Here is a 56,376-nt window from a genome sequence, read left to right as displayed (position 1 = left end):
CGCCATCATGTTCCAGCCGCCTTCCGCCTTCGAGTTCAAGTGCAGGAAGTACATCATCTGCATGATCAGCTGCACGCCGGCGAAGGCCAGGATGACCCACTTGGTGGTCTCTGGCGCCAGGACGTTGCCCATTACCAGCCAGAACGGAATGATCGTCAGGATCGCCGACAGGGCGAAGCCGATCATGTAGTCCTTGGCGCTGTAGTGCGTCACGTGGACGTCATGGCCATGGTGGCCGTGGTCGTGGTGGTCGCTCATGGCAGGACTCCCATCAGGTAGACAAAGGTGAAGACGAAGATCCAGATCAGGTCCAGGAAGTGCCAGAACAGCGACAGGCACGACAGGCGACGGAAGTTCTCCGGGGTCAGGCCGTGTTTGCCCAGCTGGAAGAACAGGGTCACCAGCCAGACGATGCCGAAGGTCACGTGCAGGCCGTGGGTGCCGACCAGCGCGAAGAACGCGGTCAGGAAGCCCGAACGCTGCGGACCGGCGCCCATGTGGATCAGGTGCTGGAACTCATAGATTTCCACGCACAGGAAGGCCAGGCCCAGGATGCCGGTGACGACCAGCCACATGCGGGTCTTCGCCAGGTTCTTGGCTTGCGCCGCGATCATGGCGAAGCCGAAGGTCAGCGACGACACCAGCAGGAACGCGGTGTTGAGCGCGATCAGCGGCAGCTCGAACAGCTCGGCGCCGGTCGGACCGCCCGCATAGGCGCGGCCCTGCACCGCATAGGTGGCGAACAGGGACGCGAAGATGAGGCAGTCGCTCATCAGGTAGAGCCAGAAGCCCAGCAGCGTGCCCTGCTCCGGGTGGTGTTCGCGGACGATGTAACGTCCGGTCACGTCGTCGGCGACGCTGCCGCCGGTTACAGATGCGTTAATTTCAGACATGGCTTTCCAGCATACGGGTACGCGCTTCTTCGGTCCGGGCCACTTCTTCGGCCGGGATGTAGTAGTCGCGCTTGTAGTTGAAGGTATGGATGATGATCGCGGCCATCATGGCGACGAACGCCACGATGGTGAACGCCCACATGTGCCAGATGATGCCGAAGCCGACCGCGCACGCCAGCGCGGAGATGATGATGCCGGCGCCGGTATTCTTCGGCATGTGGATCGCCACGAAGTCCTTCAGCGGACGACGGTAGCCGTTCTTCTTCATGTCGGCGAAGGTGTCGTTGTCGTACACCACCGGGGTGAAGGCGAAGTTGTAGTCCGGCGGTGGCGACGAGGTCGACCATTCCAGCGTACGGCCTTCCCATGGATCGCCGGTGAAGTCGCGCAGGCGCGCGGTGTTGCGGTCGCGGTAGCTGACATAGATCTGCATCAACAGCGCGCCGATACCGCCGGCAATCATCAGGGTGCCCAGGAACGAGATCTGGAACAGCCACTGCACCGAAGGATCGTCGAAATGGCTCACGCGACGGGTATAGCCCATGAAGCCCAGGATGTACGGCGGGGTGAAGGCAACCCAGAAGCCGATCGACCACAGCCAGAACGAGACCAGGCCCCAGAAACGGTCCAGCTTGTAGCCGAAGGCTTTCGGGAACCAGTAGTTCAGGCCGGCGAAGATGCCGAACACGACGCCGCCGATGATCACATTGTGGAAGTGCGCGATCAGGAACAGCGAGTTGTGCAGCACGAAGTCAGCCGCCGGGATGGCCAGCATGACGCCGGTCATGCCGCCAATCACGAAGGTCAGCATGAACGACACGGTCCACATCATCGGCAGTTCGAAGCGGATACGGCCGCGGTACATGGTGAACAGCCAGTTGAAGATCTTGGCGCCGGTCGGGATCGAGATGATCATCGTCGTGATGCCGAAGAACGCGTTGACGCTGGCGCCCGAACCCATGGTGAAGAAGTGGTGCAGCCACACCAGGTAGGAGAGGACCATGATGACGCAGGTCGCGTACACCATCGAGGTGTAGCCGAACAGGCGCTTGCCGCAGAAGGTCGAGACGACTTCGGAGAAGATGCCGAAGGCCGGCAGGATCAGGATGTAGACCTCCGGGTGGCCCCAGATCCAGATCAGGTTGACGTACATCATCGGGTTGCCGCCACGGTCGCTCGTGAAGAACGCGGTGTCGAGCAGGCGGTCCATGCCCAGCATGGCCAGCACGGCGGTCAGGATCGGGAAGGTGACCACGATCAGGATGTTGGTGCACAGCGAGGTCCAGGTGAAGACTGGCATCTTCATCAGGTCCATGCCCGGCGCGCGCATCTTGATGATGGTGACGATCAGGTTGACGCCGGACAGGGTCGTGCCGACACCCGCCACCTGCAACGACCAGATGTAATAGTCGACCCCGACGCCCGGACTTGCCAGGATGCCCGACAGCGGCGGATAGGCCAGCCAGCCGGTGCGGCCGAATTCACCCACGAACAGCGAGGCCATCACGAGCACGGCGCCCATGGCGGTCATCCAGAACGAGAAATTGTTCAGGAACGGGAAAGCCACGTCGCGCGCGCCGATCTGCAGCGGCACCACATAGTTCATCAGGCCCGTCACGAACGGCATCGCCACGAAGAAGATCATGATCACGCCGTGGGCGGTGAAGACCTGGTCGTAGTGGTGCGGGGGCAGGAAGCCGGCATTGTCGCCGAAGGCGATCGCCTGCTGAGCGCGCATCATGAGCGCATCGGCGAAGCCGCGCAGGAACATGATCAGGCCCAGGATCATGTACATGATCCCGATTTTCTTGTGGTCGATGCTGGTGATCCAGTCTCTCCACAGGGTGCCCCACACGCGGAAGTAGGTGATCAGGCCGAGAAGGGCCAGACCGCCGACGATCACGCCTGCGAAGGTAGCGATCAGAATCGGCTCATGGAACGGGATCGCGTCCCAGCCCAGCCGACCGAAGATGAACTTCGTCAAGTCGAATGATTCTTGCATGATTACTTCATCAAGGTATTAATAGGAGCCACGCACATTTCCAGCGCTTCCGCCAGCTGAGACTTGCCGCCCTGCGACTGCTGGCGGATGGCGGCGGCCATCTGGTTGCGCTTCACGTCTTCGTGCATCTGCTGGTTCATGCACATCGAACCCTCCGCGACGCAGCGGTTCAGGATGCGGTTGAACAGCGCCGGCTCGACCTGGCCATAGTGGCGCACGGCCTCCTTGGCGGTCGGCTTTTCCAGCACCAGGTAGTCGGCGCGGTCCAGCACGGCTGGGTTGGCCTTCATTTCCTGCACCCAGGTGTTGAACTCTTCGTTGCTGACGCCCTTGTAGGCGAACTTCATGTGCGAGAAACCGTCGCCGCTGAAGTTGGCCGACAGGCCGTGGTAGTCACCCGCCTTGTTCAGCACCGCGTTCAGCTCCGTCTGCATGCCCGGCATCGTGTAGATCATGCCGGCCAGGGTCGGGATGTAGAACGTGTTCATCACGGTCGACGAGGTCATCTTGAAGCGGATCGGGGTGTCGATCGGGGTCACCAGCTGGTTGACCGAGGCGATGCCCTGCTCCGGGTAGATGAACAGCCATTTCCAGTCCAGCGCCACGACCTGCACCTCGAGCGGCTTGGTCGATGCCGGGATCGGACGGTGCTCGTCCAGGCGGTCGAGCGGACGGTAAGGATCCAGCTTGTGAGTGCTGACCCAGGTGATCAGGCCCAGGACGATGATGATCAGGAGCGGCGCGCCCCAGATGATGAGCTCGAGTTTCGTCGAGTGGTCCCAATCGGGTTCGTATTTCGCGTTGGCGTTCTTGCGATAGCGCCAGGCGAACAGGACGGTCAGGATCATCACGGGAACGATGATCAACAACATCAGGATGACCGATACGGTAATCAGGTCGGCCTGCTGCTTCGCGATATCGCCGGTGGGATTCATCACGACCGTGTTGCAGCCGGCCAGCGCTGCAAGCGGAAGTAAGGGTAGTCCGCGGCGGACAATTTTAGGAATCATGCTAGGTATCTAACGTTACATGGAGGGAGAACATGCTACTGTAATGCCAACGGTCGCCAAAGAACATTGGACACATTGTCCCACCTTTGCTGAGGTGCAATTTTTACAACGAATCCTGATAAAACCGGCGGCCGTGGACATCACCTCTGGAGAACACAATATGCAAAGCACGACGACGTACGGCGGCGCAGGGGCCGCTCCAATCACGCACCCGAACAGCGGTGCGCGCAATATCAATGCCAGGGACGCGCATGTCGATCCCGGTGACATCGCCGTCGGCGTCGTCATCGGCCGCTCGGCGGAATATTTTGAATTCTTCACGTACGCGATCGCGTCCGCCCTGGTTTTCCCGGCCATTTTCTTCCCCTGGGCCGACCGGCTCGACGCCACCCTGTATTCATTCGCCATCTTTGCCCTCGCCTTCGTGGCACGTCCGATCGGCACGGTCGTGTTCATGGCGATCCAGAAGCGCTGGAGCCGCGACATGAAGCTCGGCATCTCGCTGCTCATGATGGGCACCAGCACTGTCGTCATCGCCATGCTCCCGAGTTATAGCGAGATCGGCGCCACCGCCATCATCCTGCTGGCAGCCTTGCGTATCGCCCAGGGTTTCGCTCAGGGTGGCTCGTGGGACGGACTGCCTTCGCTGCTCGCCCTGAGCGCACCCGAGAACAAGCGCGGATGGTACGCCATGCTCGGACAATTGAGCGCACCGCTCGGTTTCGTGATCGCGGCCGGCATCTTCGCCTTTCTGATCACCTATACGGCGGAAGAAGACTTCCTGACCTGGGGCTGGCGCTTCCCGTTCTTCGTCGCCTTCGCCATCAACGTGGTTGGCACCTTCGCCCGCCTGCGCCTGGCCAGCACGCCGGAGTATTCGCGCCTGCTCGATTCGCACCACCTCGATCCGGCCCCGATCGGTGAACTGGTGAGTAAGCAAGGCAGCAATATCGCCATCGGCGCCATGGCCGCCCTGGCCAGCTACGCCCTGTTCCACCTGGTGACCGTGTTCCCGCTGTCGTGGATCCAGCTCTACGATACCCGCCCGATGGACGAGTTCCTGCACATCCAGATGTGGGGCGCCGGCCTCGCGGCCCTCGCCATGCTGGTCTCGGGCAAGGTCGCCGACAAGCTCGGCCGCCGCACCACCCTCGGCACGGCCGCGGCCCTGATCGCCCTGTATTCGGCCTCGATTCCGTTCCTGATCAATAGCGGCGTGGCCGGCCAGAACGCCTTCATCCTGATCGGCTTCACCCTGCTCGGCTTCTCCTACGGCCAGGCGGCGGGCGCCACCACCTCGAACTTCCAGAAGGGCTTCCGCTACACCGGCGCGGCCCTGACCTCCGACCTCGCCTGGCTGGTGGGCGCGGCCTTCGCCCCGCTGGTCGCCCTCGGCCTGTCGGCCCACTTCGGCCTGGGTTACGTCAGCCTCTACCTGCTGTCGGGCGCCGTGGCCTCGCTGGCGGCGCTGAGCCTGAACCGCAAGCTGGAGATTCGCGACTGATGTCCGTCGCTTGACGCGGAACGACGGCGGCCCTGCGGGGCCGCCTTTTTTTCGCCCTGCATATGGCGCGGCCCTGGTCGCGCGCCGCTGCCGCTCGTGTTCGTGGCCGCAGTTCGTGATCCGCTGCCTGCCGTGTCTGTCGATCATGCCGATACAAGGCCTGTCTTGCGGCTGTTCGGATGTTGGCGCAGTATTCGGGCCGGGCACATAAGGCCCGAGCATAGCCGGCGCCGGGCGGCAATCACTCACGCATTATGGGGCCTGACCCCGGTATAGATGCCTGGCACGCTCGACAGCCCTGCCTTCACCGCCTGCGTCAGTTCGTCGATCATGACTTCGTCCGCGCCCGCCTCCAGCGCCGCGTAGCCGCGTTCGACCACCGTGGCCGGGGCCAGCTTGGGGAGCGCAATGTCGCGCGTCAGCTCGGTGTCGACGAAACCGACGTGCAGGGCCAGTACCTGGGTGCCCTGCTCGCGCAGCTCGTTGCGCACCGCATTGGTCAGCCCCCAGGCCGCCGACTTCGACACCCCGTAGGCCGCCAGCGCCGGCGAGCTGATCCAGCTGGCCACCGACAGCACGTTCAGGATGGCGCCGCCGCCGTTACGCCCCAGCACCGGCGCGAAGGCCCGGCTCATGCCCAGGATGCCGAACACATTCGTTTCCAGCATCGCCCGCAGCGAGTCCTCGACGCCGTCAGCCAGCACCTGCTGGAAATGGGCGATGCCGGCATTGTTGATCACCAGGTCGACGTCGCCCAACTCGCCCGCCGCCGCCGCCACGCTGTGGGGATCAGTGACGTCGAGCCGAATCGGCGTGACGCCGGCCAGCGTGACGCTGGCGGGATCGCGCGCCCCCGCGTACACCTTGCTAGCGCCGCGCACGAGCGCCTGGCGGGCGAATTCGAGACCCAGGCCTCGGTTGGCGCCGGTGACGAGGACGGTGGCCTTGTCGAGTTTCATGGCATTCCTTTCTGGTTGATGGCGTCGTCGAATATGACGAGAATCATATTCTAGTCCAGAAAAATCGGCCGCGTACTGACAGGGCCGGATACTGGAGGCTTAGCGCAGGTAGTGGGCCAGCAAGGCCTGCCGGCTGGCCGCCAGCATCGCATTGCCCTGCTGTTCGGGGCCGAAGCTGCGCGCGATCTGCAGGGCGCCGACCATTGCGCCGGCCAGCGCCAGGGCCAGGCCAGCGGCATCCCCGCCGATGCGCCCTTCTGCTTCCAGCGCCGCCTGGACATGCCGCACCAGTCGCTCGATGCGGCCGCGCGCAACCTCGCGTAGCGGCGCTTCCTGGCGCGCCATTTCCGAGCCGAGCGCACCGACCACGCAGCCCAGGCCCGATGGATGGGCGGTCAGGTGGTCGTCGGACAGGTAGGCCGTGACCAGTGCTGCCAGCGGACTGGCGCCCTCCTCGCGCAAGGCGGCCACGCGGCGCTCGAGATTGGCAGTGGACGCCGCGTCGGCATGCTCGAGCGCCTCGACCAGCAAGGCCTCGCGCGAGTCGAAGTGGGCATAGAAGCCGCCGTGGGTCAGGCCGGCGCCCTTCATGACGTCGGCCACGCCGACACCGGCGAAACCGTTGCGGCGCAGCGTGCGCGCCGCGACGTCGAGGATGCGCTGATGGGTTTGTTCCCGTTTGGAGGGGATGGTCATGCGGTGTTTGCAGGAATGGGATGATCTTTATCCTACGACCATCCCACCGTGGCGGTCAACCGTGTCAGGACAGCGCCGTGTCGAGCACCGTCATCAGGATGAAGCCGAAGATGAGTGCGATGCTGGCCTGGGTGCCGTTGCCCGACTGGCGCGACTCGGGGATCACGTCGTTGACGATCACCAGCAGCATGGCGCCGGCGGCGGCGGCCAGCGCATACGGCAGCAGGCCGCCCGAGATGCCGATGAGGGCGACGCCGAACACGGCGGCGATCGGCTCGACCAGGCCAGAGGCCACGCCCATGCCGACCGCGGTCAGGCGGCTATAGCCGACGGCGTGCAGCGCCAGGGCCACCACCAGGCCTTCGGGCACGTCCTGGATCGACACGCCGGTGGCGAGCGACGTGGCTTTCTCGACGTCGATGCCGGCGAAGGCCACGCCGATGGCCAGGCCTTCTGGCAGGTTGTGCAGGGCCACGGCCCACACGAACAGCCAGGCGCGGCGCAGCGACACCTTGTCGGGATCGTTGGACAGGATGCCCTCGGTGCGCACCGCGCGCCCGAGCAGCAGGATGACGCCGGCGCCGAACATGATGCCGGCGCCGACCATGAGGCTCGACTCCCAGTTGCCGGCGCCAGCCGTCTTGGCGGCGCTCAGGGCCGGGATCACGAGGGAAAAAGCGGTGGCGCCCAGCATGACGCCGGCGCCGAAGCCGAGGAAGCAATCGTAGGTGCGCTTGGTGAAATTCTGGGCGAACAGCACCGGCAAGGTGCCCAGCGCGGTCGCCGCCGCCGCCGTGCTACCGCCGGCCAGGGCCGCCAGCATCTTGGGATTGGCATTCAAGATCTGCTCGATCATGCTGCCGAGCAGGACGAGAAAGCCGGTGGCGCAAATGCCGAAACCGATGGCGCGGCGAGGAGTCAGCCAGCGCGGAAGGCCACGAGGGTGGTTGCTCTTGTCGGTTTGGCTATCCATGCGTCTTCCTGTAACAGGCCGCACCGGCCGCGGTGGCCGGCGCAGCAGGTATGGCCCGGCGTGTTATTTCAGCGGCTTGCCGCTGCCCATCGGGTTGCCCACACCGGTATCGTCGAGCGGACCGCCCATGGAACCGACGTTGGCCCCACCCATGGCATTACCACCCGATCCTCCCATCGTACCACCAGTTGCCGATTGCATCATGCCCAATTCGGAGCCGGTACGCGGCATGGCCGACGGATCGGACATGGTGCGCATTGCCATCTGCCTGAGGACGTCGATGTCGCCGCTCGGCAGCGCGACTTCGGCCTCGCCCGAGCCGCCGTCGACGGCCGTCTGCTTCTCGCGGTCGCTGATGAAATCCCAGTCGGCGCCCTGGTTCCAGGCGCCGCGCATCTCGCCCGGGCCCTGTGACATATTGTAGTAAACGCTGGCAAAGGCCGGCACCACTGGCATCTTGCCCGGCGGGAAGTTCGGCTCCATCGCGTACAACGCCTTCTCGAACGACTTCATGTGCGCCACTTCGCGGGTCATCAGGAAGCCCAACGCCTCTTTCACGCCCGGATCGTCGGTCAGCGCGATCAGGCGCTCATAGACGATCTTGGCGCGGGCTTCGGCCGCGATGTTCGAGCGCAGGTCGGCACTGGGCTCGGTGATCGAGTCGATGTAGGCTGCGGTCCATGGCACGCCGGCCGAGTTGGTCAGGGGGGCGCCGGCGCCGTACAGCACTTGCGTGATGTGGCTGTCGTTGCCGGGCCCGGTGATGGCGCGGTACATATCGGCCTCACTGTCGATGGCCTCGGCCAGGCGCCCCTTGGCGCCCTTGTTCAGCATGGCCACGATGTGACCGATCACCTCAAGGTGGCTCAGTTCCTCGGTGGCGATGTCGAACAGCATGTCCTTGCGGCCTGGATCGTCTTCGGCGACCGCCTGGGTAAAGTAACGCATGGCCGCGGCCAGCTCGCCCTGCGGTCCGCCAAACTGCTCGAGCATGAGGTTGGCCAGGGCCGGATTCGGCTCGCTGACGCGGACGGTGTACTGCAAGCGCTTGTTGTGTGCAAACATGACAGATGACTCCGATGCAAGTGAGACTGACGCAACCACGCGACTCGCGTGCGCTGCCAGTGAAGCGGCTACCGCCGGGACCGGTAGCTCAATATGCCATGTTCTCAGGTTGACCGTGGATGCGCCGTCAGGAGCGCGCCCGTATCTTTGTAGGACAATTGTGACAGTCTGTTATCCAAAATAAACAATCCTTCGGTCTGCCCGCTGCGCCGTCTAGCGGCGGGCTGGCTGGGCCGTCACTGACATGTGTCCGGCGCGCGCGCCTACAGTCGCCGCGCTCCGGTCGGGACTACCATGACGTTCAAACAATCACGAACGGGGGTACTACCATGAATCTCAAGCGACTGAGCCCTACCATCACCGACATGATCCGCTTCGATCACTCGCACGTGATGGTCACCTTCCACCAGTACTCGAAAGACAAGAGCCCGACCGTCAAGAAAGCATTGGCCGACACCATCTGCGACGGCCTGGAAATCCACGCGACACTCGAGGAAGAGATTTTCTATCCGGTCATGCGCCAGCGCGACGGCGGCGAGCCCTTCATCCACGAAGCGGAACCCGAACACGATGAGATGCGCCGCCTGATTGCAGAACTGCGCGCCACGTCCGGCGCCGATCCGCGCCACGACGACCTGGTGATGGAGCTGATGCGCGACGTGATGCACCACGTGGCGGAAGAAGAAACCAGGCTGTTGCCGGACGCCGAGGCGATCCTGGGCAAGCAGCGCCTGTCGGAGCTGGGCGCCGAGATGACGCGCCGCCGCATGCAGCTGGTGGGACCGAAGGCCGGCAAGCTGGCCAAGGAACATATCGTGGGCTTCTCGGGCAGCACCGCCGCGATGGTGGTCGGCGTGGCCGGCGCGCTGCTGGCGGCATTCGCCCTCAAGCCGAAGAAGGACACTTTCAAGACCCAGGCGGCGAATACCTGACCTTCTCTTCCAGTGACCGATGACGCCGCCGCTCGCAAGACCGGCGGCGTTTCTTATCAGGCCTGGCCGGAGAAAAAAACCGGCGCCGGGCCGAGCGTGGACTTGCCCCCGAGATCGACGCTCTGCTATTGCAGCCAACGGTTGGCGGTCTTGGGGCCATGGTCATGCAGCAGCTGCAGGATCGGCATCTCGGCATTCATTGGCCTCAGGACATCCACGCCATCACGAGCGGCACCAGCCACGGCGCCAGCAGCGCGGTCAGCGCGCCGTTCAAGCCCATCGCCAGCCCGGCGAAGGCGCCCATCTCGGGGCTGACCTGGAAGGCGCGCGCCGTGCCGATGCCGTGCGAGGCCAGGCCCAGCGCGAAACCGCAGGCGGCCTCGGAACGGATGCCTAGCAGCATGAAGACGTAGCGCCCCAACACGGCGCCGAAGATGCCGGTGCCGATCACCAGCGCCGCGGTCAGCGCGGGGATGCCGCCGAGCCGCTCGGACACCGCCATCGCGATCGGCGAGGTGGCCGACTTCGGCCCCAGGGTGTAGGCCAGTTCCGGCGTGGCGCCGAACAGCAGCGCCACCACCACGGCCGACACGATGGCCGTCACGCTGCCCGCCAGCAGCGCCGCGCCCAACGGCAAGGCGGCGCGGCGCAGGCGCGGCAGCTGGCGCACCAGCGGCACCGCCAGCGCCACGGTGGCCGGGCCCAGTAAAAAGTGGACGAACTGGGCGCCGGCAAAGTAGCGCTCATACGACATCCCGGTAAGCCACAGCACCGCCACGACCAGCGCGACGGTTATCGCCACCGGATTGGCCAGTGGCGACGCCTTGCACAGGATGAAGATGCGCTGCGCCGCCAGATAGGCGCACAGGGTCATGGTCAGGCCCAGCAGGGGTGAGGCGGAAAGATAGACCCAAAAATGGCTGAACTCGGAGAAATCAGGCATCGCCGCCCTTCCTGGCGTCGCCCATCCCGCGCAGGATCAGGCCGGTCACGGCCAGGGCCAGCACGGTGCTCACCACCAGCGAGGCCAGGATCGCGATCCAGTGGCCGCTGCCGCTGCCGGCCGCGACCAGGATGCCGACACCGGCCGGCACGAACAGCAGCGACAGGTGCGACAGCAGCATATTGGCGGCCTGCTCGACCAGCGCCTGGAGCTTCGGCATGGCCAGCAGCGCCACCATCAACAGGAGCATCCCGGCGACCGGCCCCGGCAAGGGAAGATGGAAGACGAACACGATGCCTTCGCCCAGGCACTGGAACAACAACAGGACCGCGAACGCAGCCAGCATACCTCTACTCCTGACGCAAGACGGCGGCCAGGTAACTTACCAGGCCGCCGAAAATTGTGCAGGATAGCAAATCCAGCGGCGCCGCGTGCGCGGCGCGCGTGTTACGCCTCGGCCGTCGCCTGCGCCCCGGCGATGGCGCCGCGCTTGACCTGGTCGCGCTCGATCGACTCGAACAAGGCCTTGAAGTTGCCTTCGCCGAAGCCGTCGTCGCCCTTGCGCTGGATGAACTCGAAGAACACCGGACCCAGTTGCGGCACGCCGAAGATCTGCACCAGCAGGCGCGCATGGCCGTCCTTGACGGCGCCGTCGAGCAGCAAACCGCGCACTTTCAGCGCGTCGGCGTCCTGGCCGTGGCCCGGGATGCGCTCGTCCAGCATCTCGTAGTAGGTGTCCGGCGGCGGCGCCATCAGCGGCACGCCGGCGGCGCGCAGCTTGTCGACGGTGGCGATCAGGTCGTCCGTCAGCAGGGCGATGTGCTGGATGCCCTCGCCATTGAACTGCATCAGGAATTCCTCGATCTGGCCGCCGCCCGCCTTGCCCTCTTCGTTCAGCGGGATGCGGATCATGCCGTCCGGCGCCGTCATCGCCTTCGAGGTCAGGCCAGTGTACTCGCCCTTGATGTCGAAGTAGCGGATCTCGCGGAAGTTGAACAGCTTCTCGTAGAAGCCGGCCCAGTAGGCCATGCGGCCGCGGTAGACGTTGTGGGTCAGGTGGTCGATGATGGCCAGGCCGTGGCCCACCGGGTTGCGGTCGACGCCTTCGATGAATTCGAAATCGATGTCATAGATCGACTTGCCCTCTTCGAAGCGGTCGATCAGGTACAGCGGAGCGCCGCCGATGCCCTTGATGGCCGGCAGGCGCAATTCCATCGGGCCGGTCGGGATCTCCACCGCCTGGGCGCCCAGCTCCAGGGCGCGCGCATAGGCCTTGTGTGCGTCCCTGACGCGAAAGGCCATGCCGCAGGCCGACGGGCCGTGCTCGGCCGCGAAATACTCGGCATAGCTTTTCGGCTCGTTGTTGACGATGAAGTTGATGCCACCCTGGCGGAACAGGGCCACGTCCTTCGAGCGGTGGGTCGCCACCTTGGTAAAGCCCAGCGCTTCGAACACCGGCTCCAGCACGCCCGGCGTGGGCGATGCGAACTCGACGAACTCGAAGCCCATCAGGCCCATCGGATTTTCGAACAGGTCTGCCATTGTCTCTTCCTTTATCTAATTAACTATCGTTGACTCACGTTTCCGCGAACACGTCGGCCAGGAGGCCCCGCAACCACTGGTTGCCCGGATCCTGGTTGAAGCGGCGGTGCCAGAAAATATTCGTTTGCAGCGGCGGCAGGTCGAGCGGCGGCGTCGCCCATTCCAGCCCGAACGGCAGGGCCGCGCGCTCGGCCAGCTTTTGCGGCACCGTCACGACCAGGTCGCTGGTGCTCACGATATAGGGCACCGCCGTGAAATGCGGCACCCTGTATCGTGTCCCAAACCCGTTCGTCGCCTGCCCCACGCCGGCCCTGGCCAGCGCCGCGTTGACCCGGTCGTAGGGACTGTCGGCGGCATCGACCAGCAGATGCTCGGCTTGCGCGAAGCGCGCCAGGGTCAGCTCGCCCCGCGCCAGCGGATGCCCCTTGCGGAACATCGCCACGAACGGCTGCCTGAACAAATGGCGCTGGTACAGCGCCTCGGAGACGTCCTCGAACGGCCCCACCGCCAGGTCGACCCGCCCGCCTTCCATCTCTTCCTTGAGCGACAGCGCTCCCACCCGCACCGAGCTGATCTCGACGCTGGGCGCCAGCTGGCGGCAGCGCTCGATCAGGGTGGGCATGAAATACACTTCGCCGACGTCGGTCATGGCCAGCATGAAGCGCCGGTTGCTGGTGGCCGGCTCGAAGCGGCTGCGCTGGTTCAGCGCCAGCGCCACCTGCGCCATCGCAGCTCCGATCGGCTCGGCCATCTGGCTCGCCAGCGGGGTCGGCTGCATGCCGCTGGCGGTGCGCACGAACAGCTCGTCGCCGAAACTGCGCCGCAGCCGCGCGAGCGCATTGCTCACGGCCGACTGCGACAGCCCCAGTCGCCGTGCGGCCGACGAGATCTGGCGTTCCGTGTAAACCTCCTGGAAAACCAACAACAGGTTCAGGTCGATATCGTGTGCTTCGATCATGGATGTCCCGGGCTGCCGGCCGCACCGGCAATAGAAACGCATTGTCCACGCCCGGACGGTCGCCCGAACAGCAGTATTCATTTTATGAATAGTCTACATTTTTCTATTCATCTCGTAAAACATGGCGGATTATTCTAGAGTGGCGCCATCAAAGATACTATCTACCGTCCAGGAGACCCCATGCGCCATGAGCCCGGCCATCCGTCAGCCTATATGAGCGGTTTCGGCAACGAGTTCGCCACCGAAGCCCTGCCCGGCGCCCTGCCGAAGCACCGTAATTCGCCGCAACGCGTGGCCTATGGGCTGTACGCCGAGCAGCTGTCCGGCACCGCCTTCACCGCCCCGCGCAGCCATAACCGGCGCTCGTGGCTGTACCGCATCCGTCCGGCGGCGGTGCACGGCAGCTTCGCGCCGCTGGACGCGCCGCGCCTCGTGGGCCGTTTCGACACCCCTGCCCCGCCGAACCAGCTGCGCTGGAGCCCGCTGCCGATGCCTCACACTCCAACCGACTTCATCGACGGCTGGGTGACCATGGCCGGCAACGGCTCGGCCGAGGCAATGAGCGGCTGCGCCATCCATATGTACGCGGCCAATCGTCCGATGGATGGCCGTTATTTCTACAATTCCGATGGCGAACTCCTGATCGTGCCGCAGCTCGGTCGCCTGTCGATCGCGACCGAACTGGGCCTAGTCGAGGTGGAGCCGCACGAAATCGCCGTGATCCCGCGCGGCGTGCGCTTCCAGGTGATGCTGCCCGACGGCGAGGCGCGCGGCTATATCTGCGAGAATTTCGGCGCCCTCATGCGCTTGCCCGACCTGGGGCCGCTCGGTTCCAACGGCCTGGCCAATCCGCGCGACTTCCTCACGCCGACGGCGCGCTACGAAGACCTCGAAGGCGAATTCGAGCTGGTGACCAAGTTCGGCGGCCGCCTGTGGCGCGCCCGGATCGGCCACTCGCCGCTGGACGTCGTGGCCTGGCACGGCAACTACGTGCCCTATAAATACGACCTGCGCCATTTCAATACGATCGGCTCGATCAGCTACGACCACCCGGATCCGTCGATCTTCCTGGTGCTGCAGTCGCCCTCGGACACGCCGGGCGTGGACACCATCGACTTCGTGATCTTCCCGCCGCGCTGGCTGGCGGCCGAGGACACCTTCCGCCCGCCCTGGTTCCACCGCAACGTGGCCAGCGAATTCATGGGCCTGATCCACGGCGCCTACGACGCCAAGGCCGAGGGCTTCGTACCGGGCGGCGCCAGCATCCACAACTGCATGAGCGGGCACGGCCCGGACGCCGCCACCTTCGACAAGGCCAGCGCCGCCGACACCAGCCGCCCGCACAAGGTGGGCGACACCATGGCCTTCATGTTCGAGACCCGCGCCGCCCTCGTCCCGACGGCCCAGGCGCTGGCCTCGCCGCAGCTGCAGGGCGATTACCAGCATTGCTGGGCCGGCATCCGCAAGCACTTCCGGCTCGCGCCGTAATGCGGCGGCAAGGCGAGCAGCGCACGCTGCGGTATTCCCGGATTTTGTCATTTATGCCATGATTCGCGGGCAGGCCATGGTGGCCTGCCCGGCCACGGCCCGGTATGACCGCTCATGGGTCAAGAGCCCAGCATGTCAGACATATTGATCATCCTCGTTCTGATCCTCTTGAACGGGGTGTTCGCGATGAGCGAACTCGCGCTCGTCTCCGCCAAGCGCATGCGCCTGGAACGGCGCGCCGAAGAAGGCAGCCGCGGCGCCCGCACCGCCATCGCCCTGGCGGACAATCCCAGCCATTTCCTGTCCACCGTCCAGGTGGGCATCACCCTGATCGGCATCTTCACCGGCGCCTTCGGCGAAGCCTCGCTGGTGTCGCGCCTGACGCCGCAGATCGAGACCGTCGGCTTCCTGGCGCCCTACGCCTACGAGATCGCGCTGTTCGTCGTGGTGCTGGCGATCACCTTCGTCTCGATCGTGCTGGGCGAGCTGGTCCCCAAGCGCATCGCGATGCGCCATCCGGAGACCATGGCCACCCTGATCGCCCCGCCGCTGAACATGCTGTCGGTGGTCATGTCGCCGTTCGTCAAGGTACTGTCGCTCACCACCGAGGCGATCGTGCGCCTGTTCGGCATCCACGACGCCAAGGAAGACGCGCCGACCGAGGAAGACATCGCCGGCATGTTCAAGGAAGGCACCGACGCCGGCCTGTTCGAGAAGACCGAATATGACATCGTCTCGCGTGCGCTGCGCCTGGACGACCGCCACCTGAAGGCCCTGATGACGCCGCGGGTCGACCTGGTGATGATCGACCTCGACGCCGAGCGGCGCGATACCCTGGAACTGATCAGTTGCCACACCTACAGCCGTTTTCCGGTATACCGCGGCGACCGCGCCCAGATCCTGGGCTACGTGAAGGTGCGCGACCTGCTGGCGCAGTCGGTGCGCCATGGCTCGCTCGAGGCGATCAATATCGAACATGCGGTGTCCGATATCCTGTTCGTGCCCGAGACCGTGAGCGCCATGGTGCTGCTCGAGCTGTTCAAGAAGAACCGCGCCGAACTGGCCCTGATCGTCGACGAGTACGGCGACATCCAGGGCATGGTAACCCTGTCCGACGTGATGAGCGCCCTGGTGGGCGACGTCACCGTGATCGGCGAAGAGAACGATCCGGACGCGGTCCAGCGCCAGGACGGCAGCTGGCTGCTCGACGGCGGCGTCGACCTCGACCGCTTCCGCGACCTGATGAACACCGACGTGCGCTTCCCGGACGAAGGCACCGGGGCGTACCACACGCTGGCCGGCTTCGTGCTGTACCAGTTCGGCTACATTCCCAAGACGTCCGAATTCTTCGAATGGGGCGGCTACCGGATCGAGGTGGTCGACATGGACGGCAACCGCATCGACCGCATCCTGGTGCAGCAGCTGGCCACGCCGGAACCGGTGACCGAAGAAGCCTGATCGTCGCCGGCGCGCCGCGCCCGGCTGGCCACGCGACGTCGTATACTCGTGCTTTGAACCGCACAAGGATCGTCATGGACGTCGTCAGGCTTGGCCCCCTCATCATTCCGCTGTCGGCCGTGCTGGTCGTGCTCGCCCTGCTGGCGGCGACCACCACGGCCGACTGGCTGCGCCGGCGGCGCGGCGTCGATGCCGGCGCCGTGCTGTGGCGGATGATCGTGGCCGGCTTCGTCGCCGCGCGCGCCGTGTTCGTGCTCAAGCACCATGACATCTATGTCAAGGCGCCATGGAGCGCGCTGGACATCCGCGGCGGCGGCTTCGAACCGGTGGCCGGCCTGGTCGTCGCCTGCGTGATCGGCGCCGAACTGACCCGGCGCCGCGCCGAGCTGCGCCGCCCGCTGCTGGGCAGCGTGCTGGCAGGCGGCGCGGTCTGGATCGGCGGCCTGCTGGCCGCACAGGCGCTGGCGCCGCCGCGGCCGCCCTTGCCCGACCTGGTGGTGCGCCAGCTCGACGGCAGCGAGGTGGCGCTGCGCAGCCTGGGCGGCAAGCCGCTGGTGGTCAACCTGTGGGCCACCTGGTGTCCGCCCTGCCGGCGCGAGATGCCCGCCATGCAGGCGGCGCAGGCGGCCAATCCGGACATCGGCTTCGTGTTCGTCAACCAGGGCGAGTCGGGTACGGTGGTGCGGCGCTTTTTGGCTACCCAGCAGTTGCGCCTGCAGAACGTGGTGATCGATCCGGCCGGCCAGCTCGCGGCGCGCACCGGCGCCGCCGGCTATCCGACCACCCTGTTCTACGATGCCGACGGCAAGCTGCGGCTGCGTCACGTCGGCGAGCTGTCGGAGGCGACGCTGAGGGACAAGCTGGCAAGCCTGCAGCGATGAGCCGGCTACCCGCCACGGGCGAGTTGTGGTACAACATCGCGGCAACCGAGGAGATGTCTATGCAAGTCAATCCGATCCAGCTGTTCGACGCGGAGTCGTCGACCTTTACCTATATTCTGGCTGCGCCGGGCAGCTATGACGCCGTGATCATCGACCCGGTCGACCGCCATTTCACGCGCGACCTGGCGCACATCGAACGCCTCGGCCTGCGCCTGACCCACTTGCTGGAAACCCACGCCCATGCCGACCACGTGACCTCCGCCGGCCGCCTGCGCGAGCATACGGGGGCCAAGGCCTGCGTGCCGAGCGGCTGCGACATCCCGCCGGCCGAAGTGCAGTTGCAGGACGGCGACCAGATCCGCTTCGGGCTGCACGAGCACATCGCCGTGATCCACACGCCCGGCCACACGGCCGGCAGCATGTGCTATCTGTGGCGCGGCAACCTGTTTACGGGCGATACCCTGTTGATCGACGGCTGCGGCCGCACCGACTTCCAGAGCGGGAGTCCTGAGAGCCTGTACGACAGCGTCACCCGCAAGCTGTTCGTCCTGGACGACCATGTGCGGGTATGGCCGGGCCACGACTACAAGGGCCAGTCGGTATCGACCGTCGGCTGGGAGCGGCGCCACAATGCGCGCCTGGCCAACCGCAGCCGCGAGGATTTCATCGCCCTGATGGCCGCGCTCGACCTGCCGCGCCCCCGGATGATGGATGTCGCCGTGCCGGCAAACCGCAACCTCGGCCTGCCGCACGGCGTGTGATGCATCAGTAGCGCCAGGTGCGCTTGGGCGCCGGCGGACGCTTCATGACCTTCGTTTGAAACTGTTTCCAGATCAGGCCCGCCAGGGCCATCATGATCATCTTGCGCATCATTTCTCCTTGATGGTGGTCGGCGACATGCCGTTGCCGCCAGCATAGCCCGAGGCCGAACTTGGCGGCGCAGGTTTGCCTCGCCCAAAGGATGCAGTAGAATCCCTGTCTTTCTGGCAAGACCAAGAGACGGACCATGGCCGACGGGCACAACGAACTCAAGCGCGGACTGAAGAACCGCCACATCCAGCTGATCGCCCTTGGCGGCGCCATCGGCACCGGCCTGTTCCTCGGTATCGCATCCACCATCCAGATGGCGGGACCATCGGTGCTGCTGGGCTATGCGATCGCCGGCGCCGTCGCCTTCCTGATCATGCGCCAGCTCGGCGAGATGATCGTCGACGAGCCGGTAGCCGGCTCCTTCAGCCACTTCGCCGACAAGTATTGCGGACGCTGGGCCGGCTTCGTCTCGGGCTGGAACTACTGGGTGATGTACATCCTGGTCAGCCTGGCCGAGCTGACCGCCCTCGGCATCTACATGCAGTACTGGTTCCCCGACCTGCCGACCTGGGTCTCGGCCCTCGGCTTCTTCGTGCTGGTCAACTGCATCAGCCTGCTCAACGTGAAGGCCTTCGGCGAGATGGAATTCTGGTTCGCCGTGATCAAGGTGGTCGCGGTGGTCGGCATGATCGTGTTCGGCGTCTACCTGCTGGTGGGCGGCGGCGCCGGTCCCGAGGCCGGCGTGGCCAATCTGTGGCAGCACGGCGGCTTCTTCCCGCACGGCGTGGCCGGTCTCGCGATGGCGATGGCGGTGATCATGTTTTCCTTCGGCGGCCTGGAACTGATCGGCATCACCGCCGCCGAAGCGGACGATCCGGCGCGCACGATCCCGCGCGCCACCAACAACGCTTTGTACCGGATCCTGATCTTCTACATCGGCGCACTGGCCGTGCTCCTGATGCTGTACCCGTGGCAGAAGGTGGTCCTGGGGGGCAGCCCCTTCGTGCTGATCTTCCAGGCGCTCGACAGCGGCTGGGTCGCCAACGTCCTCAACCTGGTCGTGCTGACCGCCGCGCTGTCGGTCTACAACGGCTGCGTCTACGCCAACAGCCGCATGCTGTTCGGCCTGGCCGAACAGGGCAATGCGCCGGCGTCGCTGAAGTACACCAACCGGCGTGGCGTGCCGCTGGTGGCACTGGGCGTGTCGGCGGTGGCAACGGGTTCGGCGATCGCGATCAATTATTTCCTGCCGCGCGAGGCGCTGGGCATGGTCATGACCCTGGCCACGGCCGCCCTGGTGCTCAACTGGGCGATGATCTCCTGGAGCCACCTGCGCTTCCGCCGCCACAAGGACAGCCTGGGCGAACGGGCCAGCTTCCGCAGTCCATGGTTCCCGCTGTCGAACTACCTGTGCCTGGGTTTCGTCGCGCTGCTCCTGATCGTGATGCTGCTGACTCCCGGGCTGCGCATCTCGGTATTCCTGATCCCGGTGTGGGTGGCGGTGCTCGGTTGTGGCTACTGGCTGCGTCAGCGGCGGGCGGCGGCGCGGGCATCTCACGCAGCGGCGAATGAGGGCGGGCTCTGATGGACATTGTCAGGATTGTCTATGCGGTGATCCTGCTGGTGCTCGCCATTCCCAACGCGATCATCGATTACAAGCACAGGAAGAAGAACGCCTATCCGCACGGTAATGCCTGGGCCTACTATTCGCAGCTGGCCAAGGAGGGCAGCTGGGAAGGCAAGTTCATGATGTGGTCGGGATATATCGGGATTGTCGCGATCCTTTCGATCATTGCCTTGGCCTTCTATCGACTGCTTACCTGGGATTGACGGTCCGCATCGGCTGTCGTCTCGCGCAGTGCGCCAGGCCTGCCTCCGGCCGGTGGATCCAGGATGAAGCGAGGTAAGGTGATCACCAGGCCCGAATGTGGCAGCGTGGCGTCGCGCACGCCGCCGGACTGGGCCTGGCGGTCGGCGCCGCCGGCGCCAATCCGGACCTCGACCTTGTCGTGGAAACGCAAGGGATCGTCCAGCTGGGGTTGGCGCCAGGTTCCGTTCTCGCCATGCTCGGGTGCGCCAACCTCTTCCCGTAGTACAGCCACCAGCACTGTCCCGGCAGGCTCGCCCGGAAGCGCGGCGTATCGCCGTGCACCACGGACGACAGGGTCGACACGAGTTCCCCGACGGCCACGCCATTGACGGAGACGAGGCGGACCGGCACCGCATCGGTCCCGTCGAACTGGTACGGGCCTCCGCCCTCTGCCTGCCAGGCATGTGTCTCCTACACGCGTTCGCTTGGCCCTGCCCAAGGACCGCACTGCCTCGCTGCCCTATCGTCCGCAGTGGCCCCGCAGTGTGCAGCGCACCCATGGTGCATGAAATGCTGCAAGTGCGCCAATCCAGGCGTCCCGCCCGGTACGGTGGAAAGCGGGCGCGACGCGCCGGTCGTCTATGTTGCAAAGCAATATGAAAATAGTTTCGCGCAGTTGACGTAAACGTCAACTAAAGGTCTATGATGCCTCTTGCTGCAAAACACCTCAAAAGGGAAAGCATAACTATGAGCCAGAGCAATCCTCTGTCGCTGCACGTACCGGAGCCTACCGGCCGCCCGGGCTGCAAGACCGATTTTTCGTTTCTCCAGGTGAGCGCTGCCGGTTCGGTCCGGCGTCCACCGATCGATGTCGCTCCATTGGAGACAAGCGACATCGCCCAACAACTGATCCGCGTGCTCGACGAGCACGGCAATGCCGTCGGTCCCTGGGCCGAGGAGCCCGACCGCGAACTGCTGCGCTTCGGCCTGCGCACGATGATGAAGACCCGTACCTTCGACGCGCGCATGGTGATCGCCCAGCGCCAGAAGAAGATGTCGTTCTACATGATCTCGCTCGGCGAGGAGGCGATCGGCACCGCCCACGCCCTCGCCCTGCAGGACGGCGACATGAATTTCCCCACCTACCGCCAGCAAAGCCTGCTGATGGCGCGCCAGGTGCCCCTGGTCGACATGATCTGCCAGCTGCTGTCCAATGAGCGCGATCCGCTCAAGGGCCGCCAGCTGCCGGTGATGTATTCGGTGCGCGAGGCCGGCTTCTTCACCATTTCCGGCAACCTCGCCACCCAGTACCCGCAAGCCGTGGGCTGGGCCATGGCGTCCGCGATCAAGGGCGACACGAAAATCGCGTCGGCCTGGATCGGCGACGGCGCCACCGCGGAATCCGATTTCTCGACCGCCCTCACCTTTGCCCATGTGTACCGCGCGCCGGTCATCCTCAACGTGGTCAACAACCAGTGGGCGATCTCGAGCTTCCAGGCGATCGCCGGCGGCGAGAGCGTCACCTTCGCCACCCGCGGCATCGGCAGCGGCATCGCCTCGCTGCGCGTGGACGGCAATGACTTCCTGGCCGTGCTGTCGGCCTCGCGCTGGGCCGCGGAACGCGCCCGCAGCAACCTCGGTCCGACCCTGATCGAATGGGTCACCTACCGCGCCGGCCCGCACTCGACCTCGGACGATCCCTCGCGCTACCGCCCGGCCGACGACTATGCCCGCTTCCCGCTGGGCGACCCGATCGCGCGCCTGCGCCAGTACCTGACCAACCTGGGCTGGTGGTCGGATGCCGAACACGAGGCCGTGCAGGCCGAACTCGAAGCCGAGGTGCTGGCCGCCCAGAAGGAAGCCGAAAGCTACGGCACCCTGGGCGACGAGCGCGCGCCGAGCGCCGCGACCATGTTCGAGGACGTTTACAAAGACATGCCGGAGCACCTGCGCCGTCAGCGTCAGCAGTTGGGAGTATGAAGATGGCACGAGACGATCAACCCAAGGACATCGCAACGATGCCCATGACCATGATCCAGGCCCTGCGCTCGGCCATGGACGTCATGATGGAACGCGACAACAACGTCGTGGTGTATGGCCAGGACGTCGGCTACTTCGGCGGCGTGTTCCGCGTCACCGATGGCCTGCAGGCGAAGTACGGCAGGTCGCGCGTGTTCGACGCGCCGATCTCGGAAGGCGGCATCGTCGGCACCGCGGTCGGCATGGCCGCCTATGGCCTGCGCCCCGTGGTCGAGATCCAGTTCGCCGACTATTTTTATCCGGCGACCGACCAGATCGTGTCCGAGGCGGCGCGCCTGCGCTACCGCTCGGCCGGCGAATTCACCTCGTCGATGGTGATCCGCATGCCTTGCGGCGGCGGCATCTACGGCGGCCAGACCCACAGCCAGAGCCCGGAGGCTTTCTTCACCCACGTGTGCGGCCTGCGCACCGTAATGCCCTCGAACCCCTACGACGCCAAGGGCCTCCTGATCGCCTCGATCGAGAACGACGATCCGGTGATCTTCCTGGAACCCAAGCGTCTTTACAACGGCCCGTTCGACGGCCACCACGACCGTCCGGTCGTGCCATGGTCCGGTCACCCGAAAGGCGAAGTCCCGACAGGCTACTACACCGTCGACCTCGACAAGGCGGCCATCGTCCGTCCGGGCAACGACGTCACCGTGCTGGCCTACGGCACGATGGTCTGGGTCGCCGAGGCGGCGGCGCGCGAATCCGGCGTCGACGCCGAGGTGATCGACCTGCGGAGCATCTGGCCGCTCGACCTCGACACCATCGTCGATTCGGTCAAGAAGACCGGCCGCTGCGTGATCGTGCACGAAGCGACGCAGACCAGCGGCTTCGGCGCCGAACTGGCGGCGCTGGTGCAAGAGCACTGCTTCTACCAGCTGGAAGCGCCGATCGGGCGCGTCGCCGGCTGGGACACCCCGTATCCGCATGCGCAGGAATGGGCTTATTTCCCGGGGCCCGACCGTGTCGGCGCGGCCCTGAAACGCGTGATGGAGGGTTGATTCGATGGGTATTCACGTCATCAAGATGCCAGACCTCGGCGAAGGCATCGCCGAAGTCGAAGTGGTGGCCTGGCACGTTCAACCGGGCGACGTCGTCAAGGAAGACCAGGTGCTGGCCGACGTCATGACCGACAAGGCGACGGTCGAGATCCCGTCGCCGGTCGCGGGCACCATCACGAGCCTGGGCGGCGCGATCGGCCAGTCGCTGGCGGTGGGCGCCGAACTGATCCGGCTCGAAGTCGAGGGCGCCGGCAACCTGAAGGACAATGGCGCGGCCAAGGCCAGCCAGGAACCGGTCAGGATGGCCGCCGCCACCGCGCCGGCCGAGGAAGTCGCCGAGCCGCAGCTCGCAGCCGTCGCAGCGAATGAAGCATCGGCGCCCGCCTCTGCCCCGATCTCTGCTCCCGCGCCTGCCTCCAGGCCGGCGCCAGCCGCACGGCCTGCGCAGATGTCGAAGGGCGCGCCGCAACTGCGCGCCGATGGCGAAAAACCGCTGGCCCCACCGGCCGTGCGCCAGCGCGCCTGGGACCTGGGCGTCGAGCTGCAGTTCGTGGCCGGCAGCGGCCCGGCGGGCCGCATCACCCACGCCGACCTGGATGCCCACGTGGCCGGCCACCGCGGCGGCGCGGCCAATGGCGGCCTGGACGAGCGCTACGCCGAGCAGCATGGCGAACATGCGACGCAGGTGATCGGCCTGCGCCGCAAGATCGCCGAGAAGATGCAGGAAGCCAAGCGCAACATCCCGCACTTCACCTATGTCGAAGAAGTCGACGTCACCGAACTCGAGGCGCTGCGCCTGCAGCTGAACGCCCGCTACGGTGCGGAGCGCGGCAAGCTGACCCTGCTGCCGCTGCTGATGCGCGCCGTGGTGCTGGCCCTGCGCAGCTATCCGATGATGAGCGCGCGCTATGACGACGAGCGCAATCTGCTCACCACCTACGACGCGGCCCACATCGGCATCGCGGCCCAGACCGACAACGGCCTGATGGTGCCGGTGGTGCGTCACGCCGAGTCGCGCGACCCGTGGTCGAGCGCGGCCGAGATTTCCCGCCTGGCCGACGCCGCGCGCACCGGCAAGGCCACGCGCGAGGAACTCACCGGCTCCACCATCACGATCACCAGCCTCGGCGCGCTGGGCGGCATCGTCACCACGCCGGTGATCAATCGTCCGGAAGTGGCCATCGTCGGCGTCAACCGCATCGTCGACCGACCGGTGATCAAGGACGGCGCCATGGTCGCGCGCAAGATGATGAACCTGTCGTCCTCGTTCGACCACCGCGTGATCGACGGCATGGTGGCGGCCCAGTTCGTGCAGGCGATCCGCGGCTACCTCGAATTCCCCGCAACCCTGTTCGTGGAGTGAGCCGATGGAGACAATCAATACGACTCTGCTCATCGTCGGCGGCGGCCCGGGCGGCTACGTGGCCGGCATCCGTGCCGGCCAGCTGGGCATCCCGGCCATCGTGGTCGAGGGCGCGAACCCGGGCGGCACCTGCCTGAACATCGGCTGCATCCCCTCCAAGGCGCTGATCTACGCGGCCGACGAGTACCACAAGGCCGCCACCTACGCGGCCCAGGAATCGCCGCTCGGCATCAGCGTCGAGTCGCCGAGGATCGACCTGGAGCGCACCGTGGCCTGGAAGGACGGCATCGTCAAGCGCCTCACCGGCGGCGTCGGGCTGCTCCTCAAGAAACAGGGCGTGCGCGTAGTGCACGGCTGGGCCAGGGTACTGGACGGGAAGACCGTCGAAGTCGAGGCCGACGGCCAGGAAACGGTGCGCATCCGCTGCGAACACCTGCTGCTGGCCAGCGGCTCGCAGGCCGTCGAGCTGCCATTCATGCCGTTCGGCGGCCCGGTGATCTCTTCCACCGAGGCCTTGTCCCAGGACAGCGTGCCGCGGCGCCTGGTGGTGGTTGGCGCCGGCTATATCGGCCTGGAGCTGGGCACGGCCTACCGCAAGCTGGGCAGCCAGGTGACGGTGGTGGAAGCGGCGGAGCGCATCCTGCCGGCCTATGACGCCGAACTGGTCAAGCCGGTAGCGAAATCGCTCGAGCGGCTCGGCGTCGAACTGCGCCTGGCGACGTCGGTGTTGGGCATGGAAGGTGAACGGGTAAAGGTGCGCGACGCTTCCGGCGTCGAGGCCTACCTGGAAGCCGACAAGGTACTGGTGGCCGTCGGCCGCAAGCCGGCAACCACCGGCTGGGGCCTGGAAAACCTGATGCTCGACATGGCGGGACGCGCGATCAGGGTCGACGAGCAATGCCGCACGTCGATGCGCAATGTGTGGGCGATCGGCGACCTCACCGGCGAGCCGATGCTGGCCCACCGCGCCATGGCCCAGGGCGAGATGGTGGCCGAGATCATCGCCGGCAAGCGCCGCTGGTTCCAGCCGGCGGCGATTCCGGCGGTGTGCTACACCGATCCCGAGATCGTCGTGGCCGGCATGTCGCCATCCGAGGCGCAAGCCGCCGGTATCGACGCCATCCAGGCCAGCTTCCCGTTCAGCGCCAACGGCCGCGCGATGACGATCGAGGGTACGGATGGCTTCGTGCGCGTGGTCGCACGCAAGGACAACCACCTGATCCTCGGCTGGCAGGCGGTCGGTGTCGGGGTGTCGGAACTGGCGGCAGGCTTCACCCAGTCGATCGAGCTGGGCGCCCAGCTGGAAGACGTCGCCCGCACGATCCACGCCCATCCGACGCTGGGCGAAGCGGTGCAGGAAGCCGCGCTGCGCGCGCTCGGCCACGCCCTGCATATCTGAGCCGCTGCGCCGCCCGGCCCGGCCCCCCCGGGGGCGGCGTTATATGCTCACGCCGCCCGGGGGCGCTTGCGCGGCGGAGCGGCCAGCGCCGCGCCAAGGCGCAGCGCGGTCTCGACCGCGCGTTCGATCGGCGGCTGGTAACCATCCTCGATCCAGCGCAGGGCGATGTGGATCACGCCCCCGATCACCCCGCCTGCAGCAATTCATCGTCCGCCGCCTCGGACCCCAGCACGCGCCCGACTTCGCGACCGATCACACGCAGCGAAGCGTTGAACGCCTGGTCCACGGCCCGGCTCACACCCCGGATCTCGACCAGGAACACGCGCGCCGACTGCGGTTCGCGTTGCAGCGCCGCGAAATAGGCGTGGAGCATCGCGCGCGAGCGCGCCACCCGCCCGCGCCCGGCCACATCGCCCGCGCGCAGGATCTCGCCCAGCACGGCATAGGTGACGGCGTCGTAGGAATCGATCAGCAGCGCCTCGCTGTTGGCGAAAGACTCGTAGAAGTATCGTTCGGTCAGGCCGGCCGCGTCGCAGACCGCTTTCACGGTGGCCTGGTGGTAGCCTCGCTCCCCGTAGACGGCGATGGCGCCCGCGATCAGGCGGCTGCGGCGCTCGGCGCGGCGCTGCTCCTGCGATTGGCCTCGGTACGAGCGCGTCAGTGCGGGCGGATTGGAAAGCTCATGGTTCATTGCCGCATTTTGACACAAACTTGCCGTTAGTTATCAAAAAGCGACGAGTGTCGGTATGCGTGCAGGGTTCGGCGCGCCCGCTGCGGCTTTGCCGCCTGCCGCGCGAGATGCGATCGCGCTTGTCGCCATCGTGCTCTGGGCGTGCGGCGCGCCCCCGAAGAAAGACTTCGACCATCCTGCCCTGGCGCCCGACCACCGGCTGGCGCGCCACGTGCCCTACCGCCTGGCGCGCCCGGCCAGTCAAGGCTGACGGCGCGCCGTCCCCTGGTCGTACTCGTCGTCGTCGGCATCGGCGGCGCCCGCCTCATTCTGGCGCGCAGTATCCCGATTCCCTGCAGCGCCCGACTGACGGTTGCCGCCACCCTGGAAACCCCGGTCCGACTGCTCGTCGTTCGCGCCCCCGGCCAGCAGGTCGTCGGTGCGGCCGGCCTGGCTTCCCTGACCGCCTTGCTGCATTGCGCCATCGTGCTGGCGCTGGGCCGGATCCTTGCGCTCGGCGCTGGCGCCGACCTCTCCCGTGGATCCGGCACCCATCGTTGCCACGCTGGTGGTGCCGTCGGTGACCTGGTCCCAGCTGCGTCCCTTCACGTCCTTGCTTTCGTTTTGCGTCGACATGGCGATCTCCTCATGTTCAATGATATGTGTCCCATCTTAGCCGCCTGGCCCGCGGCGGCAATAGGCGAGCGACCTGGCATCCTGTAGGACTCGGCGCGCCTGATGCTGCCGGCGAACACGCGTCATGCATTGATGGCGCAAAGCGACATGGCCTCCATCATCGCGATACAAGAACGGCGCTGGCACCTCGATCGGTATCTGTTACGCACCGCCCCCTCCGTCACGCGTACGTCCGGCTTGGACACGGCAAGACAATGCGATAGGTTTTACGCAAGACAATCAGATCCGTTGAATTAATCGTTCGATCAGAACGCAGCGGGCAGCGTTGCAATCTGGTCGCACTTTTGTTCAATATCTTCATAGGAGACTATTTCCTGTAGTAACGACCTGCTAGACTGGCAGGATTTGCATCCTCTGACGCAATTTTATTTTCTAAAAAGAACAATAAGAGGATGTTCTACCCAGGACGGGTAAGCATCGGTCTACACAGGAGTCGTCTACATGAAAGCAAAGCAGGTCCGCCCAGCGCACAAGCTGCTGGTCGCGGCAGTGTCCGGTATCGTCTGCAACATCGCCCACGCCCAGCAGCTTCCCTCCACCCAGGAGGACGGCGCGGCGCTGCCCGAAGTCGTCGTCACCGCCCAGCGCACCGCCTCGCTGGCCTCGCGCACCCCGGTCGCGGTCAGCGTCGTCAGCGGCGAGCAGCTGCGCGATCTCGGCGCCATCAGTCCGGCCGATATCGGCCCGCGCCTGCCCAATGTGCATATCGACCAGGCCTTCTCGGGACTGCGCGTGACCATCCGCGGCATCAGCAACAACGACACCACCGACAAGGGCGATCCGTCGGCCGCCTTCATGCTCGACGGCGTCTACATCGCCCGTCCGGCCGGCCAGAGCGCCAACCTGCTCGACGTCGACCGCATCGAAGTATTGCGCGGCCCGCAAGGCACCCTGTACGGCCGCAACACCACCGCTGGCCTCATCAACGTGATCTCGAACGCCCCGACCGACCTGCTCGAAGGCGCGCTCGGACTGGAGATGGGCACGTATGGCCGGCGCAAGGTCGACGGGGTGATCAACGTCCCCGTCAGCGAGGCGCTGTCGCTGCGCGCCGCCGTCAGCCAGCTGCGCCAGGACCCGTTCCTGAAGAACGGCCAGGGCACGCCGCACCGTCCGGCATGGACCGCGACGAACGCGATGCGCGCCTGAGCGCCAAACTCAAGCTGAACCGCGACGCCACCGTGGTGGTGCGCTACGACCACGGCGAGACCGAGGGCAACAACGACCGCATCGTCCCCGACACCAACTTCTTCAGCGGCGTGGCCAGCGGCCGCCCGGTGTGGCGCGACAGCACCACCGACGAACGCCTGACGAACAGTTTTCGCCCGCCGAACATGACCCCGGTGCAGGGCTGGCACGACCGCCGCGCGCGCGGCCTGTCGGCTGACCTGAGCTGGGACCTGGGCCCGGCGACCGTGTATTACCTGGGCTCGCACCGCAAGCTGGACCAGGCGATCCGCCAGAACTATTATTATCGCGTGGCCCCGACGCTGGCCCTCGGCGTGGTCAACGACTACGATGGCCACAACGAGCAGGATTCGCACGAGCTGCGCATCGCAACGGATGAGGGCGGTCCGCTCAGCGCACAGGCCGGCCTGTATTACTTCAGCGAAGACTCCAACACCTCGTACGCCTTCCAGGGCCTGCGGCCGGTCGGCCTGCCGCCGTATTATTCGTTCCCGCTGCACACCCGGGCGCAGAGCAAAGCTGTCTTCGGCCAACTGACCTGGCGCGTGCTGGACGCGCTGCGCCTGACGGCCGGCGCGCGCCGCACCGAGGACGACAAGGACCGCGTCGGCTCGACCGACTTCCAGCAGGGACCAGTGTTCAATCCGGCCACCGACCGCCGCCTGCCAAACGCCGCCGAGCTGTCGACCTCGCGCACCACCTGGCGCCTGGGCGTGGAAGTCGACGTGGCGCCGGGCGCGCTGCTGTACGGCAGCCTCGCGACCGGTTACAAGGCCGGCGGCTTCAACGACGGCTGCGTGGCCGGCGCCAACGTCGGCGGCGTCGCCTGCCCGGCCGCCGCCGCGGTCGAGCAGGACTACCTGTATTACCAGCCCGAGGAATTGCGCGCCTGGGAGGCCGGCCTCAAGTCGCGCCTGCTCGATGGGCGCCTGAGCTTCGATGCCGCCGCCTTCTACTACGACTACACCAATCTGCAACTGAGCAGCAATGCGATCGTCTCGGGCGCGCCGCGCCTCCTGACCGGCAATGCCGGCCAGGCTCGCTCGCGCGGACTGGAGCTGGACGGCGAGCTGCGTGTCGGCGCCAATGGCCGCCTGCGCTACGGCGCCACCTTCCTCGACGCCCATTACGCGGCCTACCACCCGAACGTCGGCGTGTCCTGGGCCGGACGCAAGCTGGACCGCGCGCCGAGCCACGTCTACACCCTGGGCTACGAGCACCGCTTCCGGCTGCAGGGCGGGCAGGTGGACGCCGGCGTGTTCTCGCGTCGCAGCGCCGATTACGCGATCACGATCCCCAGCAACCTGCTCGAGTACCGGATCCCGGCGCACACCACGACCGACGCCACCCTGCGCTACCAGCCGGCGGCGGGGAACTGGAGTCTGCTGGCGCGGGTGCGCAATCTCGAGAACGCGGTGCGTCCGTCGCTGATCGACAGCTTCGGCATGGCCACGCCGACGGCGCCGCGCACCGCCGACCTGCGCCTGGACCTGCGCTTCTGACCCGGAGCGGCATTCCAACGACCGTACCAGGAGACCATATGCACCGCGACGCACCCGATCTGCCATCCCCATCCATGCGCGCCGATCCGCCCGCCGATCTTGCCGTCGCCGGCATGCTGGCCGGGGCCGAGGGTCCGCAGCAGCTGGCCGAACGCATCGCCGCGGTCAATCGCGAGCCGGCGCGCTGGGACAGCAATGGCGGCCTGGCGCGCTGGCAGCCCGGGCCCGGCCTCGATCCGCGCGCCGCGGCGGCGCTGAAGGATTACCTGTCCGCCTGCCTGGCGCTCCCCGAGTGGGCCGCGCCGGAGCGCATCGCGCGCGCGGAAAGCCTGTTCATGGACATGAGCATGCTGTCCTGCACCCTGCTGTTCTGCGCCAGCCTGCCCGAATGCTATGTGCTGCCCGACCTGTCGGCCGTGCTGCATGCGGCCGGCCAGCTCGAGGCGCACACCGACTACCGGGTGCGCGCCACCGCCGCCATGATCTTCCCCGTCATGCTCGCTGGCGGGCTGACCTCCAGCGAGGGCGCCGGCGTGGCGCAGGCGCTGAAGGTCAGGCTGATCCACGCCACCATCCGCCACCTGATCCTGCGCGGCTCTCCCGAGGACTCGCTCGGCGCAGGTCCCGTACGGCCGCTCCTGCCAGCCGGCGGCGGCATCTATCACACGCTGTATGCCCACGGCTGGGACACCGCGCGCAACGGCCTGCCGTGCAACCAGGAAGAGCTGGCCTACACCCTGCTGACCTTCCACTATGTGTTCCTGCGCAGCCTGCGCAAGCTGGGCCTGGGCCTGGAGCGCCAGGACGAGGAAGACTACCTGCATGCCTGGAACGTCCTCGGTCACCTGCTGGGTATCGATCGCAGCTTGATGCCGGATACCATGGCGCAGGCGCAGCGGGCATTCCTGGACATCCAGGCGCACGGACGCGCGCTGGTGCGCGCGCCGGACCCGCGCCCGGCCCTGGCGGCCGCGCTGATGCGCGCCATGGAAAACGACATTCCGCTGCGCCTGTTCAAGCCCTTCCCGACCCTGCTCACGCGCCACCTGTGCGGGCGCGACGCCAGCGCCGACCTGGGACTGAACCGGCGCCAGCCTCTGTTGTCGCGGCTCGTGTTCACGGGCGGCCTGGCCCTGGTGCGCGCCATCGACGCCACCGTGCGCCTCGCGGTGCCGGGCTTCTCGATCAGCCGCATGCTTACGCGCGCCTTCGGCTACCGGCTCGTCACCCGCTTCCTGATGGACCAGACCCGGCCCCTGCGCCTGCCCAATGCGCTGCTTGGCCAGGTGCAGGATGCGCTCGGCCAGTGGCGTCACGACCCGCGCGCGCCGCGCTGGATGAACCGGCTTGAAGCACGGCTGGCCGGGCATCGTTCGCCCCGCGCCGCGGACGCCGGCGCCGATGCGGACAAACAGGCGGCCTGAGCATGCGCGCCCTGTCCTTTTTCCTCGGCCTGGCGCTCTGCCTCTTCCTGTCCTCCGGCGCGCTCGCCGCTGCCCCGGCAGTCCTGGCCGCCGACACCCCGGCGGTCGAAGGCTGGCCCGCGGCGAGCCTGCTGCGCGACACCAGCAAGACCCTGGATGCGGCCGGCGCCCTGGCCGCGCCGGAACGCTTCACGGCGCCCGACAAGGCGGCTGGCACCCTGGGCCTGAATCCGGCTCCGAGCTGGATCCGGATTCCGTTCCGGGTCGCGCCCGGCGCCCCTGCGCACTGGGTGGTGCAGTTCGACGTCGCGCTGCTGGAATACCTCGACGTCTACCTGGTCGATGGCGCCGGGCTGCGCAAGCTGGCGGCCACCGGCCGGCGCCAGGACATGGACGGCGCGCTCAAGGGCCGGGTGCCGGCGATCGCGCTCGAGCTCACGCCGGGCCATGACTACACCTTGCTGGCGCGGGTCCAGTCACGCGGTCCGAAGCTGCTGCCGGTCACCTTCTTCCAGCAGGACGCCTTCCACCGGGCCTCGCTCATGGAACAGATGCTGCAGGGCCTGCTGTTCGGCATCGCCGCCTGCCTGGTGCTGTACAGCCTTGGCCAGTGGGTCACCCTGCGCGATGGCCTGTTCCTCAAGTATGCGCTGTTCATCGGCGGCCTGACCGTCTACCTCGCGACCTGGTACGGCACCGCCGAGCAGTTCCTGTGGCGCGACCACCTGTGGCTCAGCGAGCACATGATGGGGATCTCGTCGATGATCGGCTCGGTCGGCGCCTACCTGTTCGTCGAGCAGATCATGGCGCGCCCCGGGCGCGACCGCAAGTTCCGGATCGTCATGCGCAGCGGCGCGGCGATCTGCGCGCTGACCGGCGTGGCCTGGGCCTTCGACTGGATCACGCACCTGCCGATGATCGTCATCACCTCCACCGTCGGCGCGGTACCGATGCTGCTCGGCGTGCCGGCGGCATTCCGGCGCATGCGCGAACGCGACGCGATCGGCGCCTATTTCCTGGTCAGCTGGGTGGCCAGCTACGGCGGCACGATCACCCAGACCCTGCTCGCCGCCGGCGAGGTGCCGGTCAATTTCTGGACCGCCCACTCGCTGCAGCTGGGGATCACCTTCGACATGCTGGTCTTCATGCGCATCCTGAGCCTGCGCGCCAAGGCGCTGCGCGCGGCGATGCAGCGCGCCGAGACCGAGGCGCGCATGAAGTCCGAGTTCCTGGCCAATATGAGCCACGAGATCCGCACCCCGATGAACGCCATCATCGGCATGAGCCGGCTGGCCCTGATGGCCGATCCGAATCCCAAGCTGCGCAACTACCTTGCCAAGATCCTCGGCGCCGGCGAACACCTGCTGGGCATCATCAACGACATCCTCGACCATTCGAAGATCGCGGCCGGCAAGATGTCGGTGGAGGCGGTGCCGTTCTCGCTCGACGAGATGCTCGAACAGCTGTCGAACCTGCTCGGGGTGAAGACCGACGCCAAGGGCATCGAACTTGTGTTCCGGGTCGCCCCCGGGGTGCCGCAACGGCTGGTGGGCGATCCGCTGCGCCTGGGCCAGGTGCTGATCAACCTGACCGGCAATGCGGTCAAGTTCACCGAAAGCGGCGAGATCGTGGTCGCGGTGGAAGCCCGTCCGGATGCGGCGGGCGACGGCCGGGTGATGCTGGCGTTCTCGGTCAGCGACACCGGCATCGGCATGACCGCCGGCCAGCTCGAATACCTGTTCGATTCCTTCACCCAGGCCGACAGCTCGACCACCCGTCAATACGGCGGCACCGGCCTGGGCCTGTCGATCTCGCGCCAGCTGGTCGAGCTGATGGGCGGACGGATCTCGGTCCAGAGCACGCCCGGCGCCGGCAGCTGCTTCACCTTCACCGTCCCGCTCGGGCTCGACGACGGCCAGGGCGGCGCCGGCGCGCTGCGCCCGGCGATCCTGACCGACCTGCGCGCGCTGGTGGTCGACGACAGCGCCAGCGCGCGCGCCGCGCTGGCCGAGATGCTGGACACCTTCGGCGCGCAGGCCGACAGCGCCGCCTCGGGCGAGGAATGCCTGCGCATGCTGGCGGCGGCGCAGGCGGAAGGCCGTCCCTACCAGATCGTGCTGATGGATTACCTGATGCCCGACCTGGATGGCATCGCCACCATCCGCCGCATCCCCGCCTATGTGGTCGGGGCCACCCCGCCGGCGATCCTGATGGTGTCGGCCGTCGGCCGCGAGGCAGTGCTGGAGACGGCCGGGGAACTGCCGGTCGACGCCTTCATCAACAAGCCGGTCGGGCCGGCGCTGCTGTACCACAGCATGCTGCAGGTACTGCATCCGCACAGCGCGCCGGCCGAGGCCGGCGTCAACGAAGGCGGCGACCGTACGCCGCCGGGCATCATGGCCGACCTGCCGCGCCTGGACGGGGCGCGCATCCTGCTGGCCGAGGACAACGCCAATAACCGCGAGGTCGCGCTCGACTTCATGGCGGCCGCGCGCATGCAGGTCGACGTCGCCTTCAACGGCGTGGAAGCGGTGCGCATGGCGCGCGAGGGCGACTACGACCTGGTGCTGATGGACATCCAGATGCCGGAGCTGGACGGCCACGCCGCCACGCGCGAGATCCGCCTCGATCCGCGCCTGCGCACGCTGCCGATCGTGGCCATGACGGCCCACGCGATGGCCAGCGACCGCGCGCAGAGCCGTCTGGCCGGCATGAACGACCACGTGAGCAAGCCGATCGACCCCGACCTGCTGTTCTGCACCCTGCTCAAGTGGATCGACCCGGCCCGCCTGGCCGGCCGCCCGGTCCCGCAGGCTTCACGGCGAGGAGCGGACACGGCGGGGCCGGCGAGCGGCGCGCATGCCCTGCCGGCCGTGCCGGGACTCGACTGGGGCCTGGCCCTGGACCACGTCGACGGCCAGCGCAGCCGGCTCGAGAAACGCGCCGGCAGTTTCGTGCGCGAGTACGGCAACGCGCCCGACATCCTGCGCGAGGCCCTGAACGGCGGCGACCATGCGCGCATGCAGTCGCTGGCGCACAACCTCAAGTCGAGCGCGGCCTATATCGGCGCCTTCGAGCTGTCCGCCGCCGCCGGACGCCTCGACCAGGACCTGCGCGCCGGACTGCATGAACGGATCGGGGTTCAGGTGCCGGCGCTGATCGCCGCCGCCGAACCGGTGCTGGCCGGCCTGGCCCAGGTGGCTGCCGCCGGCCGGCAGCAGCCATCCGATCCGCAGGCGCTGGCGGAGGTGCTCGCCCGCCTCGAGGCCTGGCTGCGCGCCGACGATGCCCGCGCCGAGGACGCGCTCGACCAGCTCGAATCGCTGCTCGCCGCCGGCCCCCATGCGCACGACCTGGCGCCGCTGCGGCGCGCGATCGACGAGGTCGAATACGGCGCCGCACTGGCGCCGCTGGCACGCCTGGCGCGGCGGATCGGGGCCGAGAGTGCGCCCCAGGCCGAGGGCAGTGCCTGAAGCGCACGCGGCACGCCGCTCATCGCGCCTTTCATCCCCAGTACCGCGCGGCGCTACCGCGCGCCGGGTCGCGCCCGTCCAGGGCCGTACTGGCACTGTCCACGGCAGGGCCTTCCTGCTAGACTGCCGGGCGGTTCGCCTGCCGCCTCCACCGAAAGATCCATGACGCCCACGCCATCTGTCCCGCAGCTCCCGGCCCCTGGCGCGCGCCTGCGCCTGGCGATGGCGCTCGCGCTGCTGCTCGCACTATCGATCCTCTGCGCGCTGCGGGCGCAGGCGGCGCCGCTGCAGCTGGCGCGCGACGCCCAGGTGATCGAGGCCTGGCCGGCCGTGACCGTGCTGCACGACCCGGACAACCGCCTCGATGCGGCGGCCGCTCTGGCAGCGCCGGAGCGCTTCGAGCGGCCGCGCACCGCCTACGCCAGCCTGGGCATGCTGCCCGGGACCACCTGGCTGCGCATCCCGGTGACGGTGCCGAAGGACGCCACCAATGGCTGGGTGCTGCAGGTCGACTACGCCCTGCTCGACGAACTGGACGTTCACCTGGCCCGTCCCGAGGGCCTGGAGAAGATCGCCAGCCTGGGCCGCATGCAGGCGCCGTCCGGCGAATCCCTCGCCGGACGGGTGCCGGGCGCCCTGCTGCGCCTGACGCCCGGCGCCGACTACACGGTCTTGCTGCGCGTGCGCTCGGTGGGCCCCAAGATCCTGCCGATCACCTTCATGCAGCCGCATGCCGTGCTGCCCGAGGCGCTGGGCGAGCAGATCCTCCAGGGATTGTTGCTGGGCCTGCGCATCACCCTGTTCCTGTATGCGATCGGGCAGTGGATCACGCTGCGCGACCACCTGTTCGGCAAATACGCGCTGCTGGCGGCCGGGGTGACCGTGTATTCGGCCGCCTGGTTCGGCATCGCCGGCCAGTATGTCTGGCCCGGCAACGTCTGGCTGCTCGAACGCGGCGCCGGCCTCGCCTCGATTCTCGCCTCGTGCGGCGCCTACCTGTTCGTCGAGCAGTCGCTGGCCCGCCCCGGGCGCGACCGCATCTTCAGTCTCCTGATGAAGACGCTGGCGGTCCTGTGCGTGGTGACGGCGCTGGGCTTCGGCTTCGGCCTGATCAGCCATCGCCACCTGGTCATGATCGTCGGCACGCTCGGCATCCTGCCGATGCTGCTCGGCCTGCCCGGCGCCTTCCGCCGCGCCCGGAGCGGCGACATGGTCGGCACCTGCTTCCTGATCGGCTGGGCCGGCGCCTTCGCCTGCGCGCTGATCACCGCCCAGCTGATCAACGGCAGGCTGCCGGCCAATTTCTGGACCATGCATGCGCTGGTGTTCGGCAGCACCTTCGACATGCTGGTCTTCATGCGCATCCTGGGCCTGCGCACCAAGGCCATCCGCGACGCGATGCTGCGCGCCGAAGCCAGCACCCGCATGAAATCCGAGTTCCTGGCCAATATGAGCCACGAGATCCGTACCCCGATGAACGCCATCATCGGCATGAGCCGGCTGGCCCTGATGAGCGAACCGGCGCCGGCCCTGCGCAACTACCTGGGCAAGATCCTCGGCGCGAGCGAACACCTGATGGCGATCATCAACGACATCCTCGACTTCTCGCGAATCGAAGCCGGCAAACTGCATCTCGAGGAAGTGCAGTTTGACCTGAACGAGCTGCTCGAACACCTGTCCAGCCTGACCGCCGTGAAGGCCGAGGCCAAAGGACTCGAGCTGGTGTTCCGGGTCGGGCCCGGCGTGCCCTCTCGCCTGGTCGGGGACCCGCTGCGCCTGGGCCAGGTGTTGATCAACCTGACCGGCAACGCCGTCAAGTTCACCGAGCATGGCGAGATCGTGGTGGCGGTCGAAGCGGCCAGGAACGTGGCTGGGCGCGTGACCCTGGCGTTCTCGGTCAGCGACACCGGGATCGGCATGACCGAGGAAGCGATCGGACGCCTGTTCCAGTCGTTCAGCCAGGCCGACAGCTCGACCACCCGCAAGTATGGCGGCACCGGCCTTGGGCTGTCGATCTCGCGTCAGCTGGTGGAGCTCATGGGTGGCGACATCGCGGTGCGCAGCGCGCCGCGCAAGGGCAGCTGCTTCAGCTTCAGCGTGCCGCTCGGGATCGCCGACGGCCAGGCCGCCGACGGCGCCCTGAGACCGTCCCTGCTGCAGGACGTGCGCGCGCTCGTGGTGGACGACAGCGCCAGCGCCCGCGGCGCGCTGTCCGAGATGCTGGCCGGCCTGGGCGTGCGCGCCGACACGGCGGCCTCGGGCGAGGATTGCCTGGCGCTGCTGGACCGCGCCGACGCCGCCGGCCAGCCCTATCAGGTCGTGCTGATGGACTACGTGATGCCGGGGCTGGACGGGATGGAAACGATCCGCCGCATCCGCAGCATCCCCAGCTGCGGGCAGGAACACGGGCGCGACCGCCCTCCGCCCGCAATCCTGATGATCTCGGCCTGCACCCGCGAGACCGTGATGGAAGAGGAAGGCGAACTGCCGGTCGACGCCTTCCTGCACAAGCCGGTCGGTCCCGCCCTGCTCCATCACAGCCTGCTGCAAGCCCTGCACCCGCAGCTCGGCCCCATCGAAACCATGGAAACCTATTTGCCGGCGATGCCCGACCTGCCGCGCCTGGACGGCGCGCGCATCCTGCTCGCCGAGGACAACGCCAACAACCGCGAGGTGGCGCTGGAATTCATGGCCGCCGCCCGCATGCAGGTGGACGTCGCCTTCAACGGCGTGGAAGCGGTGCGCATGGCGCGCGCCGGCGACTACGACCTGGTGCTGATGGACATCCAGATGCCCGAGATGGACGGCCTCACGGCCACCCGCGAGATCCGCCTCGATGCACGGCTGCGCGAACTGCCGGTCGTGGCCATGACCGCGCACGCGCTGGCCAGCGATCGCGCGCTGAGCCGCCTGGCCGGCATGAACGACCACGTGACCAAGCCGGTCGACCCCGACCTGCTGTTCTGCACCCTGCTCAAGTGGATCGACCCGGCGCGCCTGGAAGGACGCCTGGCGCCCCAGGGGTTCCAGGCCGCCGTCCAGCCGGCAGCGCAGTTCGCGGACCACGACCCGGCTCCCGCAGCGCCATTGCCGGCGGTGCCCGGCATCGACTGGCGCCTGGCCCTGGACAAGGTCGACGGGCAGCGCGGGCGGCTGGAAAAGCGCGCCGGCAGCTTCGTACGCGAATACGCCGGCGCCCCGCGCATCCTGCGCGAAGCGCTGGCCGCAGGCGACCATGCGCGCCTGCAGGCGCTGGCGCACAACCTGAAGTCGAGCGCGGTCTATGTCGGCGCCTTCGCGCTGGCCGGCGCCGCCAGCCGGCTCGAGCAGGACCTGCGCGCCGGCCAGCTGGAACGGGTCGGCGTCCAGGTGCCGGCCCTGGTCGCGGCCGCCGAATCGGTACTGGCGGCCCTGGCCCAGCTGGCCGCCGCCACCCTGCCCAAACCGGGCGATCCCGGGGCCCTGGCGGCGGTCATCGCCCGCCTCGAGGGCCACCTGCGCGCCGACGATGCGCGCGCCGAGGACGCGCTGGCCGGGCTCGAAGCGCTGCTCGCGGCCAGCATCGACCCGAACCTGTACGACGCCGCGCTCGATGGCGTGCGGCGCGCTGTCGCCGATATCGAGTATGCTGCCGCGCTGGCGCCGCTGTCCGCGCTGGCGGCGCAGCTCGATCTCAGTCACAGCCTCAGCCTCGAAAGTAGCCGATGAACGTAGTGGAGAACCATAAGGTCCTGGTGGCGGACGACGACGCCATCAATCGCGAAGTGCTGGGCGAACTGCTCAAGCCCGAATACACGGTGCTGCTGGCCCGTAACGGCGCCCAGACCCTGGAGCGCGCGGCGCGCCACCTGCCCGACCTGATCCTGCTCGACGTGATGATGCCCGACATGGACGGCTACCAGGTGCTGCGCAGCCTGCGCGACGACCCGCAGACGGCCCACATCCCGGTGATCTTCATCTCGGGCCTGGACCGTCCCGAGGACGAGGCCAACGGCCTCAAGATGGGCGCCTCGGACTATATCGTCAAGCCCTTCAACCAGACCGTGGTGATGGCGCGCGTGGCATTGCATCTGCAGGTGCAGCGCCAGCGCCGCATGCTGGAACGGCTGGCGAACATCGACGGCCTGACCGAACTGGCCAACCGCCGCCGCTTCGACGAGATGTACAGCCTCGAATGGCAGCGCGCGCGGCGTTCGGGACGGCCGCTGTCGCTGGCCCTGCTCGACATCGACGCCTTCAAGCAGTACAACGACCGCTATGGCCACCCGGCCGGCGACCGCGCGCTGCGCTCGGTGGCGCGGGTGGCCGGAGCCGCCATGCGCCGTCCTGGCGACCTGGCGGCGCGCTACGGCGGCGAGGAATTGCTGCTCCTGATGCCCGGCACCGACGCGCACGATGCGCACCGGATGGCCGAAGGGGTGCGCGAGGCGGTCGCAGCCCTGAACATCGCGCACGAGGCGTCGGGCGTGGCGCCGCTGCTGACGGTGAGTATCGGCGGCGCCACGCTCGATCCGGACGGGCAGGAAGAGCAAGCCGAGCTGTTCGAGGCGGCCGATGCCCAGCTGTACCGCGCCAAGCAGAGCGGACGCAACCAGGTATGGTGGCGTGACGACGTCACCGCCGTCTGACGACTAAGAGCGCCTCACAAAACCTCTCGACGTACCGCCAACAGATGAGCGAGCAGGCAAGCGACAGGAAAGCCTGGCGCACATCTGCTCGCCGCTCATGCCGAATGCGCAATCTGCGGAAGCGGTGTAGCCAACCCAACGTTCGCGCGACGCGACGCCGTAGAGCGCTACACGAGCGGCCACGCCCAGATTGCGCAGCCAAGCCCGATGGGCTCTCGAAGCATACGCTCGATCGGCATGCAGCTTGCCTGGACGTTTGCGGGCGCGGCCTGCCAGCCCCTTAACTGCTGGGATTGACTCCACCAGCGGGATGAGGAAGCGCGAGTCGTGCACCTGTGCGCTCGAGATCTGGGCCATAAGGAAAGCCACGCTCATCCACCAGCAATGGTGTTTGCAGCCGAATTTGCCGCGATCAGTTGGATTTCGGCCCGTCTGCTCGCCTCAAGCCGGTGCCGGTATGCTTGCAGCGTCAACGCAAGCTCGATCCCACATGATCTGGTCGCGCTCGCGGAGCCGCCGAAGAATCGCCTCGTGGATGCGCTGCCAAACGCCCGCTAGCATCCATTCGTGAAGGCGACGCCAGCAACTCATGCCACTGCCGCAGCCGAGTTCGCGCGGCAGGTACTCCCACGGTATTCCAGTCTTGAGATCAAACAGGATTTCAGTCAAAGCCGCGCGATCATCGATGCGCCGGCGGCCGCCTGTAGGTGACGGATGACGGGTTGGAAGACGAGCTGCGATAAGGGTCCACAGGTCTTCGGGAAGAAGTGCTCGGGCCATGGCATTAGTTGTCGAGTCCCGTCTGATCGTAGACGCGTTTGACGAATAGATCAGGTTTGCGTTTCTGCCAATCCTTGAGCGCCTGAATCGGTGTCGTTGAGCCGATAGCTCGCTGCGGGATATGGTGGTTGTAAAGCTTGAGGTAATTGTGCAATGTGGTCTCCAGATCGGCCCTGCTATCGAAGCGGGTCTGCGCGATCAGCTCACTGATCCTGCCATTGAAGCGTTCCACCATGCCGTTAGTTTGCGGGTGGCGCGGAGGCGCCAGGCGATGCTCGACTTCCATGCTGCCACATGCCTTGTCGAAGGCGTGATTGCCGCTGGGCTTCTTGTCTTTGGTGGCGAAGCGGTCGGTAAATTGCGAGCCGTTGTCGGTCAGTATCTTGGTGATCTTGATCGGCGATGCGAGCTTCAAACGGCGCAGGAAATCGACGCTACTACGTTCAGTCATATCGTTGTAAATATGCAGAAAAACCCAGCGCGTCGCGCGGTCAATGGCAACAAACAGGTAGCGGCGTGAGGTTTCGTCAGGCATCTGTGGCAGGTACTTGATATCGACGTGCAGGAAGCCTGGCTCATAGTCCTTGAAGGTCTTCTTGGCCTTGATCGTTTCGCCTTCAGCTTGAGGGATCACGTCCTCCAGTCGTGCCATGCCTTCGCGTTTGAGCAGTCGCGCAATGCCTGAACGAGAGACCTCGGGATTGATGTATTGCCGGGTGATGTAGAGCAGGTCGTCGAGCGGTAAGTAAAGCGTCTGGCGCAGGGACAGCACGACCAGTTCCTGGGCTGCGCTCAGGGTCGTATGCAGGGTGTGAGCACGATGCGAGCGGTCTTGCACGTCGTCCCGCTTGAGCCATTTGGCAGCGGTGGCCCGAGTGATATTGAACACCTTGGCCGCTTGACGGTCGGACAGGCCGGAATCCTTGATCTCCTGACGGATTTTTGGCGTGGTGCGGGCTTGCGGGTGAATGCGTGAACTCATGCTCGATATGGTGATGTTCTGCGAGGGGCTGATGAACGATGCGGGAAGCCAGCAATTATCTCATCGAGCACGGCCTTTGCACGGAACAAGGCCATGCTGCGACGGGGAACATGATCACACGAAACTAAACAATTAGTTGGTCTACGAACACGGAAGCCATGTTAATACCCTACCTGGGTCAACGTACTTCCGCGACCTGAAGCGGACTCGCACAGTTAGCTGCCGAGCTATTCGCGGCGTAGATGTCTGCTGCCGGCTGACTGGTGCTGTGGATCAGCAGAATAGCTGCGCTGACGGCGCGATCTCACTTGGTTAGCATGATTTGGTCTCAATCCTGCCCTTTTTGCTTCAGTTTTTTTCGTCGTGTCAGCTCAGCGAAAAACAACGTCGCAGCGGATACCAAAAATATTCCGGTTGTAAGAGTAGAGCTATCCCCGGTAATCAGTCGATACACGGAAACAGAGAACAGGACAGCGGCGGACGCGTAGCGTATCAAGGACATGGCCGTTATCTATTAATTTATTGCTAATGATTCAAGTTGCTGCAGGCTGGGTTCGACGGTCCTATTGCTTATCCCGAGCGGCGCCACTACTTCGCGCGCTGGGTGACTGCACTGCGCAACCTGCATGACCGCTGCAATCTTGCACTTCTCTGTGTATCGCTTACCGCTCATATCTTCCCCTTGTGGCCAATATTATGGCTCAGGAATCTCTACGATAGTCGTGGCGATTCAATTTTTATCGTTGATCGCTTTCCAAAATCGTCGCTAGTAACGTCCGCTTCTGGCCGAACTCGGCCCTTTAGCTCAGCATAGCAGTTCGCCTTGGCTGAAAAATCGCAGACTGTCATAAAGGACGTAATTTGACCCGAAGCAGGCGTCAGCAAGTGCTCCTCATGTATAAAAGTACACGAGCGGGATGAGGACGTGGACAAGCGAAAAAACGATACCAAACCAGTGCCACGCTCGGAGAGCGAATGAAGCCTTCAGTGCTGCATGGGCAAAGTAGGTCAGCCCAGCAGCACAACTGAGTACGGCAATCCCATAGGCAATCAACGACATCATCATTAGTCCAAGAGCATCACCGCTAGCTGGTTGTCCAGCTTGGCGCGCCGCCATTAGATTGACGAACGTCAAAATGGCAAGCGTGCACGGCAAACTACCTGCAATCATGCCAATTGCAAAGATCGTCGGCGTCACCTTGTTTCGCACCACTGCTCCTCACCAGATTCGATCACGTCTATCCGCTCCTGGCCGATCTCGACCATAGAGCTCAGCATAGCAGATCGCCGCGGCCGAAAAATCGCGCACTTTCACCAGGGCCGGATTCGACACGTTGCGGACGTTGCGACTGTCGAATGGCTGCGTATCCAAACGGGGACGTGGACTACGCTTTTTGCTCGAATGCTTCAATTAGCATTTGCAGACACGCCCGTTCCTCGTCCGAGATCGCATTTGCGTGGTCCACCAAAATGGCATTGACGACGTGGTATTCGGTTTCATTTTTTAATAAAACCGCACTTCACAATGCGTTTGTAGCTTTGGGGTATCTGCGGGTTATCTCTGACAAAGTGACTACACCGACCGCCCTAGACGCTTCGTCGACAACAGCCCTTGCTCCAGAATTCCAAGTTCTTGTTTTTTCGACAGTGTCGTTCGCGGCTTGGCGTCGCCCAGCAAGCGCTTTTGACTTACCGAATTGCTGCACAATTCCCTTGATCACGTTCGCAGGATGGACAGCAGAAGCAGGATCAATCTGCAATACAGCGGTCACAAAAATTCTACGTAGCCAAGTAGCTCGTTGTACTCGCTTTCACGCTCAGGTGTCATTGTCGCCTTTTATTTTGACCGTCCGCTCGTGGCCGATAGCGGATGGGCGACACTACTCGTGTACTCGGCTGTTGCCTGCTAAGCAACTATAGGGTTTTGTTAGGCGCTCTAAGCCTTGGCGCGCTTCTTGAAAGTCGCCACCCGGTACAGATACCAGCCAAGCAGGCCGATCAGGATCGCCTTCGACACCGGATCGACATATTGCGCCACCCTTTCGTACTGGCTTTCGAGCATATAGCCGGCGCCGGTCAGGATGCCGGTCCAGACCAGCGAGCCTACGGTCGAGTACAGCAGGAACTGCCCCATCGGCATGCCCGCCAGGCCGGCCGGGACCGAGATCAGGGTGCGGATGGCCGGGATCAGGCGGCCGAACAGCACGACCTTGCGTCCATGTTTCTCGAATGACTCCATCGCATGTTCGATGTCGCCGTGGGTCACGGTCATCCAGCGCGCATGCTTGTCGGCGAATTTTTCCAGGCGCTCCTTGCCGTAGACCTTGCCGGCGTAATACCAGGGCAAGGCGCCGGCCACCGAGCCGGCAGTGCCGGCAATCAACACGCCAACCACGTTCAGGTCGCCGCGGGCCGCGACGAAGCCGGCGAACGGCATGATCAGCTCGGAAGGGATTGGCGGGAAGATATTTTCCAGCGCCATCAGGGCGAACACGGCCAGGTAGCCGCCGCTCTGCATGAATTCGGTGATGAAGTCGAACACGGGACACTCCCACTGTTTAGGCAGTCTCCACCATATCCAGTTCGATAGTGTGCTTCTGTTCGCTTTCGTACGGATCGGCGGCCAGGCTTGGCCGGTTCAGGCAGCGCCAGACGTGGGGCGACTGGCCGATCACCTCGTGGAAGGTACGGGTGAAATGCGACTGGTCGCAGAAGCCGTGGGCGTGGGCGATGGTCGTGAGCGGCGTGTCCGAACTGACCATCGCCTCGCAGGCGGCCGCCAGCCGGCGCCGGATCACGTACATGCGCGGCGGCACGCCGACGCTGTGCTTGAAGGCGCGCGTGAAATGGCTGACGCTCAGGCCCAGCGTCGCCGCCAGGCTGGCCGTACGCAGGGTGGCGCCCAGGTTGGCGTCGATGTAGTCGGTGATCCGCCTGACCTGCCAGCGCGGCAGGCCGCCGTGGCGGGAGGTAGTGGCCGGAAACGAAGGCGCGGTCTGCATGGTGCTCTCCAGGTTGGCGTGACGCGAACGAACTGGTTAGCATGTTGCAGTGCGGTCAAGATGTTGCACAGACAAGATAGGGGCGGCCTCACCCCCACGAAAGTGGGGGGGGTCTAGATCTCCAGGAAACCGCGCTCGATGCCGATCGTAACGGCATGGGTGCGGTTATTGGCGCCCAGCTTGTCCATGATGCTGCGCAGGTGGCCCTTGACCGTGTCTTCGGACAGGCTCAGGGCGGCGCCGATCTGCTTGTTGCCGTTGCCGCGCGCGATCAGCTCCAGCACCTGCAGCTCGCGCACCGTCAGGCTTTCCTGGCCCAGGTGGCGCGCCAGCTCGCCGGCGATCTCGGACGGGATGTAGCGGTGACCGGCGGCCAGCACGCGGATGGCGTCGGTCAGTTCCTTGCGCAGGGAGCTCTTGAGCAGGTAGCCCTGGGCGCCGCTCTTGATCGCCTGCATGGCGCGGGCGTCGCCGCGGAAGGTGGTCAGGATGGCCAGGCAGGCGTGGGGGAACTCGGCGCGGATCGCGGCGATCGCTTCCATGCCGTTCAGGTGCGGCATCTGCAGGTCGATCAGGGTGACGCGGGGCCGCAACTGGCGAAACAGCTCGACCGCCTCCAGGCCGTCGGCGGCCTCGCCGACCACCCGCATATCGGGCTGGCTGCCGATCACGGCCGCGATCCCCTCGCGCATCAGGGGATGGTCGTCGGCGATCAGGACATCGATGGTGCGCTGTTGACTGTTCACGGTACTCCTCTTCTTGTTCTTGGCGCATGATGCCAGCGCCGGCACATGGCGTCCAGTCAGCCCGGGTCGCGCGAGCCCGGATGACGCTGGATCCGGTTCGGCACCAGCCACAGCGCCGCCAGCAGCACATGGATCAGCACCGCGAGCGGCGGCTGCCATAGCGCCACCGCGACCGCGAGCGCATACATGGCCAGCGACAGCCGGTTCTTGGCGTTCTGCCATGTATGAGCATGGTCGAGCCCGGCCAACGCCCCCAGGCGCCAGGACAGCAGCATGAAGGACACCGAGCACAGGAACAGCACCACGCCATACAGGGCCACGGGCGCCGGCGCCATCGGATGCTCGGACACCCAGGCGGTCACGAACGGCATCAGCGACATCCAGAACAGCAGGTGCAGGTTGGCCCACAGCGTGGCCCAGTCGATCCGTTCCACGCGCTCGAACAGCGCGTGGTGGTTGACCCAGTAGATGCCGACGTAGACAAAACTGAGCGCATAGCGCAGCCAACCCGGCACCACGGCCAGCACGTCGCTGGGCGCGGTGCCGTATGGAGGGGTCAGCTCCAGCACCATGATGGTCAGGATGATCGCGATCACCCCGTCGCTGAACGCCTCCAGGCGGGTCTTGGTCATATTGCCTTCCTATGCCTGGTCCAGACTGGGCTTGACGAGGTGCAGGCACAGGAGCGCCACCGGCACGACCAGCGCCACGAAGCCGGCCGCCAGGAACAGGAAGGCGCCCGCCGCGCAGCCGATCGCGAAGCCGAACAGCGGCCAGAAGAACTTGCTGCAACGCGCCGTGGTGGCCGCGTCGCCGGCGCCGCGCAACTGGTCGACGGTATCGATCACCAGCTGGGTCACGTTCCCGGTCATCATCGAGGTCGGCGCCAGATGGGCCAGCAGCAGCTTGCTGGCCGCGCTGTGGGCGCCCATGGCCGCGGTGCCGAGCAGGCCGGCCGCCATGGCCAGTGCCGACATGTCGCGCGCCACCGGCTCGGACAGCATCCCGCAGGCCATGAAGCCGATCAGCAGGACCAGCTGCAGCAGGTAAGAAGGCCGGTGCGCATCCCTGCCGTGCCGCTCGCACGACGCCACCAGCAGGCGCGCCGCGGCGATGCCGAGGATGAAGGCCGGGAAGGCCAGGATCTTCAGCAGCGACGGAATGTTCGCCGGATCGGCCAGCGAAGCGCCGAGCAGCACGAAGTTTCCGGTGACGTGGGCCGTGAACAGGCCGAACAGGCCGATGAAGCCCAGGGTGTCGACATAGCCGCCGAGGAAGCCCATATTGAAACCCTGCAGGCGCGATGGAGTAGGAACAGCGCCCATCGTCAGAAAGCGAAGCAGCTGCAACCCAGCGCGCCCCAGAAGCTGCTGAAATCCGACACCGGCATGTTCGAACGGCGCGCGGTATCGTGGCTGTGGGCATGCACGCCGCATGGGCCGCTGCACTGGTGCGGCAAGGCCTTCCGTTGCACCTGCGGCGCGACCTTCCTCCAGTGGCCCGGCACCTTGCTGACCGGCGACCACTCGGGCAACACGGGGATCGGGGGCGGCCCCAGGCTGGTGAATTCGGCGGCGCCGTAGACGATGCGGCCGCCGACCACGGTCAGCACCGATTCGATCGCCTTGATTTCTTCGGCGTCGATGCTGAAGAAGTCCTGCGACAGCACGGCAAGATCGGCCAGCATGCCTTCGCGGATGCGGCCTTTGCGCGCCTGCTCGTTGGAGAACCAGGCGCTGCCAGCAGTCCACAGTTCCAGCGCGACCTGGCGCGGCAGGTGGCCGGCGCTGCCGTACAGCGGCAGGCCACCCACGGTGCGGCCCGTCACCAGCCAGTACAGCGAGGTCCACGGATTGTAGCTGGCCACGCGGGTGGCGTCGGTGCCGGCGCCGACCGGCACGCCGGTTTCCAGCATCCGTTTCACCGGCGGGGTCGTCTTCGCAGCGTCAGCGCCGTAGCGGTCGACGAAATACTCGCCCTGGAAGGCCATCCGGTGCTGGATCGCGATGCCGCCGCCGAGCGCGGCGACGCGGTCGATATTGCGCTGCGTGATGGTCTCGCAGTGGTCGAACATCCAGTGCAGGCCGTCGAACGGGATGTCGCGGTTGACCTTCTCGAACACGTCGAGCATGCGCGAGATGGATTCGTCATAGGTCGCGTGCAGGCGGAACGGCCAGCGCTGGGCCACCAGGTGGCGCACCACGCGTTCCAGCTCGTCTTCCATGCCGGGATCGAGGTCGGGGCGCGGCTCCAGGAAGTCCTCGAAGTCGGCCGCCGAGAACACCAGCATCTCGCCGGCGCCGTTGGCGCGGTAGTAGTCGCTGCCCTGCCCCGGCGTCACCATGCCGGTCCAGCGCTGGAAGTCTTCCAGCTCCTTGCCCTTGTTCTGGGTAAACAGGTTGTAGGCGATGCGGATGGTGAGCTGCTCGGCCTTGTCGAGTTCCTCGATGACGGCGTAATCTTCCGGGTAGTTCTGGAAGCCGCCGCCGGCGTCGATCGCGCTGGTCAAGCCAAGGCGGTTCAGTTCGCGCATGAACTGTCGGGTCGAGTTCACCTGCAGGTCGTAGGGCAACTTGGGGCCCTTGGCCAGGGTCGCGTACAGGATCATCGCGTTCGGACGCGCAATCAGCATGCCGGTCGGGTTGCCGGCGCCGTCGCGCACGATCTCGCCGCCCGGCGGATTCGGCGTGTCCCTGGTGTAGCCGACCGCGCGCAGGGCCGCGCGGTTGAGCAGGGCGCGGTCGTACAGGTGCAGGATGAACACCGGCGTATCCGGCGCGGCGGCGTTGATCTCGTCCAGGGTCGGCATGCGGCGCTCGGCGAACTGGAATTCGTTCCAGCCGCCCACCACCCTCACCCACTGCGGATTCGGCGTGCGATCGGCCTGTTCCTTCAGCATGCGCAGGGCGTCGGCCAGCGAGGGCACGCCTTCCCAGCGCAGCTCGAGGTTGTAGTTGAGGCCTCCGCGGATCAGGTGCAGGTGCGAGTCGTTCAGGCCCGGCACCACGGTGCGGCCGTTCAGGTCGATCACCTGGCTGCCGTCGCGGCGGTGCCGCATCACGTAATCGGTGTCGCCCACGGCCAGGAAACGTCCGTCCTGGATGGCGACGGCGCTGGCCTGGGGCTGTTCGCGGTCGACCGTAGCGAAGCAACCGTTGATCAGGATGAGCGGCGGGGTGGACTGTGCTTGGTTCATGCTTGTACTCCAAATGTCGCCGGGCGCGGCTCGTCCGGCGGGTTTGCGGCAACCGCCGCGCGCTTTGGAGGGCGTGCGGCGGCGGGAACTTCTGTGGATCCGGGTGGACCGATCAGCGGGCAGGAACCGGCGCCAGCACCTCGTGCGTGCCCTGGGCGCGCGCCGGCGCCTTGTGCACCATGGTGTAGGCGTAGTCCACGCCCATGCCATAGGCGCCCGAGTGCTCGGTGACGATCTTCATCACGTCGTTATAGGTGTCGCGGTGGGCCCAGTCGCGCTGCCACTCCAGCAGCACCTGCTGCCAGGTCACCGGCACCACGCCGGCCTGCACCATGCGCAGCATGGCCATGTCGTGCGCTTCCTTGCTGGTGCCACCCGACGCGTCTGACACCATATAGATTTCGTAGTCGCCTTCCAGCATCGCGCACAGGGCGAAGGTGGTGTTGCACACTTCGGTCCACAGGCCAGCCACGATGACCTTCTTGCGCCCGTTGCGGGCAAGGGCATCGCGCACCTTCTGGTCGTCCCACGAGTTCATCGAGGTGCGCTCCAGGATCTGGTGGCCCGAGAACACGTCCAGCAGCTCGGGGTAGGTATTGCCCGAGAACGATTCGGTCTCGACCGTGGTGATCGTGGTCGGGATGTTGAACACCTTGGCTGCCTTGGCCAGGCCGACGACGTTGTTCTTCAGGGTCTGGCGGTCGATCGACTGCACGCCGAAGGCCATCTGCGGCTGGTGGTCGATGACGATCAGCTGCGAATTCTGCGGGGTCAGGACTTCGAGTTTTGGATTGCTCATGATGTTCTCCTTTTGGTGATGAAAATTGACGATCAGCCCTGGCGCGGGCCGTCCTTGGCGCCAGGCTCGGGCGTCTTGGCGGCAACGCCGGTGATCTTGGGCTTGCATTCGCTGGCGAACCAGCTGGCGGTGACCGGCGCGCCCTCGATCAGGCGCTTGGCCACCGGGACGATCTGTTCGCCGATCAGCATGCCCAGCAGGCCGACCAGGGCGATGGCGGGCGGCGCCGGCGAGCGCACGTTGATCAGGCCGTACAACAGGCCGGCCAGGATGCCGGCGCCCAGTGAAATCAGATACATGTTCAGCTCCTCCTGCGGGACGCGCCAACGCGGCGCCCCTTCCGTTCCAGTATCGTTAGACCATCGCCGCGGCGATAGAATCAGATTGCTATTTTCAAAGGCCGGGGACTTGGTTTGTTCCGGGCCTTGGCGCTACCATGGCGCCATCACGCACCATGGGACATACAATTGCTCAAGCTCAGCCTCGACGCTCTCCAGATCATCGAAACCATCGCCCGCCGCGGCTCCTTCGCCGGGGCCGCGAAAGAACTGTTTCGTGTGCCATCGACCATTTCCTACACGGTCTCCAAGCTCGAGGACGACCTGGGCGTGCGCCTGTTCGACCGCTTCGGTCCCAAGGTGACCCTCACCGCCGCCGGCCAGGAACTGCTCAAGGAGGGCCGCTACCTGCTGCGCGCCGCAGGCGATCTCGAATCGCGGGTGCGGCGCGTGGCCTCGGGCTGGGAGACCGAGATCGCCCTGGGCATGGACTCGGTGTTGTCGAGCGGCGCCCTGCAGCCCGACATCGAAGCCTTCTATGGCGTGGCCGACCAGACCCGGCTGCGCATCGTGCGCGAGTCGCTGTCGGGCACCTGGGACGCCCTGCTCGACCGCCGCGTCGACCTGCTGGTGGGCGCTGCCGGCGAGGGTCCATCGGGCGGCGGCTATACCGCCGAGCCGCTCGGCACCAGCGCCTTCGTGTTTACGGTCGCCCCGCACCATCCGCTGGCACGGCTGGAACATCCCCTCGACAAGACCGACCTGCTGCCCTACCGGGCGATCTCGGTCTCGGACTCGGCGCGGGTGCTCGGCGCGCGCACCGTCGGCCTGCTGTTCGGGCAAGAGACGCTGGCGGTGCCCGACATGCGCACCAAATACGAGTTCCAGGTCCAGGGCCTCGGCTTCGGCTTCCTGCCGGAGGCATGGGCGCGACCGGCCATCGACCAGGGTTTGCTGGTCGAGAAGCAGGTGGTGGAACCGAAAGCCGACGAGACTTTCTATCTCGCCTGGCGCAGTGGCGAGGATGGCGCCGCGCTCAAGTGGTGGATCGCGCGCATGCGGACGGGCGCGGCATTCGCCCGCATGCTGCCCGACCCTTGCGCGGGGCCCGCAGAGGCTTAATTCGCGGCGTGAGCCGCCTCGGTATGGATGTGAATCGTGCCGGAGAGGGTCTTGTGGACCGGGCACTTGTTGGCGATGTCGAGCAGGCGGGCGCGTTCCTCCTCGCTCAATTGGCCGACGAATTCGATGTGCCGGCGCAGTTCGTAGGCGCCATCCTGCTGGCCGTGGTCGATGGCCACCCGCACGTCGTCGAGTTGCATGCCTTTGCGCCTGGCATACATCGTCACGGTCAGCGCGGTGCAGGCGGCCAGGGAAGCGGCCAGCAGATCGTGCGGTTCGGGGCCGCTGTCGTCGCCGCCGAACGCTTCGGGAGCATCGGTCGTCAAGCAGTGCTTGCCGATCCGGATCTTGTATTGCAGTTTGTCGTTGCCGCGCGTGGTCGTCACTTGCATGGTCGTCTCCTGTTGTCGTGGTGATTGAGGCGCCGCCCCGCTGGCGGGACGGCGTTCTGCATGACTGCTCGTGGTTGCTTACTGTGGCAGGTCGAACAATAACACCTCGGCGCCGGCGGCCCGGGCCAGGGTCACGGCTTCTTCGCCGGTGACCTTCAGTGCGTCGCCGCCATCCAGGGCGATGCCATTGACCGTCACCTTGCCGCGCACCACGTGGACATAGGCCTGGCGACCGGCCGCCAGCACATGCTTCACCTCATCCTCGCCGTCGAGGATGGTCGCATACAGGGCGGCATCCTGGCGGATCGAGACCGAGCCTTCGCGGCCGTCGGGCGATCCGATCAGGCGCAGCTTGCCGGTCTTGTCAGCGGTGTCGAAGTGCTTCTCTTCGTAGCGCGGCTCGGCGCCGCCCACGTTCGGCATGATCCAGATCTGCAGGAAGTGCACGCCCTCGGTTTTCGAATGGTTGTACTCGCTGTGCACCACGCCCGACCCCGCGCTCATGATCTGCACGTCGCCGTAGCGCAGCACCGAACCGTTGCCCATGCTGTCCTTGTGCTCCAGCGCGCCGTCGAGCACATAGGAGATGATCTCCATGTCGCGGTAGCCGTACGAATCGAAACCGCGGCCCGGTTGCACCTTGTCCTCGTTGATCACACGCAGGGGACCGAATCCCATGTGCTTCGGATCGTGGTAGTGGCCGAAGGAGAAGGTATGCTTCGAGTCCAGCCAGCCAAAGCTGGCGCCGCCGCGTTCATTGCTTTTACGTACGTTCAACATGGTGTCATCCTTTCGTGGTTGTGATCATCGAAGCGCTCGATCGCCAGGGCGGGGAATCCGCCGGTCGATCGGTCTTGTGTTCGATGCGATGGAGTCATTATGCTCGCGCCACGAGGACTTGAAAAACGGGTAATTTAGCGCCCTTTCATCGAAATTTTCGAACATGCCCCGAAAGTCCGGCAGGCGGCGGCCCATATGCCGCCCGGCGCCCGCCGCCCGCCGGGCGCCGGGCGCCGCGCGCTCAGAACTTCAGGCTGGCGCGCGCATAGTAATAGCCGCCGTTGATGCCGAAAGGCGAGAACGCCGGATGGATCGTTACCGCGCCGTTGTCCAGGTTGGCGCGCTGCTCGGCCACCACCATGGGATCGACCATATCCGGGTACTCGTTGAACAGGTTATTGGCCCCCAGCGACAGCGTCCAGGCCTTGCTGAACTGGAAGCTCACCTCAAGGTCGGTCAGCAGCTTGGGCTTGATCCTGTTTTCATGGTAGACCGCACCGTCCGACGAGAACTGCTCCGACGATTTGCCAAAGTAGTTCTCGCGCAGGTTGACGGTCCAGGCGCCTACCTTCCACAGCGCGCCCAGGTTGACCCGCATGCGCGGCGAAGCGGTCTCCAGGTGCGAGATCGCGGTCTCGTCGAGCCGGGTCTGCGGTCGCAGCTAGGGCGGCGCCTGGTTGATCTTGATGACCTCTACATGGTTGTAGTTGACCGCCGCCGACCAGTCGACCCGCCCGTAGCTGCCGTAGTTGCTGCTCATGGTGGCCACCGCCTCCATGCCGCGGCTGCGCGTATTGCCTGCGTTGGAGAAGATGTCGATCCCCGTCTGGACCACGGTCGGGTCGAGCACGTCGCCGTTGGCGAGGATTGCCGCCGTCACCGCCGGGGCATTGACCGCGCCGCCGGAGTCGTACAGCGCGCCGCTGCCGACGATGCGGTCGCGGATCGTGATCTGGTAGGCGTCGAGCGTGATCGCCAGGCCGGCCCGCGGGTTGAGCACCAGGCCGGCGCTGATATTGGTCGAGGCTTCGGGCTTGAGGCCGTTGATGCCAACCAGCCGCGCGCCCGGCGAATTCGGCGCCAGCTGCACGAAGGCGCTGCGCGGCGACACGGTGGTGGCCGAATAATACGATTCGGCCAGCGTCGGCGCGCGAAAGCCGTTGCTGTAGGTAGCGCGCAGCGCCAGCGCCGGCGAGAAGTCGTAGCGGCTGGTCAGCTTGCCGACCTTGGCGTTGCCGAAGTCGCTGAAGCACTCCTAGCGTCCGGCGATGTCGACCGTCCAGCCGGGCAGCGGCTGGACCGCCAGGTTGACGTAGGCGGCCTTGTTGTTGCGGCTATGGCTGCCGGCGTCGGCGTCGCCGCGGGGCTGCCGGCGCGCCAGGGATCGGGCCGCAGCAGCCGCGCGCGCCGCTCCCGTACGGCGGCATACAGGGCGCGCAGGGACGCCGGCCGCGTCGATCCACAGGATGCGGAGCGGACGGCCGGGAGCGTCCAGATACTCGATGACGTCGTTCGGGAGGAACATGGGCGGGTCCTGTCGTTCAGGTGCCCCGCCCGTATGCAAGGACCGCGCCAGTGGCGCGGATCGGTCACTTCTGTGCCAGGATCCACTTGGCCAGCGTCTGCGCTTCCGCGTCGCTGACCTGCGGATTGGCAGGCATCGGGATCGGCCCCCAGGTGCCGCTGCTGCCCTTCTGGATCTTCAACGCCAGGCGCGTCTCGGCGCCGGCGTCCTTCGCGTACTTCGCGGCGACGTCCTTGTAGGACGGGCCGACCAGCTTGGAAGCGACGGTGTGGCAGGCCATGCAGGCCTTGGCCTTCGCCAGGTCGGCGCTGGCGTGGGCTGCGGGCATCGCGGCGGCGGCGGCGAAGGTCGCGGCCAGGATCATGGTGTTCTTCATGGGTGCTCCTGTGTGGGCTGTAATGACAATGGGGCGCTGCGCCCGGGGACCGACAGCCTCGTCCCTGACGCACCCGGCATGATAGCTGACAATGCAGCGCGATTACGACCCCATGAGGCGCGGATCGCCGGTTGCGGCGACGGTGCATGAACGACGTTCGCCCGCCCTGGCCTTTTCGTCTCCCCATTCCCTTTCTCGGCAGCGGGGATCTTTCGTCGCATCTTCGATACTTTTTAATAAATAGAAATAGGAACGATTCGCATTTGCGTTTAAAATATTGCCGGCTTGACCTCTTTACATAATTGACCAGCTGTAGATACACGTGCTTGACGACAATAACGGAACCGAGATGCCCACACCCATTCCCCACGCGCCGCTGCTGCGCCGCTCCCTGCTCAGCCTCGCCATCGGCGCCCTGCCCTTCGCGGCCCACGCCAACGTCGGCGCCGATGCCGCACCGGCCGACATGGCGACCGTCGTCATCTCGGCCTCCGGCTTCGAGCAGACCATCCGCGAAGCGCCGGCCTCGATCACCGTGCTGACCCGCGAACAGCTCGAAAAGGAACGCTTCGGCAACCTGGCCCAGGCCCTGGAAAGCGTGGAAGGCATCGACGTCGCCGCGGTCGGCGACAAGACCGGCGGCATGAACATCAGCGTGCGCGGCATGCCGAGCGACTACACCCTGATCCTGATCGACGGCCGGCGCCAGAACGCGGCCGGCAACGTGACCCCGAACGGCTTCGGCGGCACCTCGACCAGCTTCATGCCGCCGGTCGGCGCCATCGAGCGCATCGAGATCATCCGTGGCCCGATGTCGACCCTGTACGGTTCGGACGCGATGGGCGGCGTGATCAACATCATCACCCGCAAGGTCGGCAAGCAATGGGGCGGCACGGTGTCGGCCGACTACACCCTGCAAGAACAATCGCGGTTCGGCGACGTCAAGGGCGCCAAGTTCTACCTGAACGGCCCGGTCGCCAGCGACGTGCTGGGCCTGGCGCTGCGCGGCAGCACGCTGCGCCGCGACGAAGCGACCCTCAGCTACGACAACCAGAACGGCGAAGTGAACCTGAACATGGGTTCCAACCCGGTCAAGGCCAAGGTCGACAACCTCGGCGCGCGCCTCGCCTTCACGCCGAACCGTTACCACGAGTTCACCCTGGACGCAGACCGTACCCGCCAGACCTACGACAATTCGCGCGGCCAGGTCGGCACCCAGAGCGTACAAGGCGGCTATGGCCCGGAACAGAAATACAACCGCGACCAGGCGACCCTGGCCTACAAGGCGCGCCTGCCGTTCGGCACCTGGGACAGCAGCTATATGGTCAACAAGACCGAGACCATCGGCCGCACCATCCCGCCCGGCACCCCGGGCATGGTGGCAGGCAGCGCGCGCGTGCTGGAAGTCGAAAGCAAGGTGTTCGACACCAAGCTGCTGATCCCATGGGGCACCCACCTGACCACCATCGGCGCCCAGCACTGGGATGCCGAGATGATCGACGGCGTCGCGCCCGAAGCATTTGCTTTCACTCAGAAAGCGCTGTTCCTGGAAGACGAATGGCGCTTCCACGAGCGCCTGGCCCTGACCCTCGGCGCGCGCTACGACGACCACAGCATCTTCGGCGGCCAGACCAGCCCACGCGCCTACCTGGTGTGGACGACGTCGCCGCAATGGACTTTCAAGGGCGGTATCAGCAAGGGTTATAAAACTCCGCGCGTCGAGCAGCTCTCGCCCGGCATCAACGGCTTCGGCGGCCAGGGCACGATTCCGCTGGTCGGCAGCCCGGGCCTGAAACCCGAAACCAGCGTGACCACCGAACTGGGCGCCTATTTCGACAACGGCGCCGGCTGGACCGCCAACGTCACCGTGTTCAACAACGAGTTCGAGGACAAGATCACCAGCGGCACCGGCCTGCTGAACTGTTCCTATCGCCTGGCGCCGAACCGGCCGGGCTGCGTCAGCTTCGGCAACTGGCCGAACGTCGACGCCTTCGGCCAGTCGATCAACGTCGACGAGGCGGTGACCCGCGGCCTGGAACTGGCCACCCGCTTCCCGCTCGCCGCCGGCTGGGCCGCGAGCGCCAACTACACGTATACCGAGAGCGAGCAGAAAAGCGGCGCCAGCGCCGGCAAGCCGCTGACCGACACGCCCGAGCACGCGCTCAATGCGCGGCTGACCTGGGACATTTCGCCGCAGTGGAACACGTGGCTGCGCGCCGAATACCGCAGCGAGCGCTATCGCGATCCGGGCACCTCGGCCGCCACCCGCGCCGCCAAGGCGACGCTGGGCGACTACAAGGCCTACGGCATGCTGCACCTGGGCACCGCCTACCAGCTCAGCCCGACCATCTCGATCAATGCCGCGATCTACAACCTGCTCGACAAGGACTTCGTCGACTACCGTCCTTACCAGGCGTCGCCGACGGCGGCGCCGGCCTATGGCAGCGTGTACGTCAACAATATGGATGGCCGTCGCTTGTGGGTGTCGATGAACGTCGACTTCTGAGCGATCCGGTTCAGCGCTTCTTCTTGCCTGGTGTCAAGCAGGGCAAGCGCCGGCGCCGCTCGGCCAGCACGAGCGGCGCCGCGTTCCCGGCCAGTTCGCCCGGCTTGCGCGTGGCTTTCAGGCGGCGCACCATAGCCAGGTTCAGTTCGTCTGGCGGCACCTGTCATGACATTCGGCGCCCCGTGGTGCGGTGGCGTCCGTCGCCGCCGCTTGCGGACCCTCAATCGTGCGCCAGGCGCAGGTCCGGGTCTGCCGCGAACACCGCCGCCAGCCAGTCGGCGAAGGCGCGCAGGCGCGGGTTGGCGATGCGCCCCTGCGGATACAGCAACGACACCGGCATCGGCGTCGGGCGCAAGCCCGGCAACACCTCGACCAGCCGGCCCTCCTGGCCGCGCAGCTGGTAGCGCGCCAGCTGGGCCAGCCCCAGGCCCTGCAGCGCGAGAATCAGGTTGGCGTCGGCGTCGTTGACGGAGAGACTTCCTTTTACGGCGACCTTGCGCACCCCATCCGCCTCCTGCAATTCCCAGTCGAAGGCGCGCCCGGTGCGGCCCGAGAAATGGACGATGCCGTCGTGCCCCGCCAGCTCGTCCGGCGAA

At 66.2% G+C, this 56,376-nt stretch carries 51 protein-coding genes and 3 pseudogenes (2 of these 54 only partly in view); 21 read left to right on the top strand and 33 right to left on the bottom strand.

The genetic code is table 11. The features are described 5' to 3' along the window. The 4 genes in view from cyoD to cyoA are tightly spaced (at most 2 nt apart) and all read right to left on the bottom strand, a layout consistent with a single transcriptional unit that may run on beyond the window. Positions 1-258, bottom strand: partial view of a cytochrome o ubiquinol oxidase subunit IV gene (gene cyoD, locus DIR46_RS25735; protein ID WP_109347777.1) — the 5' portion only. 120 nt of this gene lie to the left of the window's left edge; the window shows 258 of its 378 coding nt (coding positions 1-258); its start codon is at positions 256-258; the stop codon falls past the left edge of the window. Next, positions 255-893 carry a cytochrome o ubiquinol oxidase subunit III gene (gene cyoC / locus DIR46_RS25730; protein ID WP_109347776.1) on the bottom strand — a complete coding sequence of 213 codons (639 nt, stop codon included), beginning with the start codon at positions 891-893 and terminating at the stop codon, positions 255-257. The genes cyoD and cyoC overlap by 4 nt, the downstream gene beginning before the upstream one ends. Continuing rightward, entirely contained in the window at positions 886-2,895 is a 2,010-nt protein-coding gene (cyoB, locus tag DIR46_RS25725; RefSeq protein WP_109347775.1) for a cytochrome o ubiquinol oxidase subunit I, read from the bottom strand. The genes cyoC and cyoB overlap by 8 nt, the downstream gene beginning before the upstream one ends. Before the next feature lie 2 nt (positions 2,896-2,897). Continuing rightward, a complete protein-coding gene (cyoA, locus tag DIR46_RS25720) occupies positions 2,898-3,905 on the bottom strand; it encodes a ubiquinol oxidase subunit II (protein ID WP_109347774.1) in 1,008 nt (335 codons plus the stop codon). Positions 3,906-4,065: 160 nt separating this feature from the next. On the opposite strand from cyoA, the gene DIR46_RS25715 reads away from it, so the two are divergent. After that, positions 4,066-5,409: an MFS transporter gene (locus tag DIR46_RS25715; protein ID WP_109347773.1), complete on the top strand. Its 1,344-nt coding sequence runs from the start codon at positions 4,066-4,068 to the stop codon at positions 5,407-5,409. A gap of 245 nt (positions 5,410-5,654) precedes the next feature. Here the strand turns inward: DIR46_RS25715 and DIR46_RS25710 are convergent, their stop codons facing one another. The 4 genes from DIR46_RS25710 to DIR46_RS25695 form a co-directional block, all read right to left on the bottom strand. Continuing rightward, positions 5,655-6,368, bottom strand: a complete 714-nt coding sequence (locus DIR46_RS25710) for an SDR family oxidoreductase (protein WP_109347772.1) — start codon at positions 6,366-6,368, stop codon at positions 5,655-5,657. A gap of 99 nt (positions 6,369-6,467) precedes the next feature. Further along, positions 6,468-7,064, bottom strand: coding sequence for a TetR/AcrR family transcriptional regulator (locus tag DIR46_RS25705; RefSeq protein ID WP_109347771.1), 597 nt, complete (start codon positions 7,062-7,064; stop codon positions 6,468-6,470). A gap of 64 nt (positions 7,065-7,128) precedes the next feature. Next, positions 7,129-8,037, bottom strand: coding sequence for a ZIP family metal transporter (locus tag DIR46_RS25700; protein ID WP_109347770.1), 909 nt, complete (start codon positions 8,035-8,037; stop codon positions 7,129-7,131). 63 nt (positions 8,038-8,100) lie between these two features. Continuing rightward, positions 8,101-9,102, bottom strand: coding sequence for a manganese catalase family protein (locus DIR46_RS25695; RefSeq protein WP_109347769.1), 1,002 nt, complete (start codon positions 9,100-9,102; stop codon positions 8,101-8,103). 329 nt (positions 9,103-9,431) lie between these two features. On the opposite strand from DIR46_RS25695, the gene DIR46_RS25690 reads away from it, so the two are divergent. Next, positions 9,432-10,034, top strand: coding sequence for a hemerythrin domain-containing protein (locus DIR46_RS25690; protein ID WP_109347768.1), 603 nt, complete (start codon positions 9,432-9,434; stop codon positions 10,032-10,034). A gap of 205 nt (positions 10,035-10,239) precedes the next feature. Here the strand turns inward: DIR46_RS25690 and DIR46_RS25685 are convergent, their stop codons facing one another. From DIR46_RS25685 to DIR46_RS25670, 4 genes are all read right to left on the bottom strand, one after another. Next, on the bottom strand, positions 10,240-10,977 hold the full coding sequence (locus tag DIR46_RS25685) for an LrgB family protein (protein WP_109347767.1): 738 nt from the start codon (positions 10,975-10,977) through the stop codon (positions 10,240-10,242). Next, positions 10,970-11,323, bottom strand: a complete 354-nt coding sequence (locus tag DIR46_RS25680) for a CidA/LrgA family protein (protein WP_109347766.1) — start codon at positions 11,321-11,323, stop codon at positions 10,970-10,972. Before DIR46_RS25680 ends, DIR46_RS25685 begins: the two co-directional genes overlap by 8 nt. Positions 11,324-11,424: 101 nt before the next feature. After that, positions 11,425-12,519, bottom strand: a complete 1,095-nt coding sequence (gene hppD, locus DIR46_RS25675) for a 4-hydroxyphenylpyruvate dioxygenase (protein WP_109347765.1) — start codon at positions 12,517-12,519, stop codon at positions 11,425-11,427. Positions 12,520-12,553: 34 nt separating this feature from the next. Continuing rightward, the gene (locus DIR46_RS25670; protein ID WP_109347764.1) at positions 12,554-13,477 is read right to left on the bottom strand and encodes a LysR family transcriptional regulator; all 924 of its coding nucleotides are present in this window, start codon (positions 13,475-13,477) and stop codon (positions 12,554-12,556) included. Between the two features lie 180 nt (positions 13,478-13,657). Between DIR46_RS25670 and hmgA the strand changes: the two genes are divergently transcribed. From hmgA to DIR46_RS25640, 6 genes are all read left to right on the top strand, one after another. Next, complete coding sequence (gene hmgA / locus DIR46_RS25665; RefSeq protein WP_109347763.1) at positions 13,658-14,965, top strand: homogentisate 1,2-dioxygenase; 1,308 nt, start codon at positions 13,658-13,660, stop codon at positions 14,963-14,965. A gap of 132 nt (positions 14,966-15,097) precedes the next feature. Further along, entirely contained in the window at positions 15,098-16,423 is a 1,326-nt protein-coding gene (locus DIR46_RS25660; protein WP_109347762.1) for a hemolysin family protein, read from the top strand. Between the two features lie 74 nt (positions 16,424-16,497). Further along, the gene (locus tag DIR46_RS25655) at positions 16,498-17,304 is read left to right on the top strand and encodes a TlpA disulfide reductase family protein (protein WP_109347761.1); all 807 of its coding nucleotides are present in this window, start codon (positions 16,498-16,500) and stop codon (positions 17,302-17,304) included. Between the two features lie 59 nt (positions 17,305-17,363). Next, complete coding sequence (locus DIR46_RS25650; RefSeq protein WP_109347760.1) at positions 17,364-18,065, top strand: MBL fold metallo-hydrolase; 702 nt, start codon at positions 17,364-17,366, stop codon at positions 18,063-18,065. A gap of 245 nt (positions 18,066-18,310) precedes the next feature. Further along, the gene (locus tag DIR46_RS25645) at positions 18,311-19,699 is read left to right on the top strand and encodes an amino acid permease (RefSeq protein ID WP_109347759.1); all 1,389 of its coding nucleotides are present in this window, start codon (positions 18,311-18,313) and stop codon (positions 19,697-19,699) included. Further along, positions 19,699-19,944, top strand: coding sequence for a hypothetical protein (locus tag DIR46_RS25640; protein WP_109347758.1), 246 nt, complete (start codon positions 19,699-19,701; stop codon positions 19,942-19,944). Before DIR46_RS25645 ends, DIR46_RS25640 begins: the two co-directional genes overlap by 1 nt. Here DIR46_RS25640 and DIR46_RS26875 read toward each other — a convergent pair. Further along, positions 19,920-20,216 carry a hypothetical protein gene (locus DIR46_RS26875; RefSeq protein WP_162819647.1) on the bottom strand — a complete coding sequence of 99 codons (297 nt, stop codon included), beginning with the start codon at positions 20,214-20,216 and terminating at the stop codon, positions 19,920-19,922. The genes DIR46_RS25640 and DIR46_RS26875 overlap by 25 nt on opposite strands. A 455-nt stretch (positions 20,217-20,671) precedes the next feature. On the opposite strand from DIR46_RS26875, the gene DIR46_RS25635 reads away from it, so the two are divergent. Genes DIR46_RS25635 through lpdA form a run of 4 tightly spaced genes read left to right on the top strand, consistent with a single transcriptional unit; the run spans position 20,672 to position 25,715 of the window. Next, positions 20,672-21,904: a 3-methyl-2-oxobutanoate dehydrogenase (2-methylpropanoyl-transferring) subunit alpha gene (locus DIR46_RS25635; RefSeq protein WP_109347757.1), complete on the top strand. Its 1,233-nt coding sequence runs from the start codon at positions 20,672-20,674 to the stop codon at positions 21,902-21,904. Positions 21,905-21,942: 38 nt separating this feature from the next. Further along, positions 21,943-22,953 (top strand): alpha-ketoacid dehydrogenase subunit beta, encoded by a 1,011-nt coding sequence (locus tag DIR46_RS25630; RefSeq protein WP_205289203.1) that lies wholly within the window; start codon positions 21,943-21,945, stop codon positions 22,951-22,953. Between the two features lie 4 nt (positions 22,954-22,957). Further along, positions 22,958-24,316, top strand: a complete 1,359-nt coding sequence (locus DIR46_RS25625; protein ID WP_109347755.1) for a dihydrolipoamide acetyltransferase family protein — start codon at positions 22,958-22,960, stop codon at positions 24,314-24,316. A gap of 4 nt (positions 24,317-24,320) precedes the next feature. Further along, a complete protein-coding gene (lpdA, locus tag DIR46_RS25620; protein ID WP_109347754.1) occupies positions 24,321-25,715 on the top strand; it encodes a dihydrolipoyl dehydrogenase in 1,395 nt (464 codons plus the stop codon). A 47-nt stretch (positions 25,716-25,762) separates the two neighbouring features. Here lpdA and DIR46_RS25615 read toward each other — a convergent pair. Beyond that, positions 25,763-26,406: pseudogene (locus DIR46_RS25615) on the bottom strand (TetR/AcrR family transcriptional regulator). A 55-nt stretch (positions 26,407-26,461) separates the two neighbouring features. Here DIR46_RS25615 and DIR46_RS27005 point away from each other — a divergent pair. Then, positions 26,462-26,656, top strand: a complete 195-nt coding sequence (locus tag DIR46_RS27005; RefSeq protein ID WP_205289044.1) for a hypothetical protein — start codon at positions 26,462-26,464, stop codon at positions 26,654-26,656. Here the strand turns inward: DIR46_RS27005 and DIR46_RS25605 are convergent. Continuing rightward, on the bottom strand, positions 26,647-27,021 hold the full coding sequence (locus DIR46_RS25605) for a hypothetical protein (protein WP_109347753.1): 375 nt from the start codon (positions 27,019-27,021) through the stop codon (positions 26,647-26,649). The genes DIR46_RS27005 and DIR46_RS25605 overlap by 10 nt on opposite strands. A gap of 501 nt (positions 27,022-27,522) precedes the next feature. Here DIR46_RS25605 and DIR46_RS27530 point away from each other — a divergent pair. The 6 genes from DIR46_RS27530 to DIR46_RS25580 all read left to right on the top strand — a co-directional run bounded on the left by DIR46_RS27530 (position 27,523) and on the right by DIR46_RS25580 (position 39,296). After that, positions 27,523-28,230, top strand: a complete 708-nt coding sequence (locus DIR46_RS27530; RefSeq protein ID WP_229446427.1) for a TonB-dependent receptor — start codon at positions 27,523-27,525, stop codon at positions 28,228-28,230. Further along, on the top strand, positions 28,200-29,771 hold the full coding sequence (locus DIR46_RS25600) for a TonB-dependent receptor (RefSeq protein ID WP_229446426.1): 1,572 nt from the start codon (positions 28,200-28,202) through the stop codon (positions 29,769-29,771). Before DIR46_RS27530 ends, DIR46_RS25600 begins: the two co-directional genes overlap by 31 nt. Positions 29,772-29,809: 38 nt before the next feature. Further along, on the top strand, positions 29,810-31,195 hold the full coding sequence (locus DIR46_RS25595) for an oxygenase MpaB family protein (protein WP_109347752.1): 1,386 nt from the start codon (positions 29,810-29,812) through the stop codon (positions 31,193-31,195). A gap of 2 nt (positions 31,196-31,197) precedes the next feature. Continuing rightward, positions 31,198-34,668, top strand: coding sequence for a hybrid sensor histidine kinase/response regulator (locus DIR46_RS25590; RefSeq protein ID WP_109347751.1), 3,471 nt, complete (start codon positions 31,198-31,200; stop codon positions 34,666-34,668). A gap of 162 nt (positions 34,669-34,830) precedes the next feature. Continuing rightward, on the top strand, positions 34,831-38,376 hold the full coding sequence (locus DIR46_RS25585; protein ID WP_109347750.1) for a hybrid sensor histidine kinase/response regulator: 3,546 nt from the start codon (positions 34,831-34,833) through the stop codon (positions 38,374-38,376). Continuing rightward, positions 38,373-39,296, top strand: a complete 924-nt coding sequence (locus DIR46_RS25580; protein ID WP_109347749.1) for a diguanylate cyclase domain-containing protein — start codon at positions 38,373-38,375, stop codon at positions 39,294-39,296. Before DIR46_RS25585 ends, DIR46_RS25580 begins: the two co-directional genes overlap by 4 nt. Here the strand turns inward: DIR46_RS25580 and DIR46_RS25575 are convergent. The 11 genes and pseudogenes from DIR46_RS25575 to DIR46_RS25530 form a co-directional block, all read right to left on the bottom strand. Further along, positions 39,283-40,076: pseudogene (locus tag DIR46_RS25575) on the bottom strand (IS5 family transposase). The gene DIR46_RS25580 and the pseudogene DIR46_RS25575 overlap by 14 nt on opposite strands. Before the next feature lie 4 nt (positions 40,077-40,080). Further along, on the bottom strand, positions 40,081-41,058 hold the full coding sequence (locus DIR46_RS25570) for an IS481 family transposase (protein ID WP_109346594.1): 978 nt from the start codon (positions 41,056-41,058) through the stop codon (positions 40,081-40,083). An 892-nt stretch (positions 41,059-41,950) separates the two neighbouring features. Next, the gene (locus tag DIR46_RS26870; RefSeq protein ID WP_162819646.1) at positions 41,951-42,268 is read right to left on the bottom strand and encodes a hypothetical protein; all 318 of its coding nucleotides are present in this window, start codon (positions 42,266-42,268) and stop codon (positions 41,951-41,953) included. A 726-nt stretch (positions 42,269-42,994) separates the two neighbouring features. Then, positions 42,995-43,600, bottom strand: a complete 606-nt coding sequence (locus DIR46_RS25565) for a DedA family protein (protein ID WP_109347748.1) — start codon at positions 43,598-43,600, stop codon at positions 42,995-42,997. Between the two features lie 16 nt (positions 43,601-43,616). After that, a complete protein-coding gene (locus tag DIR46_RS25560) occupies positions 43,617-44,060 on the bottom strand; it encodes a helix-turn-helix transcriptional regulator (protein ID WP_109347747.1) in 444 nt (147 codons plus the stop codon). Positions 44,061-44,173: 113 nt separating this feature from the next. Beyond that, positions 44,174-44,806 carry a response regulator transcription factor gene (locus DIR46_RS25555; RefSeq protein ID WP_109348158.1) on the bottom strand — a complete coding sequence of 211 codons (633 nt, stop codon included), beginning with the start codon at positions 44,804-44,806 and terminating at the stop codon, positions 44,174-44,176. Positions 44,807-44,862: 56 nt separating this feature from the next. Further along, the gene (locus DIR46_RS25550; RefSeq protein ID WP_109347746.1) at positions 44,863-45,438 is read right to left on the bottom strand and encodes a TMEM175 family protein; all 576 of its coding nucleotides are present in this window, start codon (positions 45,436-45,438) and stop codon (positions 44,863-44,865) included. Positions 45,439-45,447: 9 nt separating this feature from the next. Continuing rightward, positions 45,448-46,131 carry a YoaK family protein gene (locus DIR46_RS25545; protein ID WP_229446425.1) on the bottom strand — a complete coding sequence of 228 codons (684 nt, stop codon included), beginning with the start codon at positions 46,129-46,131 and terminating at the stop codon, positions 45,448-45,450. Between the two features lie 2 nt (positions 46,132-46,133). Beyond that, entirely contained in the window at positions 46,134-48,002 is a 1,869-nt protein-coding gene (locus DIR46_RS25540) for an amidohydrolase (RefSeq protein WP_109347744.1), read from the bottom strand. 112 nt (positions 48,003-48,114) lie between these two features. Further along, the gene (locus tag DIR46_RS25535) at positions 48,115-48,801 is read right to left on the bottom strand and encodes a hydrolase (protein WP_109347743.1); all 687 of its coding nucleotides are present in this window, start codon (positions 48,799-48,801) and stop codon (positions 48,115-48,117) included. A gap of 32 nt (positions 48,802-48,833) precedes the next feature. After that, positions 48,834-49,106, bottom strand: a complete 273-nt coding sequence (locus DIR46_RS25530; protein ID WP_109347742.1) for a XapX domain-containing protein — start codon at positions 49,104-49,106, stop codon at positions 48,834-48,836. 162 nt (positions 49,107-49,268) lie between these two features. Between DIR46_RS25530 and DIR46_RS25525 the strand changes: the two genes are divergently transcribed. Beyond that, positions 49,269-50,201 (top strand): LysR substrate-binding domain-containing protein, encoded by a 933-nt coding sequence (locus DIR46_RS25525; RefSeq protein WP_109347741.1) that lies wholly within the window; start codon positions 49,269-49,271, stop codon positions 50,199-50,201. Here the strand turns inward: DIR46_RS25525 and DIR46_RS25520 are convergent. The 5 genes and pseudogenes from DIR46_RS25520 to DIR46_RS25505 all read right to left on the bottom strand — a co-directional run bounded on the left by DIR46_RS25520 (position 50,198) and on the right by DIR46_RS25505 (position 53,274). Then, entirely contained in the window at positions 50,198-50,593 is a 396-nt protein-coding gene (locus DIR46_RS25520; RefSeq protein WP_109347740.1) for an OsmC family protein, read from the bottom strand. The two genes, DIR46_RS25525 and DIR46_RS25520, sit on opposite strands and share 4 nt — an antisense overlap. A gap of 78 nt (positions 50,594-50,671) precedes the next feature. Then, entirely contained in the window at positions 50,672-51,373 is a 702-nt protein-coding gene (locus DIR46_RS25515; protein WP_109347739.1) for a pirin family protein, read from the bottom strand. A 241-nt stretch (positions 51,374-51,614) separates the two neighbouring features. Then, a pseudogene (locus DIR46_RS25510) lies at positions 51,615-52,589 on the bottom strand (TonB-dependent receptor). Between the two features lie 39 nt (positions 52,590-52,628). Then, positions 52,629-52,898 (bottom strand): hypothetical protein, encoded by a 270-nt coding sequence (locus DIR46_RS27525; protein WP_229446424.1) that lies wholly within the window; start codon positions 52,896-52,898, stop codon positions 52,629-52,631. A gap of 64 nt (positions 52,899-52,962) precedes the next feature. Beyond that, positions 52,963-53,274: a c-type cytochrome gene (locus DIR46_RS25505; protein WP_205289043.1), complete on the bottom strand. Its 312-nt coding sequence runs from the start codon at positions 53,272-53,274 to the stop codon at positions 52,963-52,965. 349 nt (positions 53,275-53,623) lie between these two features. On the opposite strand from DIR46_RS25505, the gene DIR46_RS25500 reads away from it, so the two are divergent. After that, on the top strand, positions 53,624-55,780 hold the full coding sequence (locus DIR46_RS25500) for a TonB-dependent receptor domain-containing protein (RefSeq protein ID WP_109347738.1): 2,157 nt from the start codon (positions 53,624-53,626) through the stop codon (positions 55,778-55,780). A gap of 10 nt (positions 55,781-55,790) precedes the next feature. Here DIR46_RS25500 and DIR46_RS26865 read toward each other — a convergent pair whose 3' ends face one another. Together DIR46_RS26865 and DIR46_RS25495 are read right to left on the bottom strand one after the other, a co-directional pair. Next, the gene (locus tag DIR46_RS26865; protein ID WP_162819645.1) at positions 55,791-55,940 is read right to left on the bottom strand and encodes a hypothetical protein; all 150 of its coding nucleotides are present in this window, start codon (positions 55,938-55,940) and stop codon (positions 55,791-55,793) included. Positions 55,941-56,000: 60 nt separating this feature from the next. Beyond that, positions 56,001-56,376 carry the 3' end of a LysR family transcriptional regulator gene (locus tag DIR46_RS25495; protein WP_109347737.1) on the bottom strand. The gene runs 539 nt beyond the window's last position, so the window shows 376 of its 915 coding nt (coding positions 540-915); its start codon lies beyond the right edge, outside the window; its stop codon occupies positions 56,001-56,003.

The organism is Massilia oculi (genome assembly GCF_003143515.1).
GTDB lineage: Bacteria > Pseudomonadota > Gammaproteobacteria > Burkholderiales > Burkholderiaceae_D > Telluria > Telluria oculi.
This window is presented reverse-complemented; position numbering and strand designations above follow the sequence as displayed.

What these genes read in the sequence shown, in the direction of transcription:
- DIR46_RS25550 (WP_109347746.1), bottom strand. Translation starts at nt 45,438, where the DNA reads ATGACCAAGACCCGCCTGGAGGCGTTCAGCGACGGGGTGATCGCGATC.
- DIR46_RS25630 (WP_205289203.1), top strand. Translation starts at nt 21,943, where the DNA reads ATGCCCATGACCATGATCCAGGCCCTGCGCTCGGCCATGGACGTCATG.
- cyoC (WP_109347776.1), bottom strand. Translation starts at nt 893, where the DNA reads ATGTCTGAAATTAACGCATCTGTAACCGGCGGCAGCGTCGCCGACGAC.
- hppD (WP_109347765.1), bottom strand. Translation starts at nt 12,519, where the DNA reads ATGGCAGACCTGTTCGAAAATCCGATGGGCCTGATGGGCTTCGAGTTC.
- DIR46_RS27525 (WP_229446424.1), bottom strand. Translation starts at nt 52,898, where the DNA reads ATGTTCCTCCCGAACGACGTCATCGAGTATCTGGACGCTCCCGGCCGT.
- DIR46_RS25540 (WP_109347744.1), bottom strand. Translation starts at nt 48,002, where the DNA reads ATGAACCAAGCACAGTCCACCCCGCCGCTCATCCTGATCAACGGTTGC.
- DIR46_RS25600 (WP_229446426.1), top strand. Translation starts at nt 28,200, where the DNA reads ATGGACCGCGACGAACGCGATGCGCGCCTGAGCGCCAAACTCAAGCTG.
- DIR46_RS25655 (WP_109347761.1), top strand. Translation starts at nt 16,498, where the DNA reads ATGGACGTCGTCAGGCTTGGCCCCCTCATCATTCCGCTGTCGGCCGTG.
- DIR46_RS25560 (WP_109347747.1), bottom strand. Translation starts at nt 44,060, where the DNA reads ATGCAGACCGCGCCTTCGTTTCCGGCCACTACCTCCCGCCACGGCGGC.
- DIR46_RS25605 (WP_109347753.1), bottom strand. Translation starts at nt 27,021, where the DNA reads ATGTCGACGCAAAACGAAAGCAAGGACGTGAAGGGACGCAGCTGGGAC.
- DIR46_RS25650 (WP_109347760.1), top strand. Translation starts at nt 17,364, where the DNA reads ATGCAAGTCAATCCGATCCAGCTGTTCGACGCGGAGTCGTCGACCTTT.
- DIR46_RS25705 (WP_109347771.1), bottom strand. Translation starts at nt 7,064, where the DNA reads ATGACCATCCCCTCCAAACGGGAACAAACCCATCAGCGCATCCTCGAC.
- DIR46_RS25585 (WP_109347750.1), top strand. Translation starts at nt 34,831, where the DNA reads ATGACGCCCACGCCATCTGTCCCGCAGCTCCCGGCCCCTGGCGCGCGC.
- DIR46_RS25535 (WP_109347743.1), bottom strand. Translation starts at nt 48,801, where the DNA reads ATGAGCAATCCAAAACTCGAAGTCCTGACCCCGCAGAATTCGCAGCTG.
- DIR46_RS25545 (WP_229446425.1), bottom strand. Translation starts at nt 46,131, where the DNA reads ATGGGCGCTGTTCCTACTCCATCGCGCCTGCAGGGTTTCAATATGGGC.
- DIR46_RS25640 (WP_109347758.1), top strand. Translation starts at nt 19,699, where the DNA reads ATGGACATTGTCAGGATTGTCTATGCGGTGATCCTGCTGGTGCTCGCC.
- DIR46_RS25505 (WP_205289043.1), bottom strand. Translation starts at nt 53,274, where the DNA reads ATGAAGAACACCATGATCCTGGCCGCGACCTTCGCCGCCGCCGCCGCG.
- DIR46_RS25700 (WP_109347770.1), bottom strand. Translation starts at nt 8,037, where the DNA reads ATGGATAGCCAAACCGACAAGAGCAACCACCCTCGTGGCCTTCCGCGC.
- DIR46_RS25570 (WP_109346594.1), bottom strand. Translation starts at nt 41,058, where the DNA reads ATGAGTTCACGCATTCACCCGCAAGCCCGCACCACGCCAAAAATCCGT.
- DIR46_RS25660 (WP_109347762.1), top strand. Translation starts at nt 15,098, where the DNA reads ATGTCAGACATATTGATCATCCTCGTTCTGATCCTCTTGAACGGGGTG.
- DIR46_RS25590 (WP_109347751.1), top strand. Translation starts at nt 31,198, where the DNA reads ATGCGCGCCCTGTCCTTTTTCCTCGGCCTGGCGCTCTGCCTCTTCCTG.
- DIR46_RS25645 (WP_109347759.1), top strand. Translation starts at nt 18,311, where the DNA reads ATGGCCGACGGGCACAACGAACTCAAGCGCGGACTGAAGAACCGCCAC.
- hmgA (WP_109347763.1), top strand. Translation starts at nt 13,658, where the DNA reads ATGCGCCATGAGCCCGGCCATCCGTCAGCCTATATGAGCGGTTTCGGC.
- DIR46_RS25595 (WP_109347752.1), top strand. Translation starts at nt 29,810, where the DNA reads ATGCACCGCGACGCACCCGATCTGCCATCCCCATCCATGCGCGCCGAT.
- DIR46_RS25520 (WP_109347740.1), bottom strand. Translation starts at nt 50,593, where the DNA reads ATGCAAGTGACGACCACGCGCGGCAACGACAAACTGCAATACAAGATC.
- cyoB (WP_109347775.1), bottom strand. Translation starts at nt 2,895, where the DNA reads ATGCAAGAATCATTCGACTTGACGAAGTTCATCTTCGGTCGGCTGGGC.
- DIR46_RS25500 (WP_109347738.1), top strand. Translation starts at nt 53,624, where the DNA reads ATGCCCACACCCATTCCCCACGCGCCGCTGCTGCGCCGCTCCCTGCTC.
- DIR46_RS25690 (WP_109347768.1), top strand. Translation starts at nt 9,432, where the DNA reads ATGAATCTCAAGCGACTGAGCCCTACCATCACCGACATGATCCGCTTC.
- DIR46_RS25580 (WP_109347749.1), top strand. Translation starts at nt 38,373, where the DNA reads ATGAACGTAGTGGAGAACCATAAGGTCCTGGTGGCGGACGACGACGCC.
- lpdA (WP_109347754.1), top strand. Translation starts at nt 24,321, where the DNA reads ATGGAGACAATCAATACGACTCTGCTCATCGTCGGCGGCGGCCCGGGC.
- DIR46_RS25695 (WP_109347769.1), bottom strand. Translation starts at nt 9,102, where the DNA reads ATGTTTGCACACAACAAGCGCTTGCAGTACACCGTCCGCGTCAGCGAG.
- DIR46_RS25685 (WP_109347767.1), bottom strand. Translation starts at nt 10,977, where the DNA reads ATGCCTGATTTCTCCGAGTTCAGCCATTTTTGGGTCTATCTTTCCGCC.
- DIR46_RS25710 (WP_109347772.1), bottom strand. Translation starts at nt 6,368, where the DNA reads ATGAAACTCGACAAGGCCACCGTCCTCGTCACCGGCGCCAACCGAGGC.
- DIR46_RS27005 (WP_205289044.1), top strand. Translation starts at nt 26,462, where the DNA reads ATGCGTGCAGGGTTCGGCGCGCCCGCTGCGGCTTTGCCGCCTGCCGCG.
- DIR46_RS25680 (WP_109347766.1), bottom strand. Translation starts at nt 11,323, where the DNA reads ATGCTGGCTGCGTTCGCGGTCCTGTTGTTGTTCCAGTGCCTGGGCGAA.
- DIR46_RS25515 (WP_109347739.1), bottom strand. Translation starts at nt 51,373, where the DNA reads ATGTTGAACGTACGTAAAAGCAATGAACGCGGCGGCGCCAGCTTTGGC.
- DIR46_RS25670 (WP_109347764.1), bottom strand. Translation starts at nt 13,477, where the DNA reads ATGATCGAAGCACACGATATCGACCTGAACCTGTTGTTGGTTTTCCAG.
- cyoA (WP_109347774.1), bottom strand. Translation starts at nt 3,905, where the DNA reads ATGATTCCTAAAATTGTCCGCCGCGGACTACCCTTACTTCCGCTTGCA.
- DIR46_RS25625 (WP_109347755.1), top strand. Translation starts at nt 22,958, where the DNA reads ATGGGTATTCACGTCATCAAGATGCCAGACCTCGGCGAAGGCATCGCC.
- DIR46_RS25715 (WP_109347773.1), top strand. Translation starts at nt 4,066, where the DNA reads ATGCAAAGCACGACGACGTACGGCGGCGCAGGGGCCGCTCCAATCACG.
- DIR46_RS25635 (WP_109347757.1), top strand. Translation starts at nt 20,672, where the DNA reads ATGAGCCAGAGCAATCCTCTGTCGCTGCACGTACCGGAGCCTACCGGC.
- DIR46_RS27530 (WP_229446427.1), top strand. Translation starts at nt 27,523, where the DNA reads ATGAAAGCAAAGCAGGTCCGCCCAGCGCACAAGCTGCTGGTCGCGGCA.